The sequence below is a fragment of the Pseudomonas sp. MF08875 genome (assembly GCF_059862525.1).
The window spans coordinates 1-55,821 of the sequence record NZ_JCBCUW010000040.1; the positions used below are offsets into that span (position 1 = coordinate 1).

The following is a 55,821-nucleotide window of genomic DNA, read 5'->3' on the forward strand; positions in this document are numbered from 1 at the left end:
TGAGTCAGCTGCCGGTAATGCGTAGTCATCTGCGCTTGAATCCTTCGGTGTGAGAGCCTGGATTCTACCGGTGGCTGGCTCTCTGCCTCTCGTTTCAAGCGTTGCGCTTATTCTATGAATTCAGGCCTGGCAACTTCGCATACACCTCATACTTCTTTTCCCCTACCGAGACGAACTGAAACAACAACGGGGCATCGTCATCGTAGTCCGCCAGCGTCACAAACCGCGGAAATACCTTGTCAGCCAAGCCGGCTTCAAACTCGACACGTTGTTCAGCTGTAAGACGTTTGTTCAGAAGCTTGGTTTGAAGGTATTGCTGATTCAAAACCAGCGGATAACCATTAATATACAAATGCGCGGTAAATACGTCCGCACGCCCTTCGAAAGACATAAGACCACCTAAAATATCCATATAAAATGCAGACTAAAAAATGAACCCAACGAAGAGAGAGCATCACTTCGCAACATTCTCCACTTCAAAATAAAAACCCTAGTCACTCAGGAACTTTCTCAATTTTTAGTTCGCGACGCGCTTTAATCATGAGTTCCGCGTAAAGAACAGCCGCCTCAACAATATAGTCTGCACGGCCACCTGCCGTAGCGTTCGCCTGAATAAAGCGAGCAGTAATCTCATCCCAATAAGCAACTTCATCCGTAAAAACTCGCATCGTAAATCCTTTATTAGTTAGTCAGCCGCCCACTTCCTGCGAGCAACTTAAAACTAGACAAGCCATACCGAAAAATCCACAAAACAACTCAATACAAAATATAACTAGGCAAATAACTCGCCCTGCAACTCATCTAACAGAGCCTGGATCGCATCCAAACGCTGCTGTGGATCGTCCAGTTGCAGCAAGTCGATCTTGTCCAACTCGGTGAATGGCAGCAGGTAGGCCAACTGATTGGCCAGGGACTGCTGGCCGGCGGCGTCGGTGCCCATGTCCAAAGCTTCGACCATCGGGTGTTCGGCCAACGCCTTGAGCAGCGCCATCAAGTCGGCATCTTCGTCTTGCAGGGGCTGCTCGGGAAGCTCTTGGAGCCACTCGACATCGGCGACGGTCAATTGGTCGCGCTGCACCTGGGCGCTCAGCACCCGAAACCGCCGCCCACCCATCACGCGAATACCCAGCAAACCGTTGTCCTGCTGCTTGAAATCGATAATCCGCGCCTCACAACCGACCAGCGCATAGCCTTCGGGGGCGATGCCCATTTCGTCGCCGTCGAGCAGGCAGACCACGCCAAAACCGCTGCCCTGCTTCATGCAGCGGCCGATCATGTCCAAGTAGCGCGCCTCGAAAATCTGCAAGTCCAGGGTGCAACCGGGGAATAGCACCGTATTGAGAGGGAATAGCGCCAGGCTCATAAAAGCTTCCTTAAACCACCATCGATACCGCCAACGGCAGCAGCACCGCCGTGGCCACGCCCATCAGGCTCATTGCCAGCGCGGCGAAAGCGCCGCACTCGTCACTTTCCTGCAGGGCCACGGAAGTCCCCACCGCATGGGCAGTGATGCCCAGAGCCATGCCCCGCGCTTCGGGGCCATGGACGCCGAGGCGAGTGAGGATCGCCGGGCCGAAAATGGCGCCGATCACCCCGGTAATCAGCACGAACACCGCCGCCAGGGCGGCAACGCCACCGATCTGCTCGGCCACTAGCATGGCAATGGGCGACGTCACTGACTTGGGCGCCATGGTCATCAGGATCATGTGCTCGGCACCAAACCACCAACCCAGCGCCACGCCCAGTACGGTGGCCACCACGCCGCCAACCACCAGCGTAGTAAAAATCGGCCAGAACAACTGCCGGATACGCCGCAGGTTGAGGTACAGCGGCACGGCCAGGGCTACCGTCGCCGGGCCCAGGAGGATGCTGAGGATCTCGGTGCTTTTGCGATATTCGGCGTAGGTTAGGCCGCAGGCCAGCAGCACGCCGATCACCAGCAGCATCGACACCAGCACCGGTTGCAGGAAGATCCAGCGGGTTTTCTCGAACCCCGCCAGCACCAGTTGATAAGCGCCCAGGGTAATGCCGATGCCGAACAGCGGATGGTGCACCACTGCGGCCAAGGCGCCGTGCCAGTCGAGGATCATTGGTCGGCCTCCCGGTGGGCCTGGCGTTTGACCAGCCAGTTCATCAGCACGCCGATAAAAGCCATGGAAAGCACCAGCGACAGCACCAGCGCGCCGGCGATGGCCCAGAAATCCGCGGCGATGTCGGCGGCGTAGACCATCACCCCCACCGCTGGCGGCACCAGCAGCAGGGGCAGATAGCGCAGCAGGCTGCCAGCGGCCAGGCTCAGCGGCTCGCCCACTTCGCCCCGCGTAATCAGGAATGCCAGGAGCAGCAGCAGGCCGACAATCGGCCCCGGCAGCACCGGCAGGAACAGGTGATTGATCGCCGTGCCAAGCAATTGGAACAGCACCAGCCAGGTCAGCCCTCGCAGCAACATCCGCTATCTCCCGAAAAAAAGCGCCGGGCATTATAAGCACGCCGGGCGCTATGAACGGGTATTCGCCGGGGCGATGAAGGGTTGACCGGGACAAATGGCCATGATGATCTAAAGTGGTTCTGCTGCGGTGACACGCGCAGGACGGTGCGTCACCCACAAAAACGATAAAAACGATGAACCCAAGGAGAGTCTCAATGCCCTATGTCCCTGTTGCAGAGCTCAAAGATTATGTCGGCAAGGAACTTGGACGTTCCGACTGGCTCACTATCGATCAGGAACGCATCAACCTGTTCGCCGAGGCCACTGGCGATTTTCAGTTCATCCACGTTGACCCGGTCAAAGCCGCGCAAACCCCATTTGGCAGCACCATCGCCCACGGCTTTTTGTCGCTGTCGCTGATCCCCAAGCTGATGGAAGACATCCTGGTCCTGCCCGAAGGCCTGAAGATGGTGGTCAACTATGGCCTGGACAGTGTGCGTTTCATCCAACCGGTCAAGGTCAACTCCAAGGTACGGCTCAAGGTCGAATTGACCGAAGTCAGCGAGAAGAAACCCGGCCAATGGCTGCTCAAAGCCACCGCCACCCTGGAAATAGAAGGCCAGGAAAAACCGGCGTACATCGCCGAGCCCCTGTCCCTCGCGTTCGTCTAGGCCCCGCGCCCGCGAAACAGCCCGCGCTGTTTCGCTCGCCTCTTATGTAAGCCCCTTCGCTGCGGCATACTCGGTCGCTTAATTGCCGGGAACCCGCTATGCGCCCATTTGCACCCCTGTTGCTGACCCTGTTGCTCACCGCGTGTGGCGATGGCGAATCGCTATTGCCGCCCGACGCACGCCTGCCCGACGGCGGGCGCTATCGCGGTGACCTGGTCGCAGGCTTGCTCCAAGGCCAGGGCCGCATCGACTACCCCAATGGCAGTTGGTACGCCGGCCAATTCGACAACGGCCTGTGGCACGGCCAAGGCGAATGGCACGGCAGCGACGGCGAGGTTTACCGCGGGCAGTTCGAGCAAGGCCTGTTCCACGGCCAAGGGACCCTGACCACCCGCGACAGCAGCTACAGCGGCGGCTTCAAACTGGGCCGGCGCGACGGCGAAGGCACCCTCAAAGAGCCGGGCATGCTCTATCGCGGCGAGTTCAAGGCCGACCAGTATGCTGGCCTCGGGCGTCTGGAGCTGGACGACGGCAGCCAGTACCAAGGCCAGTTCGCCCGCGGCAAGCCCAACGGCGAGGGCCAGCGCGGCGACGCCAGCGGCAACCAGTTCAGCGGGCGCTTCGTCGATGGCCAACTGGAAGGCAATGGCACCTTCAACAGCGCCGATGGCGACATGTACGTCGGCGCCTTCAAAAACAACCAGCTCCACGGCAAGGGCCGCTACGAGAACGCCGACGGCGATGTCTGGATCGGCCAGTTCAGCGAAGGCGCGTTGAGTGGCAAGGGCGAGTTGATCGGCGCCGATGGCAGCCACTACGTCGGCCAGTTCAGCGACTGGCGCTTCACCGGCCAGGGCCGTTTGAACCTCAGTGACGCCAGCTTCTATATCGGCCAGTTCGACAACGACAGCTACCAGGGCCAGGGCACCTTGGTGCTCAGCGACGGCACGGTACAACGCGGCGTGTGGGCCAATGGCCAGCGCGTGCGCGATGAAACCGGAAAATGGCTGCCCGACCCCCTGGAGGTAGGCCTGCTGGCCCAGGGCCACCTGTTGGAGCAGGTCCTGGCCGCCGTGCCTGCCTCGACACCGGCCATCGAGCTGTACAGCCTGACCCTGGGCGGCGACGGCAAGCAAAGCGTGTTTTTGCGCGAATCGGACTACGTCAGCAACATGCTTGCCAGCCGCTTCGGCGCCCACGGGCAGATTCGCCTGGTCAACCACCGCGACCACCTCGCCGACCGCCCCATGGCCAGCCGCGAAACCCTGCGCCGCGCCGTCCTGACCCTGGCCGAACGCAGCGGCCCGGAAGACCTGGTGTTCATCTACCTGACCAGCCACGGCAGCGCCAGCCATGAACTGGTGCTCGACCAACCGCGCATGGAACTGGCCGACCTGCCCGCCGCCGAACTGGCCACCGTGTTGGCGCCGCTGAAGAACCGCGACAAAGTCGTGGTCATTTCCGCCTGTTATTCCGGCGGTTTCATCGCCCCGCTCAAAGACGAACGCACCCTGGTAATGACCGCCTCGCGCGCCGACCGCGTGTCGTTCGGTTGCTCCGAAGAGGCCGATTTCACCTACTTCGGCGACGCCCTGTTCGCCCAAGCGCTGAACCAGACCGACGATTTACAGCACGCCTTCGCCCTGGCCCAGGCCACCGTGGCCGAGCGCGAACTGCAAGACAATTTCGATCCATCCGAGCCCCAGATCTGGGCACCCAAGGGCGTACTAGCGCACTGGCAGCAGCTACGCAAACAACAAGCAAGATCGGCGCTCGAAAGCGCCAAGGTGGCAAACAGCAACTAAGCTCACTTGTAACAAGGGGGAAACACCATGTACCTGACACCTGCCCATGTCCTGCTCGCCGGCGCCACCGGCCTGACCGGCGAACATCTGCTCGATCGGCTGCTCAACGAGCCGACTGTCACCCGCGTACTGGCACCCTCGCGCCGCCCATTGGCCGCACACCCGCACCTGGAAAACCCGGTGGGCGACCCGGCGGTGTTCCTCCCTCAACTCAGCGGTCGTGTCGACATCGCCTACTGCTGCCTGGGCACCACTCTCAAGCAGGCCGGCAGCGAAGCGGCGTTTCGCGCGGTGGATTTCGACATGGTCGTGGCCTTCGCCCAACGCGCCCGGGACATGGGCGCCCGGCACCTGATCGTCATCAGCGCGATAGGCGCCGACCCCACGTCTTCGGTGTTCTACAACCGGGTCAAAGGCGAAATGGAGCAGGCCCTCAAGGCCCAAGGCTGGCCGCAACTGACCATCTGCCGCCCTTCGCTGCTACTGGGCGAACGCCTGGAGCCGCGCCTGGGCGAACAACTGGCGGCGCCCCTGGCCAAACTCATCCCCGGCAAGTACCGCGGTATCGAAGCCTGCCACCTGGCCCGCGCCATGTGGCGCCTGGCCCTGGAGGAGCAGGACGGCGTGCGAATTGTGGAGTCGGACGAGTTGCGGCGCCTGGGCAAGTAGCCCTACAACCCACCCGTGGCCTGAACGCCAACGCCCAACACGGTCAACACCGACAGCGGCAACAGCAGGGTGTCGAGCAAAGCGCTGGCCGGCAGGTCCAGGCCCGGATAACTCGGTGCCGGCGCGCCAAAGCGGTCCATGGCGCAGCAACCGCCCTGCAAGGCGTATACGTCCAGCCGCGTTCCCGCATACACCACCGGCGCCCCGGGTTTGGCGGCGTCCAGGGTGCGCACCGTGGCACAACCGCCCAGTTGCAGGGCGAGCAACAGCGCTAGCAGGCCTTTACTCATCGCTACTCAAATGGTGCTCGCCCCAGCGCGGCAGCATGTCCTGGGGAATGTCGAGCAGGTTGAGAATGCGTGCCACCACGAAATCGATCAAATCATCGATGGTCTGCGGCTGGTGATAGAACCCGGGCGAGGCCGGCAAAATGGTCACGCCCATGTTCGACAGTTTGAGCATGTGCTCCAGGTGAATGCTCGAATACGGCGCCTCGCGGGGCACCAGAATCAACTGGCGGCGCTCCTTGAGGGTGACATCGGCGGCGCGCTCGATCAGGTTATTGCACGCGCCAGTGGCAATCGCCGACAAGGTGCCGGTGGAACACGGCACCACCACCATGGCCGCCGGCGCGCCCGAGCCGGACGCCACCGGCGACATCCAATCCTCCTTGCCGTACACGCGGATCTGCCCGGCGGCCGCGCCCGTGTACTCGGTGAGGAAGGCTTGCATCATCTGGGTCTTGGGCGGCAGCGAGACGTCGGTCTCGGTGGCCATTACCAGTTGCGCCGCCTTGGAAATCAGGAAGTGCACCTCGCGGTCTTCGCGCACCAGGCAGTCGAGCAGGCGCAAGCCGTACTGCGCGCCGGAAGCCCCGGTCATTGCCAGGGTGATGCGCTCCGGGCCGCTCATTGCAGCGCCTCGGCGAGCTTGCCATGCAGGCCGCCGAAGCCGCCGTTGCTCATGATGACCACGTGGGTGCCGGGGCGGGCCTGGCTTTTCACCCGCTCGATGATGCCTTCCAGAGAGTCGCTGACAATCGAGGGCACCGTGCACAGCGCCGCGATGCTGGCCAGGTCCCAGCCCAGGTTGGCCGGGGCGAACCAGATCACCTGGTCGGCATCGACCACGCTTTGCGGCAAGCCGTCGCGGTGGGCGCCGAGTTTCATCGAGTTGGAACGCGGCTCGATGATGGCGATCACCGGCGCATCGCCCACGCGCTTGCGCAGGCCATCGAGGGTGGTGGCAATGGCGGTGGGGTGGTGGGCGAAGTCGTCGTAAATGGTAATGCCGCGCACCTCGGCGACTTTCTCCATGCGCCGCTTGACGCTCTTGAACGCGCTCAGCGCGGCGATACCCATGGCCGGCACAACGCCGACGTGGCGTGCGGCGGCCAGGGTGGCCAGGGCATTGGCGACGTTGTGCTGGCCGGTCATGTCCCACTCGACCACGCCATGGGCCACGCCCTCGAACAGCACCTCAAAGCGCGAGCCGTCCTCGCTGAGCAGCTTGGCCTGCCATTGCCCACCTGCGCCGGTGGTTTGTACCGGGGTCCAGCAACCCATCTCGATCACCCGCTGCAACGCCGGTTCGGTGGTGGGGTGGATAACCAGGCCTTCGCTCGCAATGGTACGCACCAAATGGTGAAATTGCCGTTCGATAGCCGGCAGATCGGGGAAGATGTCCGCATGATCGAACTCAAGGTTATTGAGGATCGCGGTGCGCGGGTGGTAATGGACGAATTTCGAGCGTTTGTCGAAGAAGGCGCTGTCGTATTCATCCGCCTCGATGACGAAGAACGGCGTATCGCCCAGGCGCGCCGACACCGAAAAATTCTGCGGCACACCGCCGATCAGGAAACCCGGGCTCATGCCCGCGTGCTCCAGCACCCAGGCGAGCATGCTGCTGGTGGTGGTCTTGCCGTGGGTGCCGGCCACAGCCAAGACCCAACGGCCTTGCAGCACATGGTCGGCCAGCCACTGCGGGCCGGAGACGTAGGGCAAGCCCTTGTTCAGCACATACTCGACCGCCGGGTTACCCCTGGACATGGCGTTGCCGATGACCACCAGGTCCGGAGCCGGGTCGAGCTGCGCCGGGTCGTAGCCCTGGGTCAGGACAATGCCCTGGGCCTCCAGTTGCGTGCTCATCGGCGGGTAGACGTTAGCGTCGGACCCGGTGACGTGATGGCCCAATTCTTTGGCCAACACCGCCATCGAACCCATGAAAGTGCCGCAGATACCGAGAATATGAATGTGCATAGTCGACCTCGTAAAACATCGCGGCAGGTTAGCGCAGGGTGGCTGGATGCGCACCTGGAGTTTGCCCCTCACCTCCCACCACCCCATCACTGTGGGAGCGGGGCCTTGCCCGCGATGGGCTGGTGCAGGTGCTGCATGTCTACCCGCCCATCGCGAGCAGGCTCGCTCCCACAGCGGAAAAATGAACATCCCAGCCACACCACCGTTCAACTGTGGGAGCGGGCCTTGCCCGCGATGGGCTGGTGCAGGTGCTGCATATCTACCCGCCCATCGCGAGCAGGCTCGCTCCCACAGCGGAAAAATGAACATCCCAGCCACACCACCGTTCAACTGTGGGAGCGGGCCTTGCCCGCGATGGCGGCATTGCTGCCAATACACATCTGGCAGATACACAGTCAGCACACCCGGGCAAACCGCCCGCTACCGCGCAATCCCATGCTTGCGCAGTTTGCGATAGAGGGTGTTGCGGCTTACCCCCAGTTGGGCGGCGGTGTGAGTCATGTGCCAGCGCTGCTGCTCCAGGGCCGTGAGCAAGGCCAGGCGTTCGGCGTCGTCGAGGGGGAATTCGCCCGGCACGGTACTTTCATTGGCGGTCGCAGGCACTGGGGCTTGGCGGATCAGCGCCGGCAAGTCCGGCAAACCGATGCGCCCGTCCTCGCACAACGCCGCCAGGGTGCGCAGCACGTTGCGCAGTTGTCGCACGTTGCCCGGCCAGGCGAAATCCAGCAGCGCCTGGCGCGCCGGGGCGTCGAGCAGCACGCTGTGGCCGCCCGCCTCCTCGGCCAGGAGAAAGTCGAGCAACTGGGATTTGTCGCTGCGCGCACGCAACGCCGGCAAGGCGATTTCCAGGCCATTGAGGCGGTAATACAAGTCTTCACGGAAACTGCCGTCGCGCACCCGCTCCAGCAGGTCGCGGTGGGTTGCGCTGATGATGCGCACGTTCACCGCCACAGGTGCGCCGCCAATGGGCACCACCAGCCGATCCTCCAGCACCCTTAATAGCCGGGTTTGCAACGCCAACGGCATATCGCCGATTTCATCGAGGAACAAGGTCCCGCCGTCGGCCTGTTGCAGCTTGCCGCGCATGCCATCCTTGCGCGCGCCGGTGAAACTGCCGCCGCGATAGCCGAACAGTTCGCTCTCGATCAGGCTTTCCGGGATCGCCGCACAGTTGAGGGCGACGAACGCTTTGTCCGCGCGCTGGCTGGCCTGGTGCACAGCCTTGGCGAACGCCTCCTTGCCGGAGCCGGTTTCGCCATGGATAAGCAGCGGCACATCGCGCTCGAACACCCGCAGGGCCTTGCGAAAATTCTCCTGCAAACCCGCATCGCCCAGGCACAGGCCCGGCAGCGTCGCCCGTGGCGTAACCGGCGGCGCCACTTGCGGGGCGGGGCTCGGCACGCGGCGCGCCTGGCCGCGCAACAGGGCGAACAAGCCACGCCCGTCGCGGGTGCGCAGCGGCCAACTGGCGCTGGCGTCGACGCTGGCCCGTTCTAGCAACTGGTCGAGGGAGCAGTCGAAAAAGTCTTCCACCGCGTGCCCCAGCAGCCCGCCGCGCCCCACCCCCAGCAGGTTCAGTGCGCTCTGGTTGACCGCACAGATACGCCCTTCACCATCGAACGCCAGCAACCCTTCGCTGAACAAACCCACCGACTCGGCCTGCAAGTGAAAGCGCAACAGCCATTGGTTATCGAAATAGCGCAGGAAATAGCAGCTCTCGATCATCTTCGCCGAGAGGTTGACCAGGGCCATGGTGTGGAACTGGCTCTGGCGCGAGACATCGTGGCGCGCCGACGACACGTCGAGCACCGCCAGCAATTGGCCATGGGGGTCGAACACCGGGCTCGCCGAGCAGGTCAGGCCCGTGTGGCGGCCGCGAAAGTGTTCGTCCTGGTGGATGGTCAAGGCCTGGCGCTCCACCAGGCAGGTGCCGATGCCGTTAGTGCCTTCGCAGGCCTCGCTCCAGTCGGCGCCGAGCCACAGCCCGGCACGCTCGAAGATGCGCCGCTCGGTGGGCGCGGTCACGCAATTGAGGATCACCCCGCGCGCATCGGTGAGCAGCACCGCGTGGCCGGCGCCGCAGAGCTGCTGGTGCAGGCTGTTCATTTCGCCTCCGGCAATGTGCAACACCTGCTGCAAACGCTCGCGGCTTTCCAGCACACGGCCGTGTTCGAGCACGGTGGGCGCCATGGCCAGGGCGGGGTCGAGGTGATAGTCCTCAAGGCAACGCAACCACGAGCGGGCAATCGACGGGTCGCTGCCCGGGCCCTGCAAGTGGGCCTTGCCCTGGGTCACCGTCAGCACCTGCTGGGCGTGACGGCTCAGATGGTTGTTGAGCATTTTTTATTGTTCTCCTGCGCCAGGGCTGAAAGGGCGAACCCAAGACACGCGAAGGCCCAGCATCCTCCTGCGCGTGGCCGATTGCAATCACACCGCGACCGAGGAGTCACAGGCTGTACCGCTTGCGGTACAAAGTGTCACTTTGGCTGTATCGAAACTGCCACGCCGGGCGCCCTGCAGCGTCTACGACAAACGCCAAACCCTTGATTTTGCTGGCGCGCCGGGCAGTGGCCCGACCTTTGCTCTAGGCTTATGCAAGCGCCACGGCGCGTCCTCCCCTATAAGCACAAGAGCCAGGAGATACTCACCATGCGTTACGCACACCCCGGTACTGAAGGCGCCATCGTTTCCTTCAAGGCCAAGTACGGCAACTACATCAACGGCGAGTTCGTGGCGCCGGTCAAAGGCCAGTACTTCACCACCACCTCGCCGGTCAACGGCCAGCCGATTGCCGAATTTCCCCGCTCCAGCGCCGAAGACATCGACAAAGCCCTGGACGCCGCCCACGCTGCCGCTGATGCCTGGGGCAAGACCTCAGTGCAGGACCGCGCCCTGGTGCTGCTGAAAATCGCCGACCGCATCGAACAGAACCTCGAAGTGCTGGCCATCACCGAAACCTGGGACAACGGCAAAGCGGTGCGCGAAACCCTCAACGCCGACATTCCCCTGGCTGCCGATCACTTTCGCTACTACGCCGGCTGCATCCGCGCCCAGGAAGGCAGCAGCGCCGAAATCAACGAACACACCGCCGCCTATCACTTTCACGAGCCGTTGGGTGTGGTCGGGCAGATCATCCCGTGGAACTTCCCGATCCTGATGGCCGCGTGGAAACTCGCCCCGGCCCTGGCCGCGGGTAACTGCGTCGTGCTCAAACCCGCCGAACAGACGCCCCTGGGCATCAGCGTGCTGATGGAGCTGATCGGCGACCTGCTGCCACCGGGCGTGCTCAACGTGGTGCAAGGTTTCGGCAAAGAGGCTGGCGAAGCGCTGGCCACCAGCAAGCGCATCGCCAAAATCGCCTTCACAGGCTCCACGCCTGTGGGCGCGCACATCATGAAGTGCGCGGCCGACAACATCATCCCGTCCACCGTGGAGCTGGGCGGCAAGTCGCCGAACATCTTCTTTGAAGACATCATGAAGGCCGAGCCGCAGTTCATCGAAAAAGCCGCCGAAGGCCTGGTGCTGGCGTTCTTCAACCAGGGCGAAGTGTGCACCTGCCCGTCCCGCGCCTTGGTGCAGGAGTCGATCTACGACGAGTTCATGCAAGTGGTGATGAAAAAGGTCGCGCAGATCAAACGCGGCGACCCTCTCGACACCGACACCATGGTCGGCGCCCAGGCGTCCGAGCAGCAGTTCGACAAAATCCTCTCGTACCTGGAAATCGCCAAGGGCGAAGGCGCGCAATTGCTCACCGGCGGCAAGGTAGAAAAACTCGAAGGCAACCTGGCCAGCGGCTACTACATCCAGCCAACGCTGCTCAAGGGCACCAACCAGATGCGCGTGTTCCAGGAAGAAATCTTCGGCCCGGTAGTGAGCATCACCACCTTCAAGGACGAAGCCGAAGCCCTGGCGATTGCCAACGACACCGAGTTCGGCCTGGGCGCCGGCCTGTGGACCCGCGACATCAACCGCGCCTACCGCATGGGCCGGGCGATCAAGGCCGGGCGCGTGTGGACCAACTGCTACCACCTGTACCCGGCCCACGCCGCGTTCGGCGGCTACAAAAAGTCCGGCGTCGGCCGCGAAACCCACAAAATGATGCTCGACCACTACCAACAGACCAAAAACCTGCTGGTGAGCTACGACATCAACCCACTGGGCTTCTTCTAACCCCCGACCGGCCCGCTCCCACACTTGGCGTGCATTCCGCTGTGGGAGCGAGCCGGCTCGCGAAAATGGCAATCCGTTCTAGAACCAGGCTGGCAGTACCGGCCCCCACAGATGATCGTCGCAAGCCGCTGCACCTCTTCCGGCACACAGATGCCGGGCTAAAACAATAAAAATTGAAGGTGATCCATCATGCCAAGCGAACCTACTGGCTCCTCCGTCGATTTTGAAAAAGTCGGCAGCGAATACTTCCAACAACGCGAACTGAAAAAAGGCGCCGCCGGCTGGGTACTGTTGGTCGGCCTCGGCGTGGCCTACGTGATTTCCGGCGACTACGCCGGGTGGAACTTCGGCCTGGCCCAGGGTGGCTGGGGCGGGATGTTCCTGGCCACCTTGCTGATGGCCACCATGTACCTGTGCATGTGTTTTTCCCTGGCCGAACTGTCGTCCATGATCCCCACCGCCGGCGGCGGCTATGGCTTTGCCCGTAGCGCATTCGGGCCCTGGGGCGGGTTTCTCACCGGCACGGCGATCCTGATCGAATACGCCATCGCCCCCGCCGCCATCGCGGTGTTTATCGGCGCGTATTGTGAGTCGCTGTTTGGCATAGGCGGCTGGGTGATCTACCTGGCGTTCTACATTCTGTTTATCGGCATCCACATTTTCGGCGTGGGCGAAGCGCTCAAACTGATGTTCATCATCACCGCCGTCGCCGCCATTGCCCTGGGGGTGTTCCTGGTGGCGATGGTGCCGCACTTCTCGGTCGCCAACCTGCTGGATATCCCGGTCACCGAAGCGGTGGGCGCCAGCAACTTCCTGCCCTTCGGCTATGTCGGGGTGTGGGCGGCGATTCCTTACGCCATCTGGTTTTTCCTCGCCGTCGAAGGTGTGCCCCTGGCGGCCGAAGAAACCAAGAACCCCAAGCGCGACCTGCCGCGCGGCCTGATCGGCGCCATGCTGGTGCTGCTCAGCTTTGCCTTGCTGATCTTGGTGATCGGCCCCGGCGGCGCAGGCGCCAACGCCTTGCTGACCTCGGGCAACCCGTTGGTCGAGGCGCTGGCCAAGGCTTATGGCGGTTCCACCTGGATGGGCAGTTTCGTCAACCTGGTGGGCCTGGCGGGGTTGATCGCCAGTTTCTTCTCGATCATCTACGCCTACTCGCGGCAGATCTTCGCCTTGTCCCGCGCCGGCTACCTGCCGCGCAAGTTGTCCCAGACCAATAAAAGCAAGGCGCCGGTGCTGGCGCTGATTATCCCCGGCATCATTGGTTTCGGCCTGTCGCTGACCGGCCAGGGCGACCTGCTGATTCTGGTGGCCGTGTTCGGCGCGACCATTTCCTACGTGCTGATGATGGCCGCGCACATCACCCTGCGTATCCGCCGCCCCAAAATGGAGCGCCCGTACCGCACCCCGGGGGGCATCTTCACCTCGGGTGTGGCTCTGGTGCTGGCCTGTATCGCCGTGGTGGCGGGCTTTCTGGTGGACCCGCGGGTGGTGATTGGCGCAGCCATCATCTATGGAGTATTAATTGCTTACTTTGCTTTCTACAGCCGGCATCACTTGGTAGCAGGCACGCCCGAAGAAGAATTCGCGGCCATTCAAAAAGCGGAAGAAGCCTTGCACTGACCGCCGAAAACCTCGGCCCCGGGGCCTACCTCGGGGCTGCCAAGGAGAACCTGTATGGCAAGTTTTTCCCATGCCGTCGGCGCCATGACCTATCGGTTCGACGACCTCAAGGACGTCATGGCCAAGGCCAGCCCGGCCCGCTCCGGCGACTTCCTGGCCGGCATCGCCGCCCTCAATGACGGCGAGCGCGTCGCGGCGCAAATGGCCCTGGCCAATATCGAACTCACGCATTTTCTGCAAGAAGCGCTGATCCCCTACGAAAACGACGAAGTCACCCGGCTGATTATCGATACCCACGACAAAGCCGCGTTCGCCACGGTCAGCCACCTGACCGTGGGCGGTTTTCGCGACTGGCTGCTCAGCGAGGCCGCCGACGAGCACAGCCTGCGCGCCCTGGCGCCGGGCCTGACCCCGGAAATGGTCGCCGCCGTGTCAAAGATCATGCGCGTGCAGGACCTGATCCTGGTGGCGCAGAAAATCCGCGTGGTCACGAAGTTCCGCGGCACCCTGGGCCTGCGCGGGCGCCTCTCGACGCGCCTGCAACCCAACCACCCCACGGATGAGCCGGCGGGCATCGCCGCGAGCATTCTCGATGGCCTGCTCTACGGCAACGGCGACGCCATGATCGGCATCAACCCGGCCACCGACAGCATCGCCTCGATCTGCGCCCTGCTGGAAATGCTCGACGCGGTGATCCAGCGCTACGAAATCCCCACGCAAGCCTGCGTGCTAACCCACGTCACCACCTCAATCGAAGCGATCAATCGCGGCGTGCCGCTGGACTTGGTGTTCCAGTCGATTGCCGGCACCGAGGCGGCCAACGCCAGTTTCGGCGTCAGCCTCAGTGTTTTGCAGGAAGGCTACGACGCGGGCCTGAGCCTCAAACGCGGCACCTTGGGGCAAAACCTCATGTACTTCGAGACCGGCCAGGGCAGCGCGCTGTCGGCCAACGCCCACCACGGCCTCGACCAGCAAACCTGCGAAACCCGCGCCTATGCCGTGGCCCGACACTTCAAGCCGTTTTTGGTCAACACCGTGGTCGGCTTCATCGGCCCGGAGTACCTGTACAACGGCAAGCAGATCATCCGTGCCGGCCTCGAAGACCACTTCTGCGGCAAGCTGTTGGGCGTGCCCATGGGGTGCGACATCTGCTACACCAACCACGCCGAAGCCGACCAGGACGACATGGACACCCTGCTGACCCTGCTGGGCGTGGCCGGGATCAACTTCATCATGGGCATCCCCGGCTCCGACGACATCATGCTCAACTACCAGACCACCTCCTTCCACGACGCCCTCTACGCCCGCCAGACCCTGGGCCTCAAACCGGCCCCCGAGTTCGAGCAGTGGCTGGCGAAAATGGGCATCTTCACCCAGGCCGACGGCAACGTGCGCTTTGGCCACAACCTACCGCCAGCCTTCCGCCAGGCCTTGGCGCAACTGGGATGAGCGAGCACAGCATGGACAAACCGACCCCCAACCCCTGGCTGCCACTGCGCACCCTGACGCCTGCGCGCATCGCCCTGGGCCGCACCGGCACCAGCATGCCCACCGGCGCGCAACTGGATTTCCAGTACGCCCACGCCCAGGCCCGCGATGCAGTGCACCTGGCCTTCGACCACGGCGAACTGAGCCGCCAATTGGCCGAGCGTGGCCGCGACAGCCTGCTGCTGCACAGCGCCGCGCCCGACCGCCACAGCTACCTGCAACGCCCCGACCTGGGGCGGCGCCTGAGCGATGAGTCGGCGCACACCCTGCGCGAACACGCCCAGGCCTACCCCGGCGGGGTGGATTTGGTGGTGGTGGTGGCCGATGGTTTGTCGGCACTGGCAGTGCATCGCCATACCCTGCCGTTCCTCACGCGCCTGGAAGAACAAGCCGCCAGTGATGGCTGGACAATCGCCCCAGTGATACTGGTGCAACAGGGCCGCGTGGCCGTGGCCGACGAAATCGGTGAACTGCTGGGGGCGAAAATGACCGTGATCCTCATCGGCGAACGCCCCGGCCTCAGTTCCCCGGACAGCCTGGGGCTGTATTTCACCTACAACCCCAAGGTCGGCCTGACCGACGCCTACCGCAATTGCATCTCTAACGTGCGCCTCGAAGGCCTGAGCTACGGCATGGCCGCCCACCGCTTGCTCTACCTGATGCGCGAGGCCTGCCGGCGCCAACTGTCGGGGGTCAACCTCAAGGACGAAGCCCAGGTGCACACACTTGAAAGCGATTCCACGGGCAATCCAGGCAATTTCCTACTCGGTCCACAGAATGACTGAACGGTACTGCGATTGCGCTTTTGCCATGGTTTAGGCAGCATCAAGCCACTACTCGCCGTTACTCCCACAAGCAGTTGAGGCCCCCTCATGCGGATTACCCAAGCGACCCTCGAACACCTGGACCTGTTGACCCCTCTGTTCGTCAAGTACCGCGAGTTCTATGGCGCTCTGGCCTATCCGGACTCCTCCCGGGCCTTCCTGGAAAAGCGCCTGCGGCGCAAGGAATCGGTGATCTACCTGGCCCTGGGCGATGACGGCAAACTCATGGGCTTTTGCCAGCTCTACCCGAGTTTCTCGTCCCTGTCCCTCAAGCGCGTGTGGATCCTCAACGACATCTACGTCGCCGAAGATGCCCGCCGCCAATTGGTCGCCGATAACCTGATCCGCACGGCCAAGAAAATGGCCAAGGAAACCAACGCCGTGCGCATGCGGGTGTCCACCAGCAGCGACAACGAGGTGGCGCAGAAAACCTACGAATCCATCGGTTTTCGCGAAGACAGCGAGTTCAAGAACTACGTTCTGCCCATCAGCGACGAATAAACCCCGCACAAGGGGGCGCCGCCCGCCCCCAATGCCACCGAGACATCCCCCGCTACAAAACCACCACGCACAGCCCTCCCATGTCCGTATAATGCGGGCCTTTTCCGCTTGTAAGAAAACCTACACAGCCGTGTAGCTCATCGCTCTAGCACGGGCCCGCCGAGTCGGGCCGTCACCACAGGTGCCTTCCATGGATTTCAACCCGCTCGACCTTATCCTGCATCTCGATGTGTACCTCGACCTGCTGGTAACCAACTACGGGCCATGGATCTACGCCATCCTGTTTTTGGTGATCTTCTGCGAGACCGGCCTAGTGGTGATGCCCTTCCTGCCAGGTGACTCGCTGCTGTTCATCGCGGGCGCCGTGGCGGCGGGTGGCGGCATGGACCCGGTATTGCTAGCGGGCCTGTTGATGCTGGCAGCGATATTGGGTGACAGCACCAACTACGTGATCGGGCGAACGGCCGGGGAACGGCTGTTCAGCAACCCCAATTCAAAAATCTTCCGCCGCGACTACCTGCAACAAACCCACGACTTCTACGACAAGCACGGCGGCAAAACCGTGACCCTGGCGCGCTTCCTGCCAATCATCCGCACCTTCGCGCCCTTCGTCGCCGGCGTGGCGAAAATGCCCTACCCACGCTTCTTTGCCTTCAGCGTGTTCGGCACCATCCTCTGGGTTGGCGGCCTGGTGACCCTGGGCTACTTCTTCGGCAACGTGCCGTTCATCAAGAAGAACCTCTCGCTGCTGGTGGTGGGCATCATTCTCCTGTCGTTGCTGCCGATGATTATCGGCGTGGTGCGCAGCCGCCTCGCCCGCTCGGCCTCCAAAACCCAGCCGCGCTGACACCATGTGGTCGCTGCGCGCCTGGCGCCGTCAACGCACCCTCGCCAAGCACCCCGTTGCCGACGAAACCTGGCAACTGGTGCGCCATCACCTGAGTTTTCTTGACGGTTTGAGCGAGGCCGAGGACCAGTGGCTGCGCGAGGCCAGTGTGTTGTTCCTGGAGGAAAAGCACCTGACCACCCTGCCCGGCGTCGAGCTGCACCAAGAGCAGCGCCTGCTGCTGGCCGCCCAGGCCCAGTTGCCGCTGCTGCACCTGGGGGACTTGCCCTGGTACCGCGGCTTCCACGAAATCGTGCTCTACCCGGACGACTTCCTCAGCCCCCAGCGCCATCGCGACGCCAACGGCGTGGAACACGAATGGGACGGCGAGCACAGCGGCGAAGCCTGGCAACAGGGGCCGATCATCCTCGCCTGGCCCGGCGTGGAGGCCAGCGGCGGCTGGGAAGGCTACAACCTGGTGATCCACGAACTGGCGCACAAACTCGACATGCTCAACGGCGACGCTAATGGCTTGCCGCCACTGCACAGCGACATGCGCGTCAGCGACTGGGCCAGCGTCATGCAGCACGCCTACGACGACCTCAACCGCCAGTTGGACCGCAACCCCGACGCCCCGACCGCCATCGACCCCTACGCCGCAGAAAACCCCGCCGAGTTCTTCGCCGTCACCAGCGAATACTTCTTCAGCGCCCCCGACCTACTCGCCGACGCTTACCCGCAGGTCTATGAGCAACTGCGCCTGTTCTACCGCCAGGACCCACTGGCCAGGCTCAAACAACTGCAGGCCAGCCATCCGGCCTACGCCGCACACGACTAAGGTCTACACGACCTCTGGTACGTGGCAAGGCCTTGAGAATATGCCTATAATCGCCGCCACTTTTTGGCCAATCCGGCCGAGTCAATCGGCCAACCACGGGGGCATCGCCCAATGAGCTACAGCAAGATTCCGGCTGGCAAAGACCTGCCGAACGACATCTACGTCGCCATCGAAATTCCGGCAAACCACGCGCCGATCAAATACGAAATCGACAAAGACAGCGACTGCCTGTTCGTTGACCGTTTCATGGCCACCCCCATGTTCTACCCGGCCAACTACGGCTTCATCCCCAACACCCTGGCTGACGACGGCGACCCCCTCGACGTGCTGGTCGTGACCCCGTACCCGGTTGCGCCAGGCTCGGTCATCCGCGCTCGCCCGGTGGGCATCCTGCACATGACCGACGACGGTGGTGGCGATGCCAAAGTCATCGCAGTCCCGCACGACAAACTGTCCCAACTGTACGTGGACGTGAAGGAATACACCGATCTGCCAGCCCTGCTGCTGGAACAGATCAAACACTTCTTCGAGAACTACAAAGACCTCGAAAAAGGCAAATGGGTGAAGATCGACGGTTGGGGCGACGCCGAAGCCGCCCGCACCGAGATCCTGAAATCGGTTGCCGCCTACAAAGGCTGAACCCGACATCAGCCCCCCAAAAAACCCCGCTAGCCGGGGTTTTTTTATGGCCGCGTGAATCGCCGCACACTCAAATGTTTAATATTTAAGTACATGTCGTACTAAACGTTTATTTCACATTGAAACAATAAAAAACAACCTGCAAAACACCCAATGAAACTTATAAAAAATGAACGCTTTGTTTATTTAAACAACTATCGCTCATCAGTAAACTCCGTGTTTATGAAGAAATCAGCCGGCGACCGTTTCAAAGCTCTGCTCAAAGAAGTGGGTATCAGGCCCTCGGACTTCGCGAAGTTTTGCAACACCAGACCCCAAGACGTAAACAACTGGTACATCCGTGGTGTGCCCTACCGGCGCATGGACGAAATAGCCTCGCTGTTGTCCGTCAATAGCGCCTGGCTACGTACTGGCGAGGGCCCTAAGTACCCACGTAAACAACAGCAAACCGACAAGCCCACCGAAGTTAAGGAAACTCACCACAACTTCGTTCAAACACCTGACATTGAAATTCCTCTTTATAAAGAAGTCGCCACCCACGCCGACACCCAACAAACCCGTATCGTGGAAATACCCGGCCAGGGCATACGCTTGCCCCGACATGACCTCGAACTCCTGGACATTGATCCGGCACAAGCCATTTGCGTACACATGATCGGCAACAGCATGGAAGAACTCATCCAGGACGGCTCCATCCTCGCCATTGACCGCGGCCTCACACAAATCGTCGACGGTGAAATCTACGCCGTTGAATGCGACGGCATCCTGCGCATCCGCTACCTGCACCGCCAGCCCAGCGGCGCCGTACGCCTGCGCAGCCACAACAGCACCGACTACCCAGACGAAATCTTCAGCGCCGAACAACTTCAGGCGCAAAACATCCGGATCCTGGGTTGGGTGTTCTGGTGGTCGACCCTGAACAAACGCCGCCCACTGCTGCATTTCGAATAACCCACAAAGCCCCTTTGCACTGGGAATTTGCGAGAAATATCAGTATGCTGCGCCCCACATTCGCGCATCGCCCCCTCAAAAGGGCCAGAGCGCCCGACGCGGCAGATGATTTTCTCGCCAAGTCCCACAGCCGGACGCAAGAGCCGGGTGTACGTTTTGAAGGCTGGCGCGGCTTACCAAAAATAAGCCAAGCCAGTCCCCGAGAAGCCGGCCACAAGCCGGCTTTTTAACGCCTGCAAAAAACCAGCCCCGTAAAAAACAAAGACCTTTCCCACACCACTTTCCCTGGCTTAATGAGAAGAAGTCTCATTATACTCTGCACCCCGGTTCTGCCCGAGCATAGGAAAGTGCTGCCGTGCTGGAAAAACTGTTCATCCAACATTCGCCCTCCCTGCATCGCTACCTTCTGCGTAAAAAGTGCACGCCCAGCCTGGCGTCGGACCTGGTGCAGGAGACGTTTTTGCGGATTGCGCAGTTGGAAAACTTCGAGCGCATTCTGGGCAGCCCTTCCTACCTGTTTCGGGTCGCGCACAATTTGTTGATCGATCACCATCGCCGTTATGGCGAAAAGCGCTTCGATAACGACGCCGAACATTTTTTAGGCACCTTGGTGGACGAAGTCAGTTGCCCTGAATCCCAGGCCTTGGGCGCCCTGGAGCTGGAGCATCTAGAGAACCTGTTGGCGCGGTTACCGCAGCGCACGCGGGATGTGTTCATGCTGTGCCGGGTCGAGGGCATGACGTATAAGGAAGCCGCGCACTATTTACGGATTTCCACCAGCTCTGTACAAAAGCACATGGCTACGGCACTGGCCAAGATGGGCCGGGCCCTCGATCCGGGTTAGGCCACGGCCCCGGACACTATAAAAAGCCAGAAGGTAACCAGACCCCACCGTGAATGTTTCTCCACAGCCTATCGATCCGGTTGAGCGCAAGGCTGCCGACTGGGTGCTGCGTCATCGCCTGGGGCAGCTGTCGGCGCGTGAGCAACAAGCCTTTCGCCGCTGGCTGGCGGCCGACCCTGCACATGCGGCCGCCGCCGAGCGCGCCGACCGTGCCTGGCAGGCCACCGACCAACTCAAACAGCGCCCAGGTTATGTGCGGCCGCCGCGCCCCTCCGGCCCCGGTGCCTGGTTGCAAAGCCTGCTGCACGCGCCGCTGCTCACCGGCAGCGGCATGGCGGCGCTGGCCTTGGGTTGCTGGCTGCTGCTGGCCCCGCCCTTCTGGGTGCAATCGTTGGGCAGCGACTACCACACCGGTTTCGGCGAAACCCGCCAGATCACCTTGGCCGACGGTAGCCAGGTGGAACTGGGCAGCCGCAGCCTGTTGACCCTCGCCTACGACGAGCAGACCCGCTTGGTGCGCCTGACCCACGGCGAGGCAGTATTCACCCCCGCACCCGTCACTGAGCAGGAGCGCCGCCCCTTTACCGTGCAGGCCCCCGGCGCCACCATCACCGCCCGCGGCACCCGTTACCTGGTGGGCGTTGGTGCAGATCGCGACGGCTGGGTCGGCGTTTTGCAGCACCGGGTTGAAGTCAACCTGGTGCATCACGAACTGGACGACATGGCCGCTTCCGCGCTGCTGGAACAGGGCAACAGCCTGCGCTTCGGCCCGAAGCAAGGCCTGGTGCCCCTGGCTGTCAGCCCCGAAGAACTGGCCAGTTGGCAGGACGGGCGCCTAGTGCTGCGCCGCGAAACCCTGGCCGATGCCGCCGTGCGCATCAACCGCTATCGCCCAGGCCTGGTGTTGGTCAAGGGTGAGGCGCTGCGCAATGTGCGGGTCAGCGCGGTGATGCGCCTGGACAACCTCGACGACGCCCTCAAACACCTGGCCGCCCAGGCCCGCGCGCGCATTGTCGAACTGCCCGGGCTGACGCTGATCTACTGAGCCGCCGCGTTAAAAAAACAAAAACACATATAAATCATCGCAGATAGATCATATCGATCTATCTCGTTTTGCCCGCTCGCGCGTTTCTACTAGATGTAAATCAATCTTATTTGTATCTAGTGAGGCCGATGTTGCAGATGCGTGCGAACAACAAGAAGCGCCTAGCGCCCAAACGTAGCGGGCTGAGCCTGGCGATCCAACTGGCCGCACTGGCCCTGATCGCCAGCGCCGCCGATATCCGCGCCGTGCAGGCCAACCCGGGCGCAGGAGCCGCCCACAGCGAGCTGGCCGACCGCTACCACGACTTCAACGTGCCTGCCCAAGCCCTGGACGACGCGCTGGTGCTGCTGGCCCGCCAGGCTGGCGCCGAGCTGTACATGGGCAGCAGCGATTTTGCGGGTGCCTACGCCCACCCGGTACAGGGCCGGCTCTCCCTCGACGCCGCGCTGCAACAATTGCTGGGCGACCAAGGCGTCACCTACAGCCTGGGCGGGCAAGCCGAACGGCCGATCATCCAGTTGCGCGGCAAGGGCGAGACCTCCGGGCTGGAGGGCGACCTGCAACCGACCTACGTTTATGGCCTGCAAGCCAAGCAGTCGCGCGACGAAAAAGGCTACAACGACATCTACGATCAGGACCTCTCCACCGTCTACGCCGGCAAGGAGCAGATCGAACGCTACAAAGGCGCCGCCCCCGCCGACCTGTTCAAGGGCATGCTCAACGTCTACAGCGGCGACGCCCGCAACAGCGGCGCCCTGGACCCCAACATCCGCGGCATCCAGGGCCCGGGCCGCGTGCCGCTGACCATCGACGGCACCGAGCAGGCCCTGACCGTATACCGCGGCTACATGGGTGCCAACAACCGCAACTACATCGACCCCAACCTCATCGGCAGCATCAAGGTCATCAAAGGCCCGAGCCTGGAGCGCAACGTCTATTCCGGCGTGGGTGGCGCGGTGGTGGCCAGCACCCTGAACGTCGACGATATCCTCAAGGAAGGCCGCGAGTACGGCGGCGAATTCAAGATCGAGGGCAGCAACAACTCGGTCTCGCCCAAGTTGCCCACCCTGATGACCGGGCAGATGCCCAGCCCGGACTACCAGTATTTCCCCATCAGTTCCTACTACGACCCGTCGCTGTACAAGAACCCGCGCACCAGTAGCAGCAATGGCCTGCTCTCCAGCGACGACTACGCCTACCGCCTCGCCCTGGGCACGCGCCAGGAAAAATTCGAACTGCTGACCGCCTACGCCTACCGGGAAAAAGGCAACCACTACGCGGGCAAGGAAAAGAGCGACTTCTATGCCAGCGGCAAAAAGGTCAATGGCTACTGGGACTACATCCCCAACCTGGCCACCATCTACAAACCGGGCGACGAAGTGCCCAACACTTCCAGCAAGATGGAATCGTGGCTGGGCAAGGCCAAACTCAAGATCGACGAAGGCCAGTCCCTGGAGTTCGGCTACCGCGACACCAATGCCCTGTACGGTGAAATCCTGCCCTCGCGCATCTCGTTCTTCTCCCCCGGCACCCAATACGACGCCGCCACCCACGGCGTGCCGCAATGGCCCCTCAGCCATGTGAAAAGCAAGGCCTACAACCTGGAATACAACCTCAAACCCGAGGGCAACCCCTGGGTCGACCTGTACGCCAACCTCTGGGCCACCAACACCCGCAGCGACACCTACAGCAGCGGTGGCATACCCAACCAAACCACCATCGCCGACCCGGTGTTCCGCAATACCGCCCTCTCCAACGCCAAGCACGACCGAGTTGGCCTGACCATGAGCAACAAACTCAAACTGCTGGACAGCCTCGACCTGACGCTGGGCGGCAGCTACCAGCATGAAAAGTTGGGCTCCAACGACAACTACAACGACGTGATGATTTTCGACACCCTGCGCATGTACCCCCGGGCCGGGCGCCGGGCCGAACAGGAATACAACTTCAACTTCGATTGGCGGCCTGTCAGCTTTGCCCGCTTCAATGCCGGGATGCGTTATTCGTCGTATTGGGCGTTTGACGATTACTTGAAAGAGACCCAGGACAAGAGTGGTGAGACGACTCAAATTGTCTCTAAAGGCCAACAAGTGGCTTACACCACCCGAAAGACCCTGACGGATGCAGAGTGGCAAGCATCGGTCGATGAAAAAATCGAGAACATTAATCTTGTATCGGAACTATTTGGCTTCACCGAGGAAGAGCGTTTAAGTTCCATAGAACAAGCCAAGAAAGACACGCCACGCATTGAGGACACTCAACACCTGACAGATTGGGCACACGATGGAAAAGGCCGCTATGCCCGTGGCAACAACCCGTGCATTAACCTGAAAAAATCAGGTGAGAATATTGTTTCATGCGCCGCTTATGAGTATGGCTACGGCGCCGTGGACAAAGATGGCAAGCCCCTTAATGAAAAGAAGGACGCCCGCGCAAAACATCAAAAAGATCATGGGTGGACCCCGACACTTTCGGCCACTTTCTATACGTCCGAAAATGGCCGGGTCTATCTTCGCTACAGCGAAGCCCTTCGCTACCCGAGCATGTTTGAAAGCACCATCGGTTTTTCCTCCTCCCTCAACCCGTGGGGCCTTGAGCCCGAACATGCCCACAACTACGAGGCCGCCTACGTCCACAACCTGGCGGGCCTGGGCGGCAGTGAAACCGCCGATATCAAGCTCAGTTACTACCACAACACCACCAAGAACGTGATCGAGCGCAGCCCGCAGATGCGCTTCTCCAACCTGGAGAAGCAGACCACTGCGGGGGTGGAATTGCAGGGCCGCTACGACAATGGCCGGGTGTTTACCGACCTGAGTATCGGCCACGTACTGAAGAACAAAGTCTGCGATGAAAATTCGGCGGTCATGATTAGCAATGACGGCAGCACCCCCAACTGTGTGGATGACGGCTTTGTCGGCGGCTATTTGGTGGGCATGGCTATGCCCGAGTGGTCGGCCAACCTGGGCCTGGGTGCGCGATTCCTTGAACGCAAACTGGAAGTGGGCGGGCGGGCCATTTATTACCGCCAACATGAAAGCAAGTTCTACGACAACTATAAAAACAGCGCCATGGTCAGCTATTACCTGAACACACCCATGTCCTGGGACAAGATCGTCACCTATGACGCCTATATCAATTACAAGTTGACCGACGATGCCTCCATCGAACTGACCGGCACCAACTTGAGCAACCTGTATTACATCGACCCCCTCACCCGCTCGGTCATGCCGGCACCGGGGCGAACCTTAAAACTCGGCTTTACCACTACGTTCTAACCTGCGAGGTATGTCATGGGCGGCTGAAAAGAGAGTCGGCAAATGCTTGACGTGTTGAATTAATTTAAATCACTCAATGGATAATGAAATGAAATCTTTTAACTGCACAGTATTGGCATTGGCACTTCTTGGTTTGACTGGCGTTGCTCAGGCAGACAGCGCCTCGGGGCAAAGTTACACCGGCACTATCGTTGTAGGCGGTACTGGCGCCACATCGCCCAATTACCCAAGCTCACCTGGCCAGCCTGCGGTGGGGGTGCTGGCCTTCTACGGCGGCGCAAAAGTTCCGTTCAGCGGCCTCAAAGGGATGGTGGCAACCGACACCAATGGCGTCACCACCATCACCCCCGCCATGATGCCGGCCTCCCACTCGGCGCTGGGCAACTTCGACTTCAAACAGGTTGCGGCCCAACAGGTTTACTACGGTGAGTGGTCGCAAAACGGCGCCACCAACGACCCGACTCGCGTTGTCTACTACTCCGGCGACACCGCCGGCCGCGTGCTGCCGACCACCAACGTGACCTACGCGGTACAGGGCATCAACAACTACTCCGGCGCCAACCTGCTGTCCGGCGACCTGACCGCTACCTTCGGCACCGCAGCGCCGAAATTGACCGGTTCGCTGGCCAACAGCGCATTGAAAGTTCAACTGTCCGCCAACATCGATACCGCCACCGCCAGCTTTAACGGCGCGGCAGTCGGGCAAAACCTCGCCACCGGCGCAGCACCGATCGTTGGCACCACCACCGGCAGCTTCTTCGGCGCCGGCGCCAACGCGTCCCTGGCCGGTATCGCCAAGTTCGCCGACCGCAACTACGACACCGCTTTCGGTGGCGTGCGTAAGTAAGCCAAGCCTCACCGTTTGAAGTTGCACCACAGAGCAAGTGCCTGAACTTCCGGGCACTTGCTTTTGGCGTTTTAGAACGACCCCGAGAGCGCAGTAATGCCCCCATTTCCTTGCATGCGATGCTTAACCCTTCTCCTGCTGCCCATGTCCCTGGTGCTGCTCGCGGCCCCGGCGATGAGTGCCGACCAGGACACCAACCTGCGCCTGAACCAAACCATCGAATACCGCGCCAATGAACAAGAGCGCGAGTTGCTCAAGGATGAACAGCCCAACGGCCACGACGCGCCGCTGCTGACCATCGACGGCCAGACCTACAGCGTGGGCAACAACCTCGATGAACTGGGCCGCGCGCTGTACCTGTCCATCGAGCGTCGCCAGTGGGCGGCGGCGGCCGAGTACCTCAAGCGCTACAGTGCCCTGCCCGGCCACGACGCCATGCTGGTGGCCTACGCCAATGGCGCACTGGCGCGCAACGACGGGCACCTGGAACAGGCCGAAAGCGACTACCGCCAACTGCTGGCGATGCAGGCCGACTTCCTGCCCGGGCGCCTGGAGCTGGCGCGGGTGCTGTTTGAAAACCGCAAGGACCGCGAAGCACACACCGCGTTCCAGCAGATCAGCAGCGGCCTCAGCCCCGCCGACGCCCAAGCCATGGGGCTGGGCAAAACGGTCGACAGCTTCCTCCAGGCCCTGGACAACCGCGAAGCCTGGCAAGGCTCCTTCGCCATCGGCCCGACCTGGAGCGACAACCTCAACCAGTCCTCCGAAAGCACTGTGACCTACCGCATGGTCACCCCCGACGAAACCTACTACCTCAAGCGTTCACTGCCCAAAGCGGTGTCCGCCCATGGCGTGGACTACGAAGGCACCCTCAACAAACGCATGGCCCTGAGCGGCCACCATGGCGTCTTCGCCCGTGCGCTGCTCTACGGCCAGGCCTACGACGCGCAAAGCAAATACAACGAAAGCACCCTCACCACCAACGCCGGCTACAGCTACCACGATGGGCGCAACCAATATTCCGTAGGCCCCTCGTTCGAGTTCAACAGCATCGGCGACAACGCCATGTACGACGCCTGGGGCCTGCGCGGCGAGTGGCTGCACACCCTCAGCGCCACGCGCCTGTTCAAGCTCGAAGGCGAGTACAAAGACATGGCCTACAAGCACGACATCAACACCGACAACGACGGCGCCACCCGTTCGGTCTACGCCACCCTGTGGCAAGCCCTGCCCCAGCGCTGGACCCTATTCGGCGGCGTCGACATCACCGACCGCGACGCCCAGGACCGCACCGTCGCCTACCTGCAAAAAGGCCTGCGCCTGGGCGTGGCCAAAGACTTCGAGGTCGGCGCCAGCGCCGTACTCTTCGCCTCCTACCGCAAACGCCAATACGACGCCTACAGCTCAATCTTCGATGCCCGACGCAACGACGACGAACAAGCCTACACCTTCATCCTCCGCGCCCCACGCCTGGCCGTGTACGACCTCATCCCCAGCCTGACGGTCAAGTACAACAAGGTGCAGAGCAACGTTGATTGGTTTTATAGCTACGACAAAAACAGTGTGAGTTTGAAGTTGGAGAAAGCGTTCTAGAGCGGGTGGGGGCGGCGGCCCGCCGCACCCCGCCAGCAAAACTCCCCACCCATCCCCCACCCCATACCGCTACAATCCGCCGGGTGATGCCAAAGTGCCAACACTGCCGTTGACACCTGCGCTCTCCCTGCTCCCGACAGGTCTTGCGGGTTGCCCTCGCGATGACGCTCAACGGAAACCCCGCACATGGCGCTGCATATTCCTACCCTGCTGGTGGCTTCGGTCTTCATTTTTTTTCTGATGGGGCTGTTGACGGTGCATGCCTGGCTGCGGGAAACCCGCGAGCGGTGCCTGGGTTACTTGGGCGCAATGATGCTGTTAGCCGGGGTGGGGGTGGTGCTGGTGAGTTTGCGCGACACCGGCATGGACCTGATCCCACTGGTGCTGGGCAATGTGATTTTGCTGCTCGGCGCGGGGATGAACTGGACGGCGATGCGCGTGTTTGCTGGGCGCGCGCCTTATGTGCCGGGAATTGTCGCGGGGGCTGTGGTGTGGCTGGTGCTGTATCAGTGGCCGTTTTTTCGCGAGTCGATGGCAGTGCGGGTGTCGGTGTATTCGCTGCTGACGGTGGGTTATTGCCTGCTGACCGCCCATGAACTGTGGCGCAACCGCCAGCAGTGGGAAGTGGCCTATATGCCGGCGCTGGTCCTGACCCTTTTTCACACGCTGTTTTACATCGTGCGCGCCATCAACGAGCGGGGTTTCCCGCTGACGGAAGCCTTGTCCGGGATGGGCAGGGGCGTGCCGTTTTTCTCCTTGATGCTGTTCGAGTCGATGCTCTACGTGGTTGGCATCGCCTACGTCACGCTGGCCATGGTCAAGGAACGCGCCGAGTTACGCTTTAAGGCTGCCGCCTATTGCGACGCGTTAACCGGCATCGGCAACCGCCGCGCGTTCATGCAGCACGGCGAGCAACTGCTCAGCCATTGCCAACGTCGGGGCGAGCCGGTGGCCTTGCTGCTGTGCGACCTGGACAACTTCAAGCGCCTCAACGACGCCTTCGGCCACCAGACCGGCGATGAGGCGCTGATTGCCTTTAGCCGCATCAGCGCGGAAAAACTGCGCAAAAAGGACGTATTTGCGCGCATCGGCGGCGAAGAGTTCGCCTGCCTGCTGGCCGATACCGACGAGCACACCGCCGTGCAGGTGGCCGAGCGCATCCGCCAGGGCTTCGCCCAATTACCGTTGCTGGAACCGGGCCTGCTGAGCGTGAGCATTGGCGTGGTAACCAGCCGCGAGTCTGGCTACGACCTCTCACGCCTGCTGTCGCGGGCCGACGAAGCGCTGTACAGCGCCAAGGGCAGCGGGCGCAACCGGGTGCAGAAGGCGTCAGACAGCGTCAGTGGCAACACCGGCCCCCTTCCCACATAAGGGCCTTAGCCCGCCGCCACCGCCACTTCCCGGCGCAGCAACCCCAGGGCCAGCCACACAAACAGCACGGCCGCCGTGCACAGTGCCAGCGGCAGGCCATTGACCGAAGTGGCCATCGCCGCGCCGCTGACCAGCGGCCCCAGCAGGCTGCCCACGCCCCACAGGAACCCGGCACTGGCGTTGGCAGTGACCAGGTCCGCACCCTTGAAGCCCTGGCCGATCAGGATGATCGCCAAGGTGTAGATGCCGCCCGCCACCGCCCCCAGGATCACCAGGCTCGGCCACAGCAGCAGCGGATAGTCCATCAGCCACGGCAAGCCCAGGCCAATGGCCAGTGCGATCACCCCGTAGGCGAGGTAAATCGTCGGCCGGTCGACCTTGTCCGAGAGCCAGCCCAAGGGGAATTGGAACGCCGCGTCGCCCAGCAAAATCACCGTGACCATCAACGCTGCCACCTTGATGACGTAGCCATGCCCGGCGGCATACACGGGAAACATCGACAGAATCACGCTATCGAAGAACGAGAAGAACACGATGCCCATGCACAGCGCCGGGGCCACGCGGATAAAGCCCAGCACCGAGAACGACTTGCTCTGGGCATGGGCGCCGCTCAAAGGCGTATGGGGCAGAATGCGCCAGATCACTGCAAAGGCCACAACGTGGCAGGCGAGCACACTGGCGATCACCTCCACCCCTTCGGTGCCGAACAGCGCCACCATTGCCGGGCCGAACAGCTGGAACACGGTGAAGCAGGTGGTGTAGACCGCCACCGTGCGCCCGCGGTGGGCATCCAGCGCCACTTCGTTCACCCAGGATTCGCCCAGGATGATAATCAGCCCCGCCGCCACGCCCATCACCAGCCGCGCCACGCCCAGGCCCAGCAGGCCCTGGCCGGGCAATTGCAACGCGGCGATGCTCAGGGCCGACACGGCGAAGCACCACAGGTAGATCTGCCGCCGGCTCAGGCGCTGGCACACCCAATCCACCATAAAAGCCGAAAGCATCATCCCTGCCGCCGGCAGCGCCGACATCAGGCCGATCTGCACACTCGACGCCCCGGCCTGATACAAGCGCAAAGCCACCACCGGCACCGTCGCACCGATGCACAGGCCCACCACCGACACACCCAGGATCAACGCAGCCAAGACCGCGCGATTGATCGACATCGCCATTACCACTCACTCCTAAAACCTTCAGGCAAACGCCCACCGCGCAGGCTCAGGCCCACGCCGGGCGCATCAACAACTGGGGTGGTTCAGCGGTGTGGAGAGAAGGTGAACGCGAACAAAATGCTGCGGCGGCGGCTGTTCACGCAATGCTCTTGCGAGACGCCGAGGTGGATAACGTGCAGGAACGGGCAGACAACGTCAGGGAACATGGAAGTATCAATCGCCAAAAGAAAGCCAACGCGCCAACCGCGCGGCAGGCTGAGCGGCAGGCTGAGCGGCGCCAGCCTACGCCAAAGCGTGGCGGGGCTCAAATCCGGCCCCCCAAACTCATTGTGGAAGCGAGCCCGCTCGCGATTACGGTGGCTCAGCCACTCCATCGGGGGCTGATAGAGCGCCATCGCGAGCAGGCTCGCTCCCACACGAGGTCGCCTAACGAGCCGATCAAATGCCACCCATCATCCCCGCCATTTGCCCCACAACCCTTGGTCTGCTAGTGTCGCGCCGGTTTAACGTCAACCGGGATAGCCGCCATGGCCCGCAAAAAAGCTGCACTGGATTTCGAACAATCCCTCGCTGACCTGCAAACGCTGGTCGAGCGTCTGGAGAACGGCGAGCTGTCGCTGGAAGACTCGTTGACGGCCTTTGAACAAGGCATCGGCCTGACCCGCGATTGCCAAGCCGCGCTGGCCCAGGCCGAGCAGAAGGTCCAGGTGTTGCTCGAACGCGATGGCGAACTGGCCGAGGAACCCTTCGACGCGGAAGACCCGCAATGATCGCCGCCTACCAGGCCAGCAGCCAGGCGCGGGTCAACGCCGCGCTGCAAACCCTGTTCATCGCCCCCAGCCCCGAACTCGCCCGCCTCTACGAAGCCATGCGCTACAGCGTAATGAATGGCGGCAAGCGCGTGCGCCCGTTGCTGGCCTACGCCGCGTGCCAGGCCATGGGCGGCGAGCCCGAGCAGGCCAACGGCGCCGCGTGCGCGGTGGAGTTGATCCACGCTTACTCCCTGGTTCACGACGATTTGCCGGCGATGGACGACGATGACCTACGCCGCGGCCAGCCCACCACCCATAGAGCCTTCGACGAAGCCTGCGCCATCCTCGCCGGCGACGGCTTGCAGAGCCTGGCCTTCAGCGCCCTGCTCGACCCGCGCCTGAACAGCGCCGATGCCGAGACCCGCCTGCGCATGGTCAGCGCCCTGGCCCTGGCCGCGGGCCCGGCCGGCATGGTCGGCGGCCAAGCCATCGACCTCGGCTCGGTCGGCCTCAAGCTCGACCAGACTGCCCTGGAATACATGCACCGGCACAAGACCGGCGCGCTGATCGAGGCCAGCGTCAAGCTTGGCGCCCTGGCCAGCGGCCGGGCCGAGAAAGCCGAACTCAAGTCCCTGCAAACCTACGCCCAAGCCATCGGCCTGGCCTTTCAGGTGCAGGACGACATTCTCGACGTCGAAAGCGATACCGCCACACTGGGCAAGCGCCAAGGCGCCGACGCCGCCCGCGACAAGCCCACCTACCCGGCGCTGCTGGGCCTGGAGGCGGCCAAGGGCTACGCCCTGGAACTGCGCGACCTGGCCCTGCATGCCCTGCGACCCTTTGACGCGTCGGCCGAGCCGCTGCGCGATCTGGCCCGCTACATCGTCGAACGCCGCAGCTGATGCGGCGCCCACGCGCCTGACCGCATATCGGCCAAGTTCCGCGCTGCGCGTGGGCAGCCTGCGATGCATCAGGTAAACTGCCGCCTCTTTCTATACCTATAACGATTCGCCTGATGCCCACGACGTTTCATGAGATTCCCCGCAAACGCCCGACCACGCCCCTGCTCGACCGCGCCGACACGCCGGCCGGGCTGCGCCGGTTGGGTGAAGCCGAGCTCGAAACCCTGGCCGATGAGTTGCGCCTGGAGCTGCTCTATTCGGTCGGCCAGACCGGCGGGCATTTTGGTGCCGGCCTGGGCGTCATCGAGCTGACCATCGCCCTGCATTACGTCTTCGACACCCCGGACGACCGGTTGGTGTGGGACGTGGGCCATCAGGCGTATCCGCACAAGATCCTCACCGGCCGCCGCGCGCGCATGGGCACCCTGCGCCAGAAGGACGGCATCGCCGCCTTCCCGCGTCGCTCCGAGAGCGAGTACGACACCTTTGGCGTCGGCCACTCCAGCACCTCCATCAGCGCCGCCCTGGGCATGGCCATTGCCGCCCGCCTGCAAAACAGTGAGCGCAAGGCAATTGCCGTGATCGGCGATGGCGCGTTGACCGCCGGCATGGCCTTCGAGGCGCTCAACCATGCGCCGGAAGTGAACGCCAACATGCTGGTGATCCTCAACGACAACGACATGTCGATCTCGCGCAATGTCGGCGGGTTGTCCAACTACCTGGCAAAAATCCTCTCCAGCCGCACCTACGCCAGCATGCGCGAAGGCAGCAAGAAGGTTCTCTCGCGCCTGCCCGGCGCCTGGGAAATCGCCCGCCGCACCGAAGAATACGCAAAAGGCATGCTGGTCCCCGGCACGCTGTTCGAGGAGTTGGGCTGGAACTACATCGGCCCCATCGATGGCCATGATCTGCCGACCCTGATCGCCACCCTGCGCAACATGCGCGACCTCAAGGGCCCGCAGTTCCTGCACGTGGTCACCAAGAAGGGCAAAGGCTTCGCCCCGGCTGAAATCGACCCCATCGGCTACCACGCCATCACCAAGCTCGACCCCCTGGACGCCCCGGCCAACCCGCCGAAAACCGCCAGCGGGCCGAAGTATTCCAGCATTTTTGGCCAGTGGCTGTGCGACATGGCCGCCGCCGACCAACGCCTGGTGGGCATCACCCCGGCAATGAAGGAAGGCTCCGACCTGGTGGCCTTCAGCGAACGTTTCCCGCTGCGCTACTTCGACGTGGCGATTGCCGAACAGCACGCCGTGACCTTCGCCGCCGGCATGGCCTGCGAGGGCGCCAAACCGGTGGTGGCGATCTACTCCACCTTCCTGCAACGCGGCTACGACCAATTGGTTCATGACGTGGCGGTGCAGAACCTCGACGTCCTGTTCGCCATCGACCGCGCCGGCCTGGTGGGCGAAGACGGCCCGACCCACGCCGGCAGCTTCGACCTGTCGTACCTGCGGTGCATCCCCGGCATGCTGGTGATGACCCCCAGCGACGAAAACGAACTGCGCAAGATGCTCACCACCGGCCACCTCTATAACGGCCCAGCCGCCGTGCGTTACCCGCGTGGTTCGGGGCCGAATGCAGCCATCAGCAAAGACCTCAACCCCATCGAGATCGGCAAGGGCGTGGTGCGCCGCCAAGGCTCGCGCCTGGCGATCCTGGTGTTCGGCGTGCAACTGGCCGAGGCCCTGAAAGTGGCAGAAAAGCTCGACGCCACCGTGGTCGACATGCGCTTCGTCAAACCCCTGGACGAAGCCCTGGTACGCGACCTGGCGGCCCGCCATGAACTGCTGGTGACCATCGAAGAAAACGCCATCATGGGCGGCGCCGGCGCGGCGGTCAGCGAATTCCTGGCCCGCGAAAACATCCTCAAGTCGATGCTGCACCTGGGCTTGCCGGACAGTTACGTCGAACACGCCAAACCTGCGCAGATGCTCGCCGAATGCGGCCTGGACGAAGCCGGGATCGCAGCGTCGATCGCCCAGCGCCTGGAGCTCCTGGGCCTCTGACCCCACGCAAAACCCTGTAGGAGCGAGGCTGTTCGCGAGGGCGCGGTGACTGACATGCCGCCATCGCGAGCAAGCTCGCGCCCACAAGAGGGATCTACATCGCCATGAACCTGCACCGCCTCCTGCCCCTGCTGTTACTGCCCGCCACCGACCTGCTCGCCGACACCTTCGAGCGCGACGCCGCACTGAAACTGCCGGACACCCTGATTAGCGCCAACCGCCAGGTCCAGGCGCGCAACGACAGCAGCGCCGCCAACACCGTGTTCACCCGCGACGATATCGACCGCCTACAGCCAGGCAGCGTCACCGACCTGCTGCGCCGCGTACCGGGCGTGCAGGTCGCCGAGGCCGGCGGGCGCGGCAGTTTGCCAGCGATCTATATCCGCGGCACCAAATCGGCGCAGAGCCTGGTGTTGGTGGACGGCCAGCGCATCGGCAACGCCACCTCCGGCGACAGCAACCTGCAACACCTCAATATCCAGCAGATCGAACGCGTCGAAGTGCTGCGCGGCTCGCGCTCGGTGATCTACGGCAGCGACGCCATTGGCGGGGTGATCCAGATTTTCACCCGCCGCGGCGACGGCGCCGGCCTGCAACCGCGCCTGCACCTGGGCTTTGGCAGCCAGCAGACCTGGGAACGCAGCCTCGGGTTGTCTGGCGGCGATGCGCAGACCCGTTTCAACCTCGGCGCCAGCCTCGACGACACCGCTGGCATCGACCGCACGCACCAGTCCTTCGCCAGCGACAGCGACCACGACGCCTACCGCAACAAGGCCCTGAGTTTCAGCCTCAGCCATGCCTTTGACGACGACCTCGAAGCGGGCCTGAATGTGCTGGATAACCGCGGCAAGAGTGAGTTTGATAACCCGTTCGGGCGCTACGACGAGAGCACCAAGCAGAGCTATGCACAAAAACCCTATAGCCAGTTCACCGTCAGCGGCGTCAGCAGCTACGTAGACGCGCGGCTCAATGACACCTGGCGTTCACGCCTGGAACTGGGCCACAGCGAAAACCGCGAAGAAACCCTCGACAAGCTCAGCACCGAACGCGCGGTGTTCAACACCTACCGCGATTCGCTGAACTGGCAGAACGACCTGAGCCTGGATGAGCGCAACAGCCTGATCCTGGGCGGTGACTGGTACGAAGACCGGGTCAACAGCAGCACCGCCCTCAACGAAGACAGCCGCTGGAACCGCGCGGCGTTTATCCAGCATCGCTTCCAGGGCGACGGCTTTGCCACGGAACTGGGCCTGCGCCACGACCAGAACCAGCAATTCGGCAGCCAGAACAGTTGGAGCGGCACCTTCACCTTGCCGCTCAACCCCGACAATGACCTGCTGCTGAGCTACAGCGAAGGGTTTCGGGCGCCGACCTTCAATGACCTTTACTACCCCGACGATTTCTACCCCGGCGGCTTCCACCAGAAAAACAGCAACCCCGACCTTGAGCCCGAAACCTCCAAAAGCTACGAAGTGCAGTGGCGCAGCCAACTCAGCGACAGCAGCCGATTAGAAGCCTCGCTGTACCGCACCGACCTCCAGGACGCGATTGTGTTCGCCAGCAATGGCCCGCAAAACGTCAGCGCCGCACGCATCAATGGTTTTGAAGCCTCCCTCACCCAAGAGCTGTTCGGCTGGCAGGGCAGCCTGGGCCTGTCGATCATCGACCCGCGTGACCGCGACAGCGGCCGCACCCTGCCCCGTCGCGCCCGGCGCACCCTGAGCCTGGACCTGGACCGCCAGTTCGACCGCTTGGGCCTGGGCGCCAGTTGGCAAGCGGTGAGCGGCAGCTACGACGACGAGAAAAACCAGCAGGTTTTGGGTGGCTATGGGTTGCTCGGCGTGCGCGGCAGTTGGGCACTGAGCCGCGAGGTGGCGTTGCAACTGAAGGTCGACAACCTGCTGGACAAGCACTATGCCCGCGCCCGCTATAGCTACCAAGAGCCGAGTTTCAAGAACAACCAAAACTACCGCGAAGCAGGCCAGACCTGGATGCTCGGCGTGACCTGGACGCCGCAGCTTTAGGGGTTGCTGCGGGGCTCATCGCGGGCAGGCCAGCTCCCACGGTTGAACGGTGGTGTGGGGGGATTTTTCCTCTGTGGGAGCGAGCCTGCTCGCCATGGCGGCACCGGGTGGCGGTGACGAATGACAGCTGCTCCCACAGAGGGTTGGTGGCTACCGGCTAAAGCGGCCTCAGTGCTGCGCCGCAATTCCTTGGCACAAGCGCGCGGTGGCTTCGATCATCTGCCCGCTGGGCCGCTCCAGGCCTTTATCCGCGATCCGCAGCAACCGCCCCTGGGCCACCGCCGCTACCTGCGGCCAGGCCTTCCAGGCGTCCAGTTGCCGTTGGTCGCTGGCCAGGATCAGCTGCGGGTTGCGCTGCAATACCGCTTCGAGACTGACTTGCGGGGCCGGCAGCGGGAGGTCGTCGAACACATTGCGCGCGCCGCACACCGTCAGGGCATCGCTGATGATCTGGCCGCCGCCCACGGTGTACAGCGGCTGGTCCCAGACCTGGTAGAACACCCGCAGCGGTTCATCCCGGTGATAGCGCTGGCGCAGCTCATCGAGCCGGTGGCGCAGCTCGCCGGCCAAGGCGCGGCCACGTTCGGCGCGCCCCAGGCGTTGGCCGATCTGGTCGATCTGGTGGATGAGTTGTTCGAGGCTATGGGGTTCGGCGACAAAGGTCGGGATATTCAGGCGCTTGAGCTGCTCGCGCTGGGCCGGGCCAACGCTGCCGGGCCAGAGCAGCAGCAAGTCGGGTTGCAGGCTGAGCAGGCGCTCGATGTCCAACTGGCCGTAGCGGCCCAAGGATGGCAGGCCTTGGAGCCCGGCCGGGCGCTCACCGGCATCGAGCACACCCACCAGCAAGTCGCCGGCGCCCAGCTCAACGACGATTTCCGTCAGCGACGGCGCCAGGCTGACCACCCGTTGCGCCGCCGCCCAGGGGCTGGCGGCCAACAGCAGGACCACCCACCAGAAGCGCATCAACCCAGTTGGCGCGGAATGCGATAGAGGTAGAACAGCACCGCGCTGGCCAGCGCCAGCAGCATCACGGGTATCGCTTCCAGGCCGACGAACACGGCCAGGGCACCGATCCACGCCGGCAGCGAGGCGGCCAGGAATGCCACGCGGCGGCGCGCCGCCAGGTTGATCCAGGCTGCGGGCTCCTCAGGGGTGTCGAGGGCTTTGTGGGTATCGATCAAGGCGTGCTTGAAACCGCCGAAAAACTTCAGGCTGACAAACATCGAAGCCATGCCAGCGATGAAAAATGGCATCGCCAGCAGTGGCAATACAGGGTCGGTCTGGCTGAACACGCCATTGATGACGAACAGCGGCAACAACGCCAGCGCCAGGTATTGCCACCAATTGACGGCCAGTCGCCGCCGAACTTGACCACGGGTCACGCCCCTTCTACCTCGCCCTGGTGCTCGTTGCCCATCATGTGGTCGAGCTTGCTGGCCTTCGTCGCCAGGTAGAGCTTGTTGTGCGGGTTATGGCCGGTGTGCAGCGGCACGCGCTCGGCGACGGTGATGCCCATATCGGTCAAGGCCTTGACCTTGCGCGGGTTGTTGGTCATCAGGCGCAGGGATTTGACCCCCAGGTGTTCGAGCATCGGCAGGCAGATGGCGTAGTCGCGCTGGTCGGCGGCAAAGCCCAGGCGTTCGTTGGCTTCGACGGTGTCGGCGCCGCCATCTTGCAGTTCGTAGGCGCGGATCTTGTTCAGCAAACCGATACCGCGCCCTTCCTGGCGCAGGTACAGCAGCACGCCGCGGCCCTCACGGGCGATGGCGCGCATCGCGGCTTCCAGTTGCGAGCCACAGTCGCAACGCTGGCTGAACAGGGCGTCACCGGTCAGGCACTCGGAGTGCAAGCGGCCCAGAACCGGGGCGCCATCGTCGAACTCACCGAGGCTGAGCACTACATGCTCGCGGCCCGTGGCTTCGTCGAGGAAGCCGTGCATGGTGAATTGCGCAAAAGGGGTTGGCAGCTTGGAAGCGGCGACAAAAACGACGGGCACCGTGTGCTCCTGATCTGGTTGTGATTCGCAGAGGCGGCATTGTAACAGCAGGTTCCTACAGGCGCTTAGGCTGAATTACCGACCATAAAGATCAAGAAGTTTGATTACTGCCCGCCCGGCAGGCCGCTGTCCGCGAACGGATAGGGCTGTTTCCAGCGCTCGAAAATGCCGCGCAACTGGCCACTGCTGACCAACACCGCCATGCGCTGATCGTACAAGGCCATTAGCGCCCGCCCGCGCGGGGTGTCGGCGAACCCCAGGTAGAGCGGCAGTTCAGCCAAGTGGCTGCGGCGGTAGAGCGACGGATCGGCGGCCTTGCCTTGGACGTATTCGACCTCGGTCAGGGCATCGATGTAAAAGTCGGCGCGGCCATGGCGCAGCATCGACAGGATGCCGTCGCGGCGCTCGATCTGGTTGAACGCACGAACGTTGGGCAGGTAGTTCTCGTAGCGGTAGCCGCGCACCCAGGCCAGGCGATACTTGCCCAAAGTCGCCAGGGTTGGCGCCGGCAGTGTCGCCAGCCCAAGGGCGTAGATGTGGTCGGAGTCGAAATTCCAGCGCGGGTACAACACGCCTTCGGCCTCGTCGCGGTAGGAACCGACCAGGGCGTCCACCTCGCGCAATTGCGCCAAGCCCACGGAGCGGGTGTAAGGCTCGGTGCGGATGTTCAGGCGCACACCGGCCGGCTCGAAGACTTCGCGTAGCACCTCCCAGGCCAGGCCGCCACCATTGGCGTCGGTGTAATCGACCCACTCCTCGCTGGCCAGCAATATCTGCTGCGGCAGCACCGCTGGGTCAACGGCCCGGGCCATGGTGCTAAAACCCGCCAACATCAGTATCAACAGCCAGCATCCAGCCTTGCCCATGCTCGGTTCCTCAAGCAGCCCCTCAGGCGAAACACCACACCAATCCCTGCATCGCCAACCAGGCAAACACCCCGGCCAGCACATCGTCGAGCATGATCCCCACGCCACCGTGCACGTGCCGGTCGATCCAGCGAATCGGCCATGGCTTGAGAATGTCGAAGAAGCGGAACATCAAGAAACCCGCCAGCAACCAGTACCAGCCTTCGGGCACCAGCCATAGGGTGATCCACATCCCGACCATTTCGTCCCAGACGATGCCTTCGTGGTCGTGTACCCGCAAATCGTCGGCCACCTTGCCGCACAGCCAGAAGCCAAACAGCATGGTGATGCCCAGCATCAGCCAGTAACCCCAGTCCGGCAGCATCTGCCATAACGGGATGAAGGGTAGCGCAACTAACGAACCCCAGGTGCCCGGCGCCTTGGGCAGCGTGCCGGAGCCAAAGCCGAAGGCCAGGAAATGCCAGGGATTACGCCAGACCGACGGCGGCACGAACTCTGCCGGAACCTGATTGGGATGATCTGTCACGGTGTCTCCCGAAAATGTTGATAGCCCCGGGTTGCCGGGGTGATGTCGTGTCCGGCGGCGTCCAGCAGCGTCACGCCCTGCCCCGCCACCACGTGGCCGATGACGTGCACCGGCCAGCCCTGGGCCTGCAACGGCGCCAGTTCGGCAGCCGGCAGGGTAAAGGCCAGGATGTAATCGTCACCACCGCTCAACGCCGCCGCCTGCGCACCTTGCAGCCCGAGGAACGCCACCAGCGCCGGGCTTAGGGGTACACGCTCGCGCTCAATCTGCAAGCCTACGCCAGAGGCCTTGGCGATATGCCCGCAATCGGCCAGCAAACCGTCGGAAATATCCAGCGCGGCCGTGGCCCGGCCCCGCAACGCCTGGCCCAGCGCCAGTTGTGGCTGAGGCGACCAGTACTGGGCCAGCAAGGGCTCGGCGATGGCCGCATCGGCCGCGCGCTGGCCCAACACCAGGGGCAATGCCCCCGCCGCCCGGCCCAGGTCGCCGCCCACGCAGAGCAGGTCACCCGCCCGTGCGCCGCTGCGGGTCAGGGCCTGGCCCGCGGGCACCCGGCCGAACACTGTGAGGGTCAGGCTCAACGGGCCGCGGGTGGTGTCGCCGCCCACCAGGCTCACGCCACAGGCCTGGGCCATGCGGTTCAAACCACGGGCATAGGCGTCCAGCCACTCGGCGGTCACCGTCGGCAGGGTCAGGGCAAGGGTAAAGGCAATGGGGGTGGCGCCCATGGCAGCCAGGTCACTGACCGCCACGGCCAGCGAGCGCTGGCCGAGCAGCAAAGGCTCGCACGGATCGGCAAAATGCACGCCGGCGACCAGGGTATCGGTGGAAATGGCCAACTGCTCCCCGGGGGGAACCGCCAGCAGGGCGCAGTCGTCGCCGATCCCCAGTGCCACGCCCTCGCCGGCCCGCGCACAAGGCGCGGCGGCGAAGTAATGACGGATCAGCTCAAACTCGCCCATGGCGCACGCCAGCGCCAATCAGCGCTTGAACGCCTTCACTTCGGCTTCACGCAGGCGCGGGGCCAGTTTGTCGAGCACGCCGTTGACGAACTTGTGGCCGTCGGTGGAACCGTAGACCTTGGCCAGCTCGATGCCTTCGTTGATGACCACACGGTAAGGCACATCGACGCGCTTGATGAGTTCCCAGGTGGACAGGCGCAACACCGCCAGTTCAACCGGGTCCAGCTCTTCGATGGTGATGTCCAGGCAAGGCGCGAGGGCCTCGTCGATCTCGGTCTTGTTGGCCGGGACGCCGTGCAGGATCTCGCGGAAGTAGCCGGAGTCGACATCGGTGAAGTCGTTATCGACCCGGAACTGCGCTTCGATTTCGTTCAGCGAAGTTTTGGCCATGTGCCATTGGTACAGCGCTTGGGTCGCGAGCTGACGGGCCTCGCGACGCTTGACGCTCTTGGATGGCTTGCCAGCGTCCGCAGGTTTCGGATCGCGCGGGTTGAAACGATCGCTTTCGTCGCTAATCACTTGGCCTCCAACTGCGCCAGCAGGCTGACCATTTCCAGGGCGGACAGGGCAGCTTCGGCGCCTTTGTTACCGGCCTTGGTGCCGGAACGTTCGATGGCTTGCTCGATGGAGTCGACAGTCAGCACGCCAAACGCAACCGGCACGCCGAACTCCATGGACACCTGGGCCAGGCCCTTGGTGCATTCGCCTGCCACGTATTCAAAGTGCGGAGTGCCGCCGCGAATGACTGCGCCCAGGGCGATGATCGCTGCGTATTCGCCCTTTTGCGCGACTTTCTGCGCCACCAGCGGAATCTCGAAGGCGCCCGGGGCGCGGATCAGGGTGATATCGCTTTCGCTCACGCCATGGCGAACCAGGGCATCAACGGCGCCACTGACCAGGCTTTCAACCACGAAGCTGTTGAAGCGGCCAACGACGAGCGCGTAGCGGCCCTTGGGGGCGATGAAGGTACCTTCGATGGTCTTGAGGGTCATTCGACAAATCTCTTAAAGAGCCGGGACGCGCCTTTTTGCGCGTCCCTCGGTGATATTTGAACCGCGAACAAGGGGCGGAAAACGCCCGGCCTTTATTCGGAGGGCACGTATTCTACAACTTCCAGGTCGAAACCGGATATCGCATTAAATTTCATTGGCGCGCTCATCAGGCGCATCTTGCGCACGCCCAGGTCCCGCAGGATCTGCGAACCGGCCCCGACAATGCTGTAGGTGGTCGGTTTTTTCGCCGGCGCCTGGTCCGCGGTTTCGCGGATATGGGCCAGCAACACATCGCCATCGAGGGGGTGGCCGAGCAATAGCACCACGCCGCTGCCGGCCTGGGCCACTGCGGCCATGGCGGCCCGCAGGCTCCAACGCCCTGGTTGCTTGACCAGCAGCAGGTCGCGCAAGGGGTCCATGTTGTGCACGCGCACCAGGGTCGGTTCTTCGGCGCAGATGTTGCCCAGGGTCAGGGCCATGTGCACGTCGCCTTCGACCGAATCACGGTAGGTCACCAGGTTGAACTGCCCCAGTTCGCTGTCCAGCGGCTGCTCGGCAATCCGCTGAACGGTACGTTCGTGGATCATCCGGTAGTGGATCAGGTCGGCAATGGTGCCGATCTTGATGTTGTGCTCGGCGGCGAACGCCTCCAGTTCCGCGCGGCGGGACATGGTGCCGTCGTCGTTCATCACTTCGCAGATCACGCCGCTGGGCTCGAACCCGGCCATGCGCGCCAGGTCGCATGCGGCCTCGGTGTGGCCGGCGCGGGCCAGGGTGCCGCCCGGCTGGGCCATCAGCGGGAAGATGTGGCCGGGGCTGACGATGTCTTCGGCCTTGGCGTCCTTGGCGGCGGCGGCCTGCACGGTGCGGGCGCGGTCAGCGGCGGAAATGCCGGTGGTGACGCCCGTGGTGGCTTCGATGGAGACGGTGAACTTGGTGCCGAAACCCGAGCCGTTGCGCGGCGACATCAGCGGCAACTTGAGCAGTTCGCAGCGCTCGCGGCTCATGGGCATGCACACCAGGCCCCGGGCGTGCTTGACCATGAAGTTGATGTCTTCGGCCTTGCAGCATTCGGCGGCCATAATCAAGTCGCCTTCGTTCTCGCGGTCTTCGTCATCCATCAGGATGACCATCTTGCCTTGGCGGATGTCTTCGACCAGTTCTTCGATGCTATTGAGCGCCACGCGGCACCCCCTTGGTTCAGGATTTGAGATAGCCATTGGCGGCTAGAAAGCTTTCGGTGATCTTGCCGGGCGCGGCAGGCTCGGCGGCTTTATCGCCCAGCAGCAAGCGCTCCAGATAACGTGCAAGCAAGTCAACTTCCAGGTTGACCTCACGCCCCGGCCGGTAGTCGGCCATGATGGTCTCGGCCAGCGTGTGGGGGACGATGGTCAATTCGAATTCAGCGCCATTGACTGCGTTGACCGTCAGGCTGGTGCCATCGACGGTGATCGAGCCTTTGTGGGCGATGTACTTGGCCAGTTCCTTGGGCGCGCGGATGCGAAATTGAATGGCGCGGGCGTTTTCTTCCCGTGCAATCACCTCGCCCACGCCGTCAACGTGGCCACTGACCAGGTGCCCACCTAAGCGGGTGGTGGGGGTCAGGGCTTTTTCCAGGTTGACCCGGCTGCCGGCCTTCAACTGGTGGAACGCGGTGCAGTCCAGGGTTTCGCGGCTGACATCGGCCCAAAAACCGTCGCCGGGCAGTTCCACCGCGGTCAGGCACACGCCGTTGACGGCGATGCTGTCGCCCAGTTTGACGTCGCCCAGGTCGAGCTTGCCGGTTTCAACATAGACCCGCACATCGCCGCCCTTGGGGGTCAATGCGCGGATGCTGCCGATGGATTCGATGATGCCGGTGAACATGGGGTTCTCCTCGAGAACAGGCCTGCGCCAGGCCAAAGGCCGCGATTATACGCCTGCGTTCGGCAGCGGGATCGCAGTGACCCGCCAGTCATCGCCGACCGCACGCATTTCAGTGATTTTCAGCTGCGGCGCGTCTTTCATCTGCGCCAGCGGCCAGTCGAGCAACGGCCGACCGGTGGAGCCGAGGAACTTGCCGGCGATGAATATCTGGTATTCGTCCACCAGGCCCTGGCGCGCAAAGGCCCCGGCCAGGCGCGGCCCCGCTTCCACCAGCACGTCGTTGACGCCCCGGGCGGCCAGTGCCTGTAGCAACGCGTGCAAATCGACCTGGCCTTCAAGGCCCGGCACGATGAGGCACTCCGGCCCAGTGGCGTATTGCTCCTCGATGGCCACGCAGGTGGCGACCAGTACCGGGCCGGCCTTGAAGAACGGCGCGTCCAGCGGCACCCGCAGGCGCCCGTCCACCAGCACCCGCAGCGGCGGGCGGCTCATGGCCAGGGCGGTGTTTTCAGCGTCCAGGCCCAGTTCGGCGGCACGCACGGTCAGGCGCGCGTCGTCGGCCAGCACGGTGTCGGCGCCGGTCAGCACCACGCTGGCCTCGGCCCGCAGGCGTTGCACCGCCGACCGCGCGGCAGGGCCGGTGATCCATTGGCTCTCGCCGCTTTCCATGGCGGTGCGCCCATCCAGGCTCATGGCCAACTTGACCCGCACAAAGGGTAAACCGTGTTCCATGCGCTTGAGAAAACCGCGGTTGAGCGCCCGCGCTTCGCCTTCGAGCACGCCGCTGTGCACCGCGATCCCGGCCTGGGCCAGGCGCTGCAAACCGCGCCCGGCGACTTCCGGGTTGGGGTCCTGCATGGCCGCGACCACCCGCGCCACCCCGGCCGTCACCAGCGCATCGGCGCAGGGCGGCGTGTGGCCGTGATGGCTGCACGGCTCCAAGGTGACGTAAGCCGTGGCGTCGCGGGCCTTGGCGCCAGCGGCACGCAGGGCGTGGACTTCGGCATGGGGCTCGCCAGTGCGCACGTGCCAGCCTTCGCCGACCACCTCGCCGTCGCGCACGATCACGCAACCGACACGGGGGTTGGGGTGGGTGGTGTAGAGGCCTTTGCGCGCCAATTCCAGGGCTCGCGCCATGTAGTGGGCGTCGAGGACGGCTTGCTCTGGAGAAAGGCTCATTCTTTGGCGGGCTCCCGGGCCAGGCGATCGATTTCTTCGCGGAACTCGTTGAGGTCCTGGAAGCGGCGATACACCGAGGCGAAACGGATATAGGCGACTTCATCCAGCTTTTGCAGCTCGGCCATCACCAGTTCACCGACCACCAGGGACTTGACCTCGCGCTCGCCGGTGGCGCGCAGTTTGTGCTTGATGTGGGCCAGGGACGACTCCAGGCGCTCGACACTCACCGGGCGTTTTTCCAGGGCGCGCAGCATCCCGGCGCGCAGCTTCTCTTCGTCGAACGGCTGGCGGCTGCCATCGCTCTTGATAAGGCGCGGCAACACCAGTTCGGCGGTTTCAAACGTGGTGAAGCGCTCACCGCAGGCCAGGCATTCGCGGCGGCGGCGGACCTGATCGCCTTCGGCGACCAGACGGGAATCGATGACCTTGGTGTCGTTGGCACCGCAGAAGGGACAGTGCATGGTGGCAGGCAACAAAAAAAAGGGAGGGCCATGGTAGCGCATCCCGGTGGCAAGACAAGCCATAGGCTTTGCGGTATACAGACGGGCTACGCTGTACCGCACACAACACTTCGCTTTGCTGGAGCTTCACATGCCGCTACGTCCCCTCGTTTTGCTCAGTCTGGTCGGCCTCCTGGCGGCGTGCAGCAGTGAGGCGCCCAAGCCCGCCGAACCCAAGCCCGGCCCCGCCAGCACCCAGGCGCAGAAAAAAGCCCACAGCGCCGCCGACCTCGGCCCGTTGCCAGCCTTCCAGCGCGAACTGAGCGGCAGCCTGCAAAACGTCCCGGCGGGGGCGGAAGTAGAGCTGGCGCTGCTGGTGATCGACGACCGTGGCCGCCCGCAGCAGTTGCTCGCCAGCTCCAGCCTGATCGGCAATAACCAGGCCCTGCCGTTTCGCCTGCGCTTCAACCCCGAAGCCTTCCCCGGTGGCGCGCGCGTCGAGTTGCGTGGGCGCGCCAGCCAGTCCGGGCAATTGATCCTGCACCTGCCGGCGCTGCGTATCGAGCAACCCACCACCCAGGCCCTGGGCGCGCTGCAACTCGTCAAAGCGCCATGACCGCACCGTTCGACCTGCAACAGGCCCTGGCTCAATTGCTGGGGGACGCGCGCCTGGTGCCCTGCCCGCTGCCGGGCACCGACCTCAAGCTGTGGCTGATCGATGGCGACAACATGGACCGCGCCTTCAGCCCGGAAGAAACCCGGCGCATCCTCCATGAACCGCCGTACTGGAGCTTCTGCTGGGCCAGTGGCCTGGCGCTGGCGCGCTACCTGGCGCAACACCCGCAGTGGGTGCGCGGCAAGCGCGTGTTGGATTTCGGCGCCGGCTCCGGCGTGGCAGGGATTGCCGCGGCCAAGGCCGGGGCGCTGGAAGTGGTGGCCTGCGACCTCGACCCCTTGGCGCTTGCCGCGTGCCAAGCCAACGCTGCGCTCAACGGCGTGACCCTGGGCTACTCGACGGATTTTTTCGCCGAAGCCGACCGCTTCGACCTGATCCTGGTCGCCGATGTGCTGTACGACCGTGCCAACCTGCCGCTGCTCGACGCCTTCTTGAGCCGCGGCCGCGAAGCCCTGGTGGCCGACTCGCGGGTACGGGATTTTCGCCACCCGCTGTACACCCGCCTGCTGATGCTCCAGGCCATGACCCTGCCGGACCTGGCCGAACCGGAAGAATTCCGCCATGTCAGCCTTTACCACGCGCAGCGCAGCTAACGCCTACAGGGTTTCGCCGCAGCCACTCGACCTACCGGCCACCCCCCGCCACGCCGTATAGTGCGCCCATCCACGTTTTGCGAGATTGCCCCATGAGCCAGGACACCCCCTACATCTTCGACGCCACCACTGCCGACTTCGATCAAACGGTGATCGAGGCGTCGTTCCATAAACCCGTGCTGGTGGATTTCTGGGCCGAGTGGTGCGCGCCGTGCAAGGCGCTGATGCCCATGCTGGCGCAGATCGCCGAGAGCTATCAGGGTGCGTTGCTGTTGGCCAAGGTCGATTGCGATGCCGAGGCAGACATCGTCGCCCGCTTCGGCATTCGCAGCCTGCCCACCGTGGTGCTGTTCAAGGATGGCCAACCGGTGGACGGCTTTGCCGGGGCGCAGCCGGAGTCGGCTGTGCGCGCCCTGCTCGAACCCCATGTGCAAATGCCACCACCGGCGGCGGCCGACCCCTTCGAGCAGGCCCAGGCCTTGTTCGACAGCGGCCGTTTCGCCGACGCCGAAGCCGCGCTCAAAGCGCTGCTGGGAGAAGACAACACCCACGCCGGCGCGCTGATTCTCTACGCCCGTTGCCTCGCCGAACGGGGCGAATTGGGCGAGGCACAAACCGTGCTCGACGCAGTCAAGAGCGACGAGCACAAAGCCGCGCTGGCCGGGGCCAAGGCGCAAATCACCTTCCTGCGCCAAGCGGCCGACCTGCCGGACGCCGCCGACCTGAAAACCCGCCTGGCGCAAAACCCGCAGGACGATGAAGCGGCGTATCAACTGGCGATCCAGCAACTGGCGCGCCAGCAGTACGAAGCGGCCCTGGAAGCGTTGCTCAAGCTGTTCGTGCGCAACCGCAGCTACAGCGAAGGCCTGCCCCACAAGACCCTGCTGCAAGTGTTCCTCCTGCTGGGCAACGATCACCCGTTAGTGACCACCTACCGGCGCAAGCTGTTCGCCGCGCTGTACTAGTCCACCCAGCTATAAAGCGGCGTATCCCCGCCGCTCACCACCTTGACCCCGGCGCTATGGCGCAAGCGCACCAACAGGCGCTTACCCGCCGCCGCGCTGCCGGTCAGGCTTTCGAGCCGGGCCAGCAAATCCGGCCCGCTCAGCTGCCCGGCCTGGCGCAGCAGGTCCTGGGCGATCAGCCACAAGGCATCATCCTGGTTCACCGGTTTGCCCGCCGTGCTGGCGGCCGGCGCGGCTGCCTCGACCTTTTCCACCTGCAACTGGCCACCCAGGCGCGCCCAGTCTTGCTCATCCAGTTCCAGGGTCAAATCCACCGGCCAATCGCCGATGCTTCCACGAATCCGCAACATAGGGTCTGCCTCATATTTGTGGCGGGCATGCTCCCACGCAGCTTGCGTAACGCCAAGCAGAGGGGCACACTCCGCGACCAATCGTTATAAGATTACATAACATTTCCCCTCGGAGACTTGCCATGCGCCGTCTGCTTCTCGCCCTGCCGTTTGCCCTGTTGCCCCTGGTGGCCGCCCAAGCCGCCGCCCCCCACGACCACGAGCATGGCAGCCTCGGCGCCCACGAACACGGGGTCGCGCGCCTGAATGCGGCGCTGGATGGCAAGACCCTGGAGCTGGAACTACAAAGCCCGGCGATGAACCTGGTGGGTTTCGAGCACGTGGCCAGCAGCGACGCCGACAAGGCCAAGGTCACCGCCGTGCACGCGCAACTGGCGCAACCTCTGGCGCTGTTCAGCTTGCCCGCCACTGCCGGTTGCACGGTGGCCAGCCAAGAGTTGGAGAGCCCGCTGTTCGGCGACAAAGCCGAAGATCACGACCACGATGCAGAGGGCGACGAACACGACCACGACCACAGCGAAATCCACGCCCACTACCAGTTCACCTGCGCCACGCCCGCCGCGTTGAAGCACCTGGACCTGGGCAATCTGTTCAAGACCTTCCCCGCCACCCAGAAAATTGCGGTACAACTCATCGGCCCGAGCGGCCAGCAAGGGGTTGAAGTCACGGCCAAGGCTGCGCTGCTGACCTTTTAAAAACATACCCAGCCCTCTGTGGGAGCAGGCCTGCTCCCAAAGATGGCTGGGGTTGCACCGAACCCACCAAGAACCCGTCGCCATGACCCAAGCGCTTATCGAACTCTCCCACCTGAGTTTCAGTTGGCCCGGCCACCCGCAGTTGCTGGATATCCCGGCGTTTCGCCTGGAACCCGGCCAGACGCTGTTTCTCAAAGGCCCCAGCGGCAGCGGCAAGACCACCCTGCTGGGCCTGTTGGGCGGGGTGCAGAAGCCCGACAGCGGCAGCATCCGCCTGCTGGGCCAGGAGTTGACCGCGCTGGCGGCGGGCGCCCGTGACCGCTTCCGGGTCGATCACACGGGCTACATCTTCCAGCAATTCAACTTGCTGCCCTTTTTGTCGGTGCGTGAAAACGTCGAGTTGCCGTGCCACTTCTCCAAGCTGCGCGCGCGCCGCGCCGCGCAGCGCCATGGCAGCGTGGAAAAAGCCGCCAGCACCCTGCTGGCGCACCTGGGCCTGACCGACCCCAGCCTGCTGGGCCGGCGCGCCGATGCCCTGTCCATCGGCCAACAGCAACGGGTGGCCGCCGCCCGTGCGCTGATCGGCCAACCGGAGCTGGTGATCGCCGACGAACCGACCTCGGCCCTGGACTACGACGCCCGCGAGGCCTTTATCCGCCTGCTGTTCGCCGAATGCCGCGAGGCCGGCGCCAGCCTGTTGTTCGTCAGCCATGACCAAAGCCTGGCGCCGCTGTTCGACCGCCACTTGTCCCTGGCCGAACTCAATCGCGCCGCCGCGCCCTGCGAGGTTTGAGATGTACTTGTTCCGCCTAGCCATGGCCAGCCTGGCAAACCGCCGCTTTACCGCGACCCTCACCGCGTTCGCCATTGCCCTGTCGGTGTGCCTGCTGCTGGCGGTGGAGCGGGTGCGCACCGAGGCCCGCGCCAGTTTCGCCAGCACCATCAGCGGCAGCGACTTGATCGTCGGCGCCCGCTCAGGCTCGGTGAACCTGCTGCTGTATTCGGTGTTTCGCATCGGCAACGCCACCAACAACATCCGCTGGGACAGCTTCGAGCACTTCGCCAGCCACCCGAAAGTGAAGTGGGCGATCCCCATGTCCCTGGGCGACTCCCATCGCGGCTACCGGGTGATGGGCACCACCGAGGCCTACTTCCAGCATTACCAATACGGGCGCCAGCAGCACCTGGCGCTGGCCGATGGCCGCGCCTTCGCCAGCGACCCGTTCGAGGTGGTGCTGGGTGCCGAAGTGGCCCAGGCACTGCATTACACACTGGGCGAACAACTGGTGCTGGCCCATGGCGTGGCGGCGGTGAGCCTGGTCAAGCACGACGACAAGCCCTTCACCGTGGTCGGCATCCTCCAGCGCACCGGCACGCCGGTGGACCGCACGCTGCATATCAGCCTGGGCGGCATGGAAGCGATCCACATCGATTGGCAAAACGGCATGCCCGCCCGGGGCAAAGGCCGGGTCAGCGCCGAACAGGCACGCAACATGGACCTCAAGCCCCAGGCCATCACCGCGTTCATGCTCGGCCTCAACAGCAAGATTTCCACCTTCGCTGTGCAGCGCGAAATCAACGAGTTCCGTGGCGAACCGCTGCTGGCGATCCTGCCGGGGGTGGCGTTGCAAGAGCTGTGGAGCCTGATGGGCACCGCCGAAAAGGCGCTGTTCGTGGTGTCGCTGTTCGTGGTGCTGACGGGGTTGATCGGCATGCTCACGGCAATTCTCACCAGCCTTAACGAACGCCGCCGCGAGATGGCGATCCTGCGCTCGGTGGGCGCGCGGCCCTGGCACATCGCGAGCCTGCTGGTGCTGGAGGCGTTCGCCCTGGCGTTGGCCGGGGTCACGGCGGGCCTGGGGTTGCTGTACCTGGGCATCGCCCTCGCCCAAGGCTATGTGCAGGCCAACTATGGGTTGTACCTGCCGCTGGCCTGGCCAAGCGAGTATGAGTGGGCGCTGATGGGCGCTATCCTGGCGGCCGCTGTGCTGATGGGCAGCGTGCCGGCCTGGCGCGCCTACCGGCAATCCCTGGCCGATGGCCTGTCCATTCGTTTATGAGGAAACACCGCATGCCCCGCGCCCTGCTTGCGCTGCTGTTACTGGTTGCCCTGCCGTCGTGGGCGGCCGAACCCCGGGACCTGACCTGGTCGGAAATGATCCCGCCCGACGCGCCCGTAGTCGAGCCGAACATGACGCCCCTGCACGACCTGGCCAAGCTCAGCGATGCCCTGGCCGCCGAGGCCGGCCCCGCCGCCCATCAGGACATGCCCGACGCGCCGGTGGTCAAGGGCCTGAACGGTGAGCGCATCCGCCTGCCGGGCTACATCGTGCCGCTGGAGGTCAACGAGGCGGGGCGCACCACGGACTTCCTCCTGGTGCCCTACTTCGGCGCCTGCATCCACGTGCCGCCACCGCCGTCGAACCAGATCGTGCATGTGAAAAGCGAAGTGGGGGTCAAGCTCGAAGAGTTGTACCAGCCGTACTGGATCGAGGGCGCGTTGCAGGTCAAAGCGTCCAGCAGCGAATTGGCCGATGCCGGCTACCAGATGGACGCCGAGAAGATCTATCTCTACGAGTTGCCCGAGTAAAACGCAAAAGGTTCCCTGTTTACGGGCTCCATCGCGTTTTCATTGAGCTGTGTCAAAGCCTGCCCCTGGGTCATCACTACCATTGGACGCAGCCAACTAAAAACGTCCTTTGGAGCCCCCATGCACAAGTCTTTGCTTAGCGCTTCCCTGTTTGCCCTCGCGCTCGCCGCGCCGATCGCCCACGCCCACCAGGCTGGCGACATCCTCGTGCGTGCCGGTGCCATCACCGTCAACCCGAAAGCCGACACCTCCAGCGTCAAGGTAGACCGCGGCGCGCTGGCTGGTCACGACCTGGGCGGCAAAGCCACCATGGACAGCGACACTCAGCTGGGTCTGAACTTCGCTTACATGCTGACCGACCACTGGGGTCTCGAACTGCTGGCCGCCACGCCGTTTGAACACGACGTGAAAATCAAAGGCACTGCCCTGGCCCCAGCCAACGGCAAGCTCGGCTCCCTCAAGCACCTGCCGCCAACCCTGAGCGTGGTCTACTACCCGCTGGACACCAAGTCCGCATTCCAACCCTACGTGGGCGCCGGCATCAACTACACCTGGATCTATGACGAACACGTTGGCAGCGACGCGCAAGCCGCCGGTTTCGACAATTTCCGCGCCAGCAACAGCTGGGGCTGGGCCGCTCAACTGGGCGCCGACTACATGATTACCGACAGAATCATGCTCAACGCCCAGGTTCGCTACATCGACATCGAAACCACCGCCTACGTGAACAACGACGGCGTATCCCCTGGCACCCGCGCCAAGGTCGACGTTGATGTTGATCCGTTCGTGTACATGGTTGGCCTGGGCTACAAGTTCTAAGTACCCCGCCCACGAAAAAGGCGCCTGCGAAGGCGCCTTTTTTATGCCCGTCGAATGCTCAGCGGCCGAGCAGGCGCGCCAGGCCCACGGTCAGCGGTGTTTGCACAGGCAGCTCAAAACGCTGCGCCAGGCGCTGGTTGTTGGCCCGCGAATGGCGGATATCGCCGGCCCGCGCCGGGCCATGGCTGATGGCGGGCAGCGAACCGACCACGCCTTCAAGCGCCACCAGCAATTGCTTGAGGCTGATGGACTGGTTCCAGCCGACGTTCACCGCGCCCACTTCCAGGCTCGGCGCTTCGAGGGCTTGCACCAGTAGGCCGACCAGGTCTGCCACGTAGAGGAAGTCGCGGGTTTGCTCGCCATCGCCAAACACGGTGATCGGCAGGCCCTTGGCCGCCCGCTCGCTGAAAATGCTGATGACCCCGGAGTACGGCGAAGACGGGTCCTGGCGTGGGCCAAAGATGTTGAAAAAGCGGAAGATCGCGGGCGCCAGCCCATGCTCGCGACGGTAGAAATCCAGGTAATACTCGCTGGCCAGTTTGTCCGAGGCGTAGGGCGTGAGCGGCGCCTTGGGAGTGTCTTCGTCGATGGCCTGGCCTTCGCCGTTGTTGCCGTACACTGCCGCGCTGGAGGCGAACACCACACGCTTGACGCCGTGCTCGCGCATGGCCTCACAAACATTGAGGGTAGCGATGAAGTTGCTCTGGTGGGTGCGTACCGGGTCGTCCACCGAGGCCTGCACCGATGCGACTGCCGCCAAGTGGGCGACAGCCTGGCACCCGGCCATGGCCTGGGCCACCAACGCGGCATCGGCGGCGTCGCCGACGATCAGCTCGACCTTGGGGTTATCCAGCGCCAGGTTGCTGCGCTTGCCAGTGGACAGGTCGTCAAGCACCCGCACCGAGTAACCCTTGGCCAACAGTGCGTCGGTCAGGTGGGAACCAATGAAACCGGCGCCGCCGGTGATTAAGACAATGCCTTTAGCCATGACGATAAAACCTATCCAATAAGCCCGGGAGCGCCGCGCGCCAGGCACGTGGCTTGATCCCGAAAGTGTGCAGAATTTTCTTGCAGGCCAGCACCGCGTGTTGCGGTTCTTCGCCAGCATCCGGGCGCGCGGCGTGGGCCTGCGCGGTAGGCGCTTCGATCGCCAGGGGGTGCAACTGCCGCGCCTCGCTGAGAATCGCCTGCCCCAGCGCCAGCGGCGTGGTGGCTTCGTGCCCGGCGTAGTGGTACGTGCCCCACAGGGGCGCGGCGCAATCGAGCTGCTTGAGCACCGAGATAATCACCCGGGCGGCGTCGTCGGCCGGGGTCGGGTTGCCACGCCGGTCGTCGGCCATCAGCAACTCTTCGGCGGTTTCGGCCCGGGCCAGGAAACGCCCCAGGGTGCCGTCGAGGCTGTCGTCCAGCAACCAGCCAAAGCGCAACAGCACATGCTGCGGGCACGTAGCGCGCACGCTTTGCTCGATCCGCCATAGCGCCTGGCCGCGCAGGCCCAACGGCACCGGCTCGTCTTTTTCGCTGTAGGCCGTGGCCCGCGAGCCGTCGAACACGCGATAGCTGGAGGGTTGCAGGAGGATGATGTTGTGGTGCTGGCACAGCTCGGCGAGGCGTTCCACCGCGCGTTCCTGCTCGGCCAGGCGTGGCTCGGCCACCGCTTCGGCCTGGAACCAGTCGAAGTAGTAGGCGAGGTTAATCAAGGCGTCGGGGCGGGTGTCGTCGAGCAGTTGCGTCAAGCTCGCGGCGTCCCAACCGTCTTGCGGTGGGCGGGGCGCGAGAAAACCGATGTCTTCTTCCGCACCGAGGCGAATCAGCGCCTGCCCGAGGGCATTCCCGCCGCCCAATAACATAAGGCGCATTCGCATAAAGTCAGCAGGCCCAGTCTGTCGAGAACGATTGTTGATGCGCAAAAACCCGGAGGTCTTGCCGTGATGATTGCCGGAATCGTTGCATTTTGCGGCTTTGCAGCGCAACCGTCACTTACAAAGTACGCCCATTCAGTGCGCCGCCACCCGCACCACCGTGGGCGAACCCACACCAAAACGCGTGCGGTATTCGCTCGGCGCCAGGCCGGTGATTTTCTTGAAGGTGGCGCGAAAAGCGCTGGGGTTCTGGTAACCCACCGTCCAGGCGATGTGGTCGATAGTGCCTTGGGTGAACTCCAGCAATTCGCGCGCCTTGCCGACCCGCAGGTGCTGGCAGTATTGCGTCGGCTTAAGCCCTGTGGCGGCGCGAAAACGCCGCAGGAACGTGCGCTCCTCCAGGCCCGCGCACTGCGCCATCGCCGCCACCGACACATCCACCGCGCCATTGCCTTGCAACCAATGTTGGACCTTGAGCACCGCCCCATCGCCATGGGGAATCAAGTTGGCAGACTCAATATTGAGCTCGTAGGGCTCACCGCTCTGAATGCATTTGTGAATATCATCGAGGATGTCAGATTCGGTGATGTCTACGGTACTCACTGGGCAGTAGCGACACGGGATTTAACCAATCGCTCGAAGACGAAGCGAGTGATCGCCGGCCCGAAAAAAAGAAGAATGATGAACCTGGTCATTTGCATGGCAATCACGAATGACATGTCTACAGACGTTCCATGAGCAATGATTGCTATCGAATCCACACCACCGGGGCTGGTGGCCAGATAAGCAGTCAGAGGATCGACGCCGAAGAACTGAACCAGCAGGCAGCCCACCAGATAGCAGCACGCAATCATCGCCAGCAAAAGCAGAATTACCCGCAGGAATGCTTTTTTCGCCGCATGCCTCACATCCTCCGAAAAACGCAGACCGACACTCCAGCCCAGAAAAACGAACCCCAGGGTCAGAAGCCATTTCGGAGGCACCATCGAAACCTTGAAAACGAACTGAGCGATTGCTGCTATTGCTATCGCTCCGACAAAATTCGCAGCGGGAGAGCGCATGATCGACGCGAGAATCATGCTGGCAACGACTACGGCAACAGGTGCCAACTGCCCCGAATCATTAATGTCAAACCAAGGCTCGGGGCTACTTGCGGTCTGAAAGTTACCGACCACAAACGAAGCGATCAAGGCCACCAATACAACACGGCTGTATTGAATGAAGGCAACCAAACGCGAGTCCGCCCCATACTGTTCGGACAGAATGATCATCATGGGCGCAGCACCCGGAAGCGTTCCCCAAAGCCCTGTGGAACCTAGTAAAAACTTTATTCTGGTCACCAGTACACCGGTAAATATACTCAGCCCCAGAACGGATAGCGTAACCAGCACAAAAATATGAAATGGAACATTCTGCGCCTCAATAAACTCGGGGTGCAAAGCGCTGCCTATAAATGTTCCGATCACCGCCTGTGCAAGATTTGAATATCGCTTGTCAAGTACCAGACTGGAACCGATTACAACAAAAAATATGCCACTCACCATCGCCCCGATCATGAAAGCTGCCGGCACACCGACAGCTTCCAAAACCAAGGTCAGCAAGATGGATACAAGTGATAGCATCACCCATCTTAATGCTGGCATAGACCCCACCCTTTCATGATAAAAAACCTTGAAACTGTAGCCTACCTCACTCCCCCTCGCGGATTGCCAGCCTCCACCGAATGAAATATCGGGCGAAAGCTTTCGGGGAGCGGCCTTGTAAATTCACTGCCCAGCCAACACCTGAGAAGGCCGCTCACCGTCGCTACCTACAAACCTACGCATGGATAAATCCATCACACCTCCATAACTTATGTTTTTCACATGGTGCGCACCAAATAAAAGACCATGGAGGGATTTTTCACACGCTCAAAATGAAAAAAACCCGCAAGCGCGCGGTTCTTCAAGGAAAACTTTACAGTTTTCGCTAAGGTGCTCTCTAGAATGGTTATGAACACCAGAAAGGCGACCAAACTGTGCGAGTGAGTGAGTGAAACCTCTTAGATAGAAGGACGAATCTGATAAAACCGTAATTTTTCTGATTTTATTATGTACCGTATTCTGTAAGTTTTCGGCCATTTCGACACCAAAACCCGTGCAAAACCTAACAAAATGGTTTTGGCCCAACTACGGCAAACACCGACACACCGTTCGTCGGGAAAATATCTTTACTGGATGTTGACTACAAAAAGTCCACTTCTAGCGGCGCAGTAACCGTCCTTGACCACAAAGCATTCAATGGTATGGGATCCTGCGTAGGAAGCATCTTCTCTCCTTATCAGCGTCCCCGTTGTCACCGTGGCTTGCTCGAATCCCCCCCGAAGTTTTTTTGCCTTTGCTGCCGCCTCACCTGTGTTCACTATCTGCCAATAGATTTTGAATGGTCTGGGCACGTCTGTGTTCGCTACAAAGCTCAACGAAGATCCTCTAGGCAAAGGCACACCATCGTTATGAAACACGGTTTCTCTAAAGCCATTTCTGGCCATAGCTCCTTCGACCTGAACATAACCTACCGGAACGGTTGGCCAAGCAACCGGTTTGCGATGCGGCGCATCTACCAACTTCTGAAACGCGCTTTTCGCGCGCTTGATGACGGAAGCCTCGCTCAGCAATTTCTGCCCAGGATTGCTAGCCGCTTTTTCAACCAACTCACGCCCCATCCTTGGAGCCAAAGCGTCAATAATAGTGTTCAGATCTCCCTGTTCCGCAGCGCGGACAAAGTCAGTACGGGCCGTATCCAGCCAATCCTGAATTCATAGAATAAGCGCAACGCTTGAAACGAGAGGCAGAGAGCCAGCCACCGGTAGAATCCAGGCTCTCACACCGAAGGATTCAAGCGCAGATGACTACGCATTACCGGCAGCTGACTCAG

58 protein-coding genes and 1 pseudogene are annotated in these 55,821 nt (G+C 62.9%); 30 read left to right on the forward strand and 29 right to left on the reverse strand.

The window, feature by feature from the left end; genetic code table 11:
* Positions 1 to 112: 112 nt before the first annotated feature.
* From AC19YT_RS20820 to AC19YT_RS20840, 5 genes are all read right to left on the reverse strand, one after another.
* Positions 113 to 412, reverse strand: coding sequence for a hypothetical protein (locus tag AC19YT_RS20820; protein WP_500610908.1), 300 nt, complete (start codon positions 410 to 412; stop codon positions 113 to 115).
* An 82-nt stretch (positions 413 to 494) separates the two neighbouring features.
* Positions 495 to 668, reverse strand: a complete 174-nt coding sequence (locus tag AC19YT_RS20825; protein WP_500610909.1) for a hypothetical protein — start codon at positions 666 to 668, stop codon at positions 495 to 497.
* 104 nt (positions 669 to 772) lie between these two features.
* Positions 773 to 1,363, reverse strand: coding sequence for an LON peptidase substrate-binding domain-containing protein (locus AC19YT_RS20830; RefSeq protein ID WP_095109619.1), 591 nt, complete (start codon positions 1,361 to 1,363; stop codon positions 773 to 775).
* Between the two features lie 10 nt (positions 1,364 to 1,373).
* Positions 1,374 to 2,090 carry an LrgB family protein gene (locus AC19YT_RS20835; protein WP_095109620.1) on the reverse strand — a complete coding sequence of 239 codons (717 nt, stop codon included), beginning with the start codon at positions 2,088 to 2,090 and terminating at the stop codon, positions 1,374 to 1,376.
* Positions 2,087 to 2,449, reverse strand: a complete 363-nt coding sequence (locus AC19YT_RS20840; protein WP_095109621.1) for a CidA/LrgA family protein — start codon at positions 2,447 to 2,449, stop codon at positions 2,087 to 2,089. Before AC19YT_RS20840 ends, AC19YT_RS20835 begins: the two co-directional genes overlap by 4 nt.
* Before the next feature lie 194 nt (positions 2,450 to 2,643).
* Between AC19YT_RS20840 and AC19YT_RS20845 the strand changes: the two genes are divergently transcribed.
* From AC19YT_RS20845 to AC19YT_RS20855, 3 genes are all read left to right on the forward strand, one after another.
* Positions 2,644 to 3,099 (forward strand): MaoC family dehydratase, encoded by a 456-nt coding sequence (locus AC19YT_RS20845; protein ID WP_095109622.1) that lies wholly within the window; start codon positions 2,644 to 2,646, stop codon positions 3,097 to 3,099.
* A gap of 98 nt (positions 3,100 to 3,197) precedes the next feature.
* On the forward strand, positions 3,198 to 4,904 hold the full coding sequence (locus tag AC19YT_RS20850; RefSeq protein ID WP_500610910.1) for a C13 family peptidase: 1,707 nt from the start codon (positions 3,198 to 3,200) through the stop codon (positions 4,902 to 4,904).
* Positions 4,905 to 4,931: 27 nt separating this feature from the next.
* A complete protein-coding gene (locus AC19YT_RS20855) occupies positions 4,932 to 5,573 on the forward strand; it encodes an oxidoreductase (protein WP_500610911.1) in 642 nt (213 codons plus the stop codon).
* Positions 5,574 to 5,575: 2 nt separating this feature from the next.
* Here AC19YT_RS20855 and AC19YT_RS20860 read toward each other — a convergent pair whose 3' ends face one another.
* The 4 genes from AC19YT_RS20860 to AC19YT_RS20875 all read right to left on the reverse strand — a co-directional run bounded on the left by AC19YT_RS20860 (position 5,576) and on the right by AC19YT_RS20875 (position 10,171).
* Entirely contained in the window at positions 5,576 to 5,863 is a 288-nt protein-coding gene (locus AC19YT_RS20860; protein WP_095109625.1) for a YceK/YidQ family lipoprotein, read from the reverse strand.
* Positions 5,856 to 6,485 carry a flavin prenyltransferase UbiX gene (ubiX, locus tag AC19YT_RS20865; protein ID WP_095109626.1) on the reverse strand — a complete coding sequence of 210 codons (630 nt, stop codon included), beginning with the start codon at positions 6,483 to 6,485 and terminating at the stop codon, positions 5,856 to 5,858. The genes AC19YT_RS20860 and ubiX overlap by 8 nt, the downstream gene beginning before the upstream one ends.
* Positions 6,482 to 7,831 carry a UDP-N-acetylmuramate:L-alanyl-gamma-D-glutamyl-meso-diaminopimelate ligase gene (gene mpl / locus AC19YT_RS20870; RefSeq protein WP_095109627.1) on the reverse strand — a complete coding sequence of 450 codons (1,350 nt, stop codon included), beginning with the start codon at positions 7,829 to 7,831 and terminating at the stop codon, positions 6,482 to 6,484. Before mpl ends, ubiX begins: the two co-directional genes overlap by 4 nt.
* 420 nt (positions 7,832 to 8,251) lie before the next feature.
* The gene (locus tag AC19YT_RS20875) at positions 8,252 to 10,171 is read right to left on the reverse strand and encodes a sigma-54-dependent Fis family transcriptional regulator (RefSeq protein WP_500610912.1); all 1,920 of its coding nucleotides are present in this window, start codon (positions 10,169 to 10,171) and stop codon (positions 8,252 to 8,254) included.
* A 309-nt stretch (positions 10,172 to 10,480) separates the two neighbouring features.
* Between AC19YT_RS20875 and exaC the strand changes: the two genes are divergently transcribed.
* The 15 genes from exaC (at position 10,481) to AC19YT_RS20950 (ending at position 28,669) form a co-directional block, all read left to right on the forward strand.
* Positions 10,481 to 12,001 carry an acetaldehyde dehydrogenase ExaC gene (gene exaC / locus AC19YT_RS20880; protein ID WP_095109629.1) on the forward strand — a complete coding sequence of 507 codons (1,521 nt, stop codon included), beginning with the start codon at positions 10,481 to 10,483 and terminating at the stop codon, positions 11,999 to 12,001.
* Positions 12,002 to 12,190: 189 nt separating this feature from the next.
* Entirely contained in the window at positions 12,191 to 13,624 is a 1,434-nt protein-coding gene (eat, locus tag AC19YT_RS20885; RefSeq protein ID WP_500599551.1) for an ethanolamine permease, read from the forward strand.
* Between the two features lie 54 nt (positions 13,625 to 13,678).
* Positions 13,679 to 15,073: an ethanolamine ammonia-lyase subunit EutB gene (locus AC19YT_RS20890; RefSeq protein ID WP_500610913.1), complete on the forward strand. Its 1,395-nt coding sequence runs from the start codon at positions 13,679 to 13,681 to the stop codon at positions 15,071 to 15,073.
* Positions 15,070 to 15,897, forward strand: coding sequence for an ethanolamine ammonia-lyase subunit EutC (gene eutC / locus AC19YT_RS20895; protein ID WP_371856237.1), 828 nt, complete (start codon positions 15,070 to 15,072; stop codon positions 15,895 to 15,897). Before AC19YT_RS20890 ends, eutC begins: the two co-directional genes overlap by 4 nt.
* Positions 15,898 to 15,984: 87 nt before the next feature.
* Positions 15,985 to 16,437, forward strand: coding sequence for a GNAT family N-acetyltransferase (locus tag AC19YT_RS20900; protein WP_095109632.1), 453 nt, complete (start codon positions 15,985 to 15,987; stop codon positions 16,435 to 16,437).
* Between the two features lie 190 nt (positions 16,438 to 16,627).
* Entirely contained in the window at positions 16,628 to 17,284 is a 657-nt protein-coding gene (locus AC19YT_RS20905) for a DedA family protein (protein ID WP_095109633.1), read from the forward strand.
* Between the two features lie 4 nt (positions 17,285 to 17,288).
* On the forward strand, positions 17,289 to 18,101 hold the full coding sequence (locus tag AC19YT_RS20910; RefSeq protein ID WP_500610914.1) for a M90 family metallopeptidase: 813 nt from the start codon (positions 17,289 to 17,291) through the stop codon (positions 18,099 to 18,101).
* A 111-nt stretch (positions 18,102 to 18,212) separates the two neighbouring features.
* Complete coding sequence (gene ppa, locus AC19YT_RS20915) at positions 18,213 to 18,740, forward strand: inorganic diphosphatase (protein WP_095109635.1); 528 nt, start codon at positions 18,213 to 18,215, stop codon at positions 18,738 to 18,740.
* Between the two features lie 222 nt (positions 18,741 to 18,962).
* Positions 18,963 to 19,691, forward strand: coding sequence for a S24 family peptidase (locus AC19YT_RS20920; RefSeq protein WP_095109636.1), 729 nt, complete (start codon positions 18,963 to 18,965; stop codon positions 19,689 to 19,691).
* A gap of 355 nt (positions 19,692 to 20,046) precedes the next feature.
* Positions 20,047 to 20,535 (forward strand): RNA polymerase sigma factor, encoded by a 489-nt coding sequence (locus AC19YT_RS20925; RefSeq protein WP_095109638.1) that lies wholly within the window; start codon positions 20,047 to 20,049, stop codon positions 20,533 to 20,535.
* A 49-nt stretch (positions 20,536 to 20,584) separates the two neighbouring features.
* Entirely contained in the window at positions 20,585 to 21,580 is a 996-nt protein-coding gene (locus tag AC19YT_RS20930) for a FecR family protein (protein WP_500610915.1), read from the forward strand.
* 128 nt (positions 21,581 to 21,708) lie between these two features.
* Positions 21,709 to 24,858: a TonB-dependent receptor domain-containing protein gene (locus tag AC19YT_RS20935; protein ID WP_500610916.1), complete on the forward strand. Its 3,150-nt coding sequence runs from the start codon at positions 21,709 to 21,711 to the stop codon at positions 24,856 to 24,858.
* 88 nt (positions 24,859 to 24,946) lie between these two features.
* Complete coding sequence (locus AC19YT_RS20940; RefSeq protein ID WP_500610917.1) at positions 24,947 to 25,705, forward strand: Slam-dependent surface lipoprotein; 759 nt, start codon at positions 24,947 to 24,949, stop codon at positions 25,703 to 25,705.
* Positions 25,706 to 25,849: 144 nt separating this feature from the next.
* A complete protein-coding gene (locus AC19YT_RS20945; protein ID WP_500610918.1) occupies positions 25,850 to 27,298 on the forward strand; it encodes a surface lipoprotein assembly modifier in 1,449 nt (482 codons plus the stop codon).
* 186 nt (positions 27,299 to 27,484) lie between these two features.
* The gene (locus tag AC19YT_RS20950) at positions 27,485 to 28,669 is read left to right on the forward strand and encodes a GGDEF domain-containing protein (RefSeq protein ID WP_500610919.1); all 1,185 of its coding nucleotides are present in this window, start codon (positions 27,485 to 27,487) and stop codon (positions 28,667 to 28,669) included.
* Between the two features lie 5 nt (positions 28,670 to 28,674).
* Here AC19YT_RS20950 and AC19YT_RS20955 read toward each other — a convergent pair whose 3' ends face one another.
* Together AC19YT_RS20955 and AC19YT_RS20960 are read right to left on the reverse strand one after the other, a co-directional pair.
* Positions 28,675 to 29,829, reverse strand: coding sequence for an MFS transporter (locus AC19YT_RS20955; protein WP_500599317.1), 1,155 nt, complete (start codon positions 29,827 to 29,829; stop codon positions 28,675 to 28,677).
* Between the two features lie 95 nt (positions 29,830 to 29,924).
* Positions 29,925 to 30,257 (reverse strand): hypothetical protein, encoded by a 333-nt coding sequence (locus AC19YT_RS20960; RefSeq protein WP_500610920.1) that lies wholly within the window; start codon positions 30,255 to 30,257, stop codon positions 29,925 to 29,927.
* A 111-nt stretch (positions 30,258 to 30,368) separates the two neighbouring features.
* On the opposite strand from AC19YT_RS20960, the gene AC19YT_RS20965 reads away from it, so the two are divergent.
* The 4 genes from AC19YT_RS20965 (at position 30,369) to AC19YT_RS20980 (ending at position 35,531) form a co-directional block, all read left to right on the forward strand.
* Complete coding sequence (locus AC19YT_RS20965; protein WP_095109655.1) at positions 30,369 to 30,611, forward strand: exodeoxyribonuclease VII small subunit; 243 nt, start codon at positions 30,369 to 30,371, stop codon at positions 30,609 to 30,611.
* Positions 30,608 to 31,495, forward strand: coding sequence for a (2E,6E)-farnesyl diphosphate synthase (gene ispA / locus AC19YT_RS20970; RefSeq protein WP_095109656.1), 888 nt, complete (start codon positions 30,608 to 30,610; stop codon positions 31,493 to 31,495). The genes AC19YT_RS20965 and ispA overlap by 4 nt, the downstream gene beginning before the upstream one ends.
* A gap of 113 nt (positions 31,496 to 31,608) precedes the next feature.
* Entirely contained in the window at positions 31,609 to 33,507 is a 1,899-nt protein-coding gene (gene dxs, locus AC19YT_RS20975; protein WP_500610921.1) for a 1-deoxy-D-xylulose-5-phosphate synthase, read from the forward strand.
* Between the two features lie 104 nt (positions 33,508 to 33,611).
* The gene (locus tag AC19YT_RS20980) at positions 33,612 to 35,531 is read left to right on the forward strand and encodes a TonB-dependent receptor domain-containing protein (RefSeq protein ID WP_500610922.1); all 1,920 of its coding nucleotides are present in this window, start codon (positions 33,612 to 33,614) and stop codon (positions 35,529 to 35,531) included.
* Positions 35,532 to 35,699: 168 nt separating this feature from the next.
* On the opposite strand, the gene AC19YT_RS20985 is transcribed toward AC19YT_RS20980, so the two are convergent.
* The 12 genes from AC19YT_RS20985 to nrdR all read right to left on the reverse strand — a co-directional run bounded on the left by AC19YT_RS20985 (position 35,700) and on the right by nrdR (position 44,379).
* Complete coding sequence (locus tag AC19YT_RS20985; protein WP_500610923.1) at positions 35,700 to 36,494, reverse strand: cobalamin-binding protein; 795 nt, start codon at positions 36,492 to 36,494, stop codon at positions 35,700 to 35,702.
* Positions 36,494 to 36,913: an MFS transporter gene (locus AC19YT_RS20990; protein ID WP_500599279.1), complete on the reverse strand. Its 420-nt coding sequence runs from the start codon at positions 36,911 to 36,913 to the stop codon at positions 36,494 to 36,496. Before AC19YT_RS20990 ends, AC19YT_RS20985 begins: the two co-directional genes overlap by 1 nt.
* Positions 36,910 to 37,527: a GTP cyclohydrolase II gene (gene ribA / locus AC19YT_RS20995; protein WP_095109661.1), complete on the reverse strand. Its 618-nt coding sequence runs from the start codon at positions 37,525 to 37,527 to the stop codon at positions 36,910 to 36,912. The genes AC19YT_RS20990 and ribA overlap by 4 nt, the downstream gene beginning before the upstream one ends.
* 104 nt (positions 37,528 to 37,631) lie before the next feature.
* Positions 37,632 to 38,393 (reverse strand): substrate-binding periplasmic protein, encoded by a 762-nt coding sequence (locus AC19YT_RS21000; protein WP_176465120.1) that lies wholly within the window; start codon positions 38,391 to 38,393, stop codon positions 37,632 to 37,634.
* 22 nt (positions 38,394 to 38,415) lie between these two features.
* On the reverse strand, positions 38,416 to 38,919 hold the full coding sequence (locus AC19YT_RS21005) for a phosphatidylglycerophosphatase A family protein (RefSeq protein ID WP_095109662.1): 504 nt from the start codon (positions 38,917 to 38,919) through the stop codon (positions 38,416 to 38,418).
* A complete protein-coding gene (gene thiL, locus AC19YT_RS21010; RefSeq protein ID WP_500610924.1) occupies positions 38,916 to 39,881 on the reverse strand; it encodes a thiamine-phosphate kinase in 966 nt (321 codons plus the stop codon). Before thiL ends, AC19YT_RS21005 begins: the two co-directional genes overlap by 4 nt.
* A gap of 18 nt (positions 39,882 to 39,899) precedes the next feature.
* The gene (gene nusB / locus AC19YT_RS21015) at positions 39,900 to 40,400 is read right to left on the reverse strand and encodes a transcription antitermination factor NusB (RefSeq protein WP_095109664.1); all 501 of its coding nucleotides are present in this window, start codon (positions 40,398 to 40,400) and stop codon (positions 39,900 to 39,902) included.
* On the reverse strand, positions 40,397 to 40,873 hold the full coding sequence (ribH, locus tag AC19YT_RS21020) for a 6,7-dimethyl-8-ribityllumazine synthase (protein WP_095109665.1): 477 nt from the start codon (positions 40,871 to 40,873) through the stop codon (positions 40,397 to 40,399). The genes nusB and ribH overlap by 4 nt, the downstream gene beginning before the upstream one ends.
* A 92-nt stretch (positions 40,874 to 40,965) precedes the next feature.
* The gene (gene ribBA / locus AC19YT_RS21025; RefSeq protein ID WP_095109666.1) at positions 40,966 to 42,057 is read right to left on the reverse strand and encodes a bifunctional 3,4-dihydroxy-2-butanone-4-phosphate synthase/GTP cyclohydrolase II; all 1,092 of its coding nucleotides are present in this window, start codon (positions 42,055 to 42,057) and stop codon (positions 40,966 to 40,968) included.
* 16 nt (positions 42,058 to 42,073) lie between these two features.
* Positions 42,074 to 42,739 carry a riboflavin synthase gene (locus tag AC19YT_RS21030; RefSeq protein ID WP_095109667.1) on the reverse strand — a complete coding sequence of 222 codons (666 nt, stop codon included), beginning with the start codon at positions 42,737 to 42,739 and terminating at the stop codon, positions 42,074 to 42,076.
* 45 nt (positions 42,740 to 42,784) lie between these two features.
* Positions 42,785 to 43,918 (reverse strand): bifunctional diaminohydroxyphosphoribosylaminopyrimidine deaminase/5-amino-6-(5-phosphoribosylamino)uracil reductase RibD, encoded by a 1,134-nt coding sequence (gene ribD / locus AC19YT_RS21035; RefSeq protein ID WP_095109668.1) that lies wholly within the window; start codon positions 43,916 to 43,918, stop codon positions 42,785 to 42,787.
* A complete protein-coding gene (gene nrdR / locus AC19YT_RS21040) occupies positions 43,915 to 44,379 on the reverse strand; it encodes a transcriptional regulator NrdR (RefSeq protein ID WP_176465121.1) in 465 nt (154 codons plus the stop codon). Before nrdR ends, ribD begins: the two co-directional genes overlap by 4 nt.
* Positions 44,380 to 44,509: 130 nt before the next feature.
* Between nrdR and AC19YT_RS21045 the strand changes: the two genes are divergently transcribed.
* The 3 genes from AC19YT_RS21045 (at position 44,510) to trxA (ending at position 46,592) form a co-directional block, all read left to right on the forward strand.
* A complete protein-coding gene (locus AC19YT_RS21045; protein WP_095109669.1) occupies positions 44,510 to 44,974 on the forward strand; it encodes a hypothetical protein in 465 nt (154 codons plus the stop codon).
* Entirely contained in the window at positions 44,971 to 45,627 is a 657-nt protein-coding gene (locus tag AC19YT_RS21050) for a class I SAM-dependent methyltransferase (RefSeq protein WP_500599273.1), read from the forward strand. The genes AC19YT_RS21045 and AC19YT_RS21050 overlap by 4 nt, the downstream gene beginning before the upstream one ends.
* A 92-nt stretch (positions 45,628 to 45,719) precedes the next feature.
* Entirely contained in the window at positions 45,720 to 46,592 is an 873-nt protein-coding gene (trxA, locus tag AC19YT_RS21055) for a thioredoxin (RefSeq protein WP_095109671.1), read from the forward strand.
* On the opposite strand, the gene AC19YT_RS21060 is transcribed toward trxA, so the two are convergent.
* Positions 46,589 to 46,942, reverse strand: coding sequence for a hypothetical protein (locus AC19YT_RS21060; RefSeq protein WP_095109672.1), 354 nt, complete (start codon positions 46,940 to 46,942; stop codon positions 46,589 to 46,591). The genes trxA and AC19YT_RS21060 overlap by 4 nt on opposite strands.
* Positions 46,943 to 47,064: 122 nt before the next feature.
* On the opposite strand from AC19YT_RS21060, the gene AC19YT_RS21065 reads away from it, so the two are divergent.
* The 5 genes from AC19YT_RS21065 (at position 47,065) to AC19YT_RS21085 (ending at position 51,046) form a co-directional block, all read left to right on the forward strand.
* Positions 47,065 to 47,637 (forward strand): DUF2796 domain-containing protein, encoded by a 573-nt coding sequence (locus AC19YT_RS21065; protein ID WP_500610925.1) that lies wholly within the window; start codon positions 47,065 to 47,067, stop codon positions 47,635 to 47,637.
* An 82-nt stretch (positions 47,638 to 47,719) separates the two neighbouring features.
* Complete coding sequence (locus AC19YT_RS21070) at positions 47,720 to 48,430, forward strand: ABC transporter ATP-binding protein (protein ID WP_095109674.1); 711 nt, start codon at positions 47,720 to 47,722, stop codon at positions 48,428 to 48,430.
* 1 nt (position 48,431) lies between these two features.
* Complete coding sequence (locus tag AC19YT_RS21075) at positions 48,432 to 49,697, forward strand: ABC transporter permease (protein WP_095109675.1); 1,266 nt, start codon at positions 48,432 to 48,434, stop codon at positions 49,695 to 49,697.
* 11 nt (positions 49,698 to 49,708) lie between these two features.
* Positions 49,709 to 50,227: a DUF3299 domain-containing protein gene (locus tag AC19YT_RS21080; protein WP_095109676.1), complete on the forward strand. Its 519-nt coding sequence runs from the start codon at positions 49,709 to 49,711 to the stop codon at positions 50,225 to 50,227.
* 120 nt (positions 50,228 to 50,347) lie between these two features.
* Positions 50,348 to 51,046 (forward strand): OmpW/AlkL family protein, encoded by a 699-nt coding sequence (locus tag AC19YT_RS21085; RefSeq protein WP_095109677.1) that lies wholly within the window; start codon positions 50,348 to 50,350, stop codon positions 51,044 to 51,046.
* A gap of 58 nt (positions 51,047 to 51,104) precedes the next feature.
* Here the strand turns inward: AC19YT_RS21085 and pgnE are convergent, their stop codons facing one another.
* The 5 genes and pseudogenes from pgnE to AC19YT_RS21110 form a co-directional block, all read right to left on the reverse strand.
* Positions 51,105 to 52,034 (reverse strand): UDP-N-acetylglucosamine epimerase PgnE, encoded by a 930-nt coding sequence (gene pgnE / locus AC19YT_RS21090; RefSeq protein WP_095109678.1) that lies wholly within the window; start codon positions 52,032 to 52,034, stop codon positions 51,105 to 51,107.
* Positions 52,027 to 52,911 (reverse strand): sugar nucleotide-binding protein, encoded by an 885-nt coding sequence (locus AC19YT_RS21095; RefSeq protein WP_095109679.1) that lies wholly within the window; start codon positions 52,909 to 52,911, stop codon positions 52,027 to 52,029. The genes pgnE and AC19YT_RS21095 overlap by 8 nt, the downstream gene beginning before the upstream one ends.
* 132 nt (positions 52,912 to 53,043) lie before the next feature.
* Positions 53,044 to 53,418, reverse strand: a pseudogene (locus tag AC19YT_RS21100) (helix-turn-helix domain-containing protein); the annotation flags it as partial.
* Positions 53,419 to 53,507: 89 nt separating this feature from the next.
* The gene (locus AC19YT_RS21105) at positions 53,508 to 54,551 is read right to left on the reverse strand and encodes an AbrB family transcriptional regulator (protein WP_500610926.1); all 1,044 of its coding nucleotides are present in this window, start codon (positions 54,549 to 54,551) and stop codon (positions 53,508 to 53,510) included.
* A gap of 566 nt (positions 54,552 to 55,117) precedes the next feature.
* Positions 55,118 to 55,609: a nucleotide-binding domain-containing protein gene (locus tag AC19YT_RS21110; RefSeq protein WP_256347053.1), complete on the reverse strand. Its 492-nt coding sequence runs from the start codon at positions 55,607 to 55,609 to the stop codon at positions 55,118 to 55,120.
* Positions 55,610 to 55,821: the final 212 nt, after the last annotated feature.

Bases quoted from the DNA above. Each gene is read 5' to 3' on its own strand.
- AC19YT_RS20820 (WP_500610908.1), bottom strand. From the start codon at position 412: ATGGATATTTTAGGTGGTCTTATGTCTTTCGAAGGGCGTGCGGACGTA.
- AC19YT_RS20825 (WP_500610909.1), bottom strand. From the start codon at position 668: ATGCGAGTTTTTACGGATGAAGTTGCTTATTGGGATGAGATTACTGCT.
- AC19YT_RS20830 (WP_095109619.1), bottom strand. From the start codon at position 1,363: ATGAGCCTGGCGCTATTCCCTCTCAATACGGTGCTATTCCCCGGTTGC.
- AC19YT_RS20835 (WP_095109620.1), bottom strand. From the start codon at position 2,090: ATGATCCTCGACTGGCACGGCGCCTTGGCCGCAGTGGTGCACCATCCG.
- AC19YT_RS20840 (WP_095109621.1), bottom strand. From the start codon at position 2,449: ATGTTGCTGCGAGGGCTGACCTGGCTGGTGCTGTTCCAATTGCTTGGC.
- AC19YT_RS20845 (WP_095109622.1), top strand. From the start codon at position 2,644: ATGCCCTATGTCCCTGTTGCAGAGCTCAAAGATTATGTCGGCAAGGAA.
- AC19YT_RS20850 (WP_500610910.1), top strand. From the start codon at position 3,198: ATGCGCCCATTTGCACCCCTGTTGCTGACCCTGTTGCTCACCGCGTGT.
- AC19YT_RS20855 (WP_500610911.1), top strand. From the start codon at position 4,932: ATGTACCTGACACCTGCCCATGTCCTGCTCGCCGGCGCCACCGGCCTG.
- AC19YT_RS20860 (WP_095109625.1), bottom strand. From the start codon at position 5,863: ATGAGTAAAGGCCTGCTAGCGCTGTTGCTCGCCCTGCAACTGGGCGGT.
- ubiX (WP_095109626.1), bottom strand. From the start codon at position 6,485: ATGAGCGGCCCGGAGCGCATCACCCTGGCAATGACCGGGGCTTCCGGC.
- mpl (WP_095109627.1), bottom strand. From the start codon at position 7,831: ATGCACATTCATATTCTCGGTATCTGCGGCACTTTCATGGGTTCGATG.
- AC19YT_RS20875 (WP_500610912.1), bottom strand. From the start codon at position 10,171: ATGCTCAACAACCATCTGAGCCGTCACGCCCAGCAGGTGCTGACGGTG.
- exaC (WP_095109629.1), top strand. From the start codon at position 10,481: ATGCGTTACGCACACCCCGGTACTGAAGGCGCCATCGTTTCCTTCAAG.
- eat (WP_500599551.1), top strand. From the start codon at position 12,191: ATGCCAAGCGAACCTACTGGCTCCTCCGTCGATTTTGAAAAAGTCGGC.
- AC19YT_RS20890 (WP_500610913.1), top strand. From the start codon at position 13,679: ATGGCAAGTTTTTCCCATGCCGTCGGCGCCATGACCTATCGGTTCGAC.
- eutC (WP_371856237.1), top strand. From the start codon at position 15,070: ATGAGCGAGCACAGCATGGACAAACCGACCCCCAACCCCTGGCTGCCA.
- AC19YT_RS20900 (WP_095109632.1), top strand. From the start codon at position 15,985: ATGCGGATTACCCAAGCGACCCTCGAACACCTGGACCTGTTGACCCCT.
- AC19YT_RS20905 (WP_095109633.1), top strand. From the start codon at position 16,628: ATGGATTTCAACCCGCTCGACCTTATCCTGCATCTCGATGTGTACCTC.
- AC19YT_RS20910 (WP_500610914.1), top strand. From the start codon at position 17,289: ATGTGGTCGCTGCGCGCCTGGCGCCGTCAACGCACCCTCGCCAAGCAC.
- ppa (WP_095109635.1), top strand. From the start codon at position 18,213: ATGAGCTACAGCAAGATTCCGGCTGGCAAAGACCTGCCGAACGACATC.
- AC19YT_RS20920 (WP_095109636.1), top strand. From the start codon at position 18,963: ATGAAGAAATCAGCCGGCGACCGTTTCAAAGCTCTGCTCAAAGAAGTG.
- AC19YT_RS20935 (WP_500610916.1), top strand. From the start codon at position 21,709: ATGTTGCAGATGCGTGCGAACAACAAGAAGCGCCTAGCGCCCAAACGT.
- AC19YT_RS20940 (WP_500610917.1), top strand. From the start codon at position 24,947: ATGAAATCTTTTAACTGCACAGTATTGGCATTGGCACTTCTTGGTTTG.
- AC19YT_RS20945 (WP_500610918.1), top strand. From the start codon at position 25,850: ATGTCCCTGGTGCTGCTCGCGGCCCCGGCGATGAGTGCCGACCAGGAC.
- AC19YT_RS20950 (WP_500610919.1), top strand. From the start codon at position 27,485: ATGGCGCTGCATATTCCTACCCTGCTGGTGGCTTCGGTCTTCATTTTT.
- AC19YT_RS20965 (WP_095109655.1), top strand. From the start codon at position 30,369: ATGGCCCGCAAAAAAGCTGCACTGGATTTCGAACAATCCCTCGCTGAC.
- ispA (WP_095109656.1), top strand. From the start codon at position 30,608: ATGATCGCCGCCTACCAGGCCAGCAGCCAGGCGCGGGTCAACGCCGCG.
- dxs (WP_500610921.1), top strand. From the start codon at position 31,609: ATGCCCACGACGTTTCATGAGATTCCCCGCAAACGCCCGACCACGCCC.
- AC19YT_RS20980 (WP_500610922.1), top strand. From the start codon at position 33,612: ATGAACCTGCACCGCCTCCTGCCCCTGCTGTTACTGCCCGCCACCGAC.
- AC19YT_RS20985 (WP_500610923.1), bottom strand. From the start codon at position 36,494: ATGCGCTTCTGGTGGGTGGTCCTGCTGTTGGCCGCCAGCCCCTGGGCG.
- AC19YT_RS21000 (WP_176465120.1), bottom strand. From the start codon at position 38,393: ATGGGCAAGGCTGGATGCTGGCTGTTGATACTGATGTTGGCGGGTTTT.
- thiL (WP_500610924.1), bottom strand. From the start codon at position 39,881: ATGGGCGAGTTTGAGCTGATCCGTCATTACTTCGCCGCCGCGCCTTGT.
- ribH (WP_095109665.1), bottom strand. From the start codon at position 40,873: ATGACCCTCAAGACCATCGAAGGTACCTTCATCGCCCCCAAGGGCCGC.
- AC19YT_RS21030 (WP_095109667.1), bottom strand. From the start codon at position 42,739: ATGTTCACCGGCATCATCGAATCCATCGGCAGCATCCGCGCATTGACC.
- ribD (WP_095109668.1), bottom strand. From the start codon at position 43,918: ATGAGCCTTTCTCCAGAGCAAGCCGTCCTCGACGCCCACTACATGGCG.
- nrdR (WP_176465121.1), bottom strand. From the start codon at position 44,379: ATGCACTGTCCCTTCTGCGGTGCCAACGACACCAAGGTCATCGATTCC.
- AC19YT_RS21045 (WP_095109669.1), top strand. From the start codon at position 44,510: ATGCCGCTACGTCCCCTCGTTTTGCTCAGTCTGGTCGGCCTCCTGGCG.
- AC19YT_RS21050 (WP_500599273.1), top strand. From the start codon at position 44,971: ATGACCGCACCGTTCGACCTGCAACAGGCCCTGGCTCAATTGCTGGGG.
- trxA (WP_095109671.1), top strand. From the start codon at position 45,720: ATGAGCCAGGACACCCCCTACATCTTCGACGCCACCACTGCCGACTTC.
- AC19YT_RS21060 (WP_095109672.1), bottom strand. From the start codon at position 46,942: ATGTTGCGGATTCGTGGAAGCATCGGCGATTGGCCGGTGGATTTGACC.
- AC19YT_RS21065 (WP_500610925.1), top strand. From the start codon at position 47,065: ATGCGCCGTCTGCTTCTCGCCCTGCCGTTTGCCCTGTTGCCCCTGGTG.
- AC19YT_RS21070 (WP_095109674.1), top strand. From the start codon at position 47,720: ATGACCCAAGCGCTTATCGAACTCTCCCACCTGAGTTTCAGTTGGCCC.
- AC19YT_RS21075 (WP_095109675.1), top strand. From the start codon at position 48,432: ATGTACTTGTTCCGCCTAGCCATGGCCAGCCTGGCAAACCGCCGCTTT.
- AC19YT_RS21080 (WP_095109676.1), top strand. From the start codon at position 49,709: ATGCCCCGCGCCCTGCTTGCGCTGCTGTTACTGGTTGCCCTGCCGTCG.
- AC19YT_RS21085 (WP_095109677.1), top strand. From the start codon at position 50,348: ATGCACAAGTCTTTGCTTAGCGCTTCCCTGTTTGCCCTCGCGCTCGCC.
- pgnE (WP_095109678.1), bottom strand. From the start codon at position 52,034: ATGGCTAAAGGCATTGTCTTAATCACCGGCGGCGCCGGTTTCATTGGT.
- AC19YT_RS21095 (WP_095109679.1), bottom strand. From the start codon at position 52,911: ATGCGAATGCGCCTTATGTTATTGGGCGGCGGGAATGCCCTCGGGCAG.
- AC19YT_RS21105 (WP_500610926.1), bottom strand. From the start codon at position 54,551: ATGCCAGCATTAAGATGGGTGATGCTATCACTTGTATCCATCTTGCTG.
- AC19YT_RS21110 (WP_256347053.1), bottom strand. From the start codon at position 55,609: ATGGGGCGTGAGTTGGTTGAAAAAGCGGCTAGCAATCCTGGGCAGAAA.